Origin of the sequence: Geothrix alkalitolerans (assembly GCF_022808885.1) — a bacterium.
GTDB lineage: Bacteria > Acidobacteriota > Holophagae > Holophagales > Holophagaceae > Geothrix > Geothrix alkalitolerans.
Window position 1 is genome coordinate 112,420 of sequence record NZ_JAKZLE010000004.1, and the last position, 55,837, is coordinate 168,256.

Here is a 55,837-nt window from a genome sequence, read left to right on the forward strand (position 1 = left end):
GCCTCGCCGGCCCGGGCGAACCGCGCCTGGGCGCCATCCCGCGCCGCCTGGAGGGCAGGCAGGTCCGGGACGGGTGATACCTCGGATGGAGGCTCGCCGCCAGCCGCTTCCAGGGCCGCAGCGAACTCAGCCTCGACCCTCCGTCCCTCGGCCCGGCTGGCCTCCAGGCGGGCCCGGTGCGACCGGAGCGCGGCCTCGGCTTCGATGGCCGCAGCCTGGCCCGCATTTCGGGCCTCGCGGGCCGCCTTCAGTCCGGCCTCGGACCGGGCGAGCTCCCCTTCCGCCTCCCTCCGCTGGGCCGCGAGCGCCCCGGGGGCGCGCAGCTCCTCGGGCAGAGCCGCCTCGTGGACCTTCATCCGGGCCTGGGCTCCGGCCTCCAGGAGTGCCACCTCCGATTGCCGACGGGTGGTGGCGGCAAGATTGGCCTCCACCTGCTGCTGGACCGCCTCAGCTTCGGCCAGGCTCCGCTCGATCCGGGAAAGGCTGGCCTCGGCCTGGCGGCTGCGTTGCAGGGCCTCCAGGTAGCGCGCCTCCTCGGCTTCCAGGGCGGCGGGATCCGCATGCGCGTCCTCGCCCAGGTGATGGGCGAGATCCTCGCGGCGGGCACGGGCCGTTTCCAGATCCGCGAAGCGCGAGGCAGCGGACTTCTGGGCCTGGCCCAGGGCCGCCTCGGCCTCGTCCTGCTGGGCCCGGGCCCGCTGGAGGGCCTGCTCGTCCGGCTGGTCTGAGGAAGGCGCCGCGGGATGGGGATGTGCCTCGCTGCCGCAGACGGGGCACGGCTCGCCGGGGCTCAGGTTCTGGGCCAGATGGGCCGCCTGGGCGGCGAGGTGCCGTTCCTGGAGATCCCGGAGCCAGGTGCGGGCTGCCTGGACTGATTGCTCGGCGGCCTTCAACCCGGCATGGGCGGCATCATGGACGGCCGAGGCGCGCTCGACCAGCTGCTTCGCCTGATCGAATTGCTCGCGCTGTGTCCGCCTCTGGCGGGCCAGACGGAGCAGGCCATCACGGCCTTCCAGTTGGGAGGCCTCGGTCCGCAGCTCCTGTAGGAGAGCTCTCTGGTGCGTGGCCTCCAGCCCGGCGGCGTCGCGGCGCCGGATGTCCTCGTCGGCCGAGATCTGGAGGCGCCGGGCCTCCTGGGTTGCGCCTTCGGCCTCCTTCCGGGCCTGCTCGAGGTCGACCAACTTGGGCTCCAGCTCCTCCAGGCGGGCGATGGCGCGGCGCAGCTCCTCGCGGAGGGGTTCCCGGGCCTCTTCGTGGGCCAGGGCGGCTTCGGCTTTTGCCAGGGCCCGGGCCCGCGCCTCGCTGGCCTCCGCCAGGCGGACCTCCTCCCGTTCCAGTAGCTGGACCCGCGCGAGAGCCTCCTCCAGATGCTTCCCCTCGCCCAGGACTCTCTCCGCCCGGTCGAAGGTCCGGCGGGCTTCGGCCTGTTCGCGGACCCTCGCCTCCACCAGCTGGGCCGTGGCCTCGAGGCGGTCCGGCAGCTCCCGGGCGGCGGCCACGCCGGCCTGGGCGAGGAGCTGGCGTTCCTCGGCCTGGGCCGCGAGGAGGGCCTCGCGCAGGGCCTTCTCGCGCTCTCCCAGGGCCTCGGCGAGGGCGGCGTAGCGGCCGGTCTGGAAGAGGGTCTGGAGGATGGCCTGGCGGTCGGCGGAGCCCGCCAGCATGAACTCCTGGAAGCGGCCCTGGGGCAACAGGACCACCTGCCGGAACTGGCTGGCCCGGAAGCCCAGCAGATCCGCCACCGCCGCGTCCACCACCGTGGGCTTCTCCGTGGCCAGGGGCACCTCGGCGCCCCCCGCCAGCTCCCACAGATGCGCCGCGTAGGGCTGCTTCTTCGTGCCACCGCCGCGCACCTTGGGAACTTGCTGTTCTGGCGTGCGCTCCACCCGGTAGGTCTTCGCGCCCAGGGCGAAGTCGAAGGTCACGCGGGTGGGCGTGTCCGCGTCGGCGAAGTGACTGCGCAGGTCGCGGGTCTCCCGCTGGCCGCCGCTGGTCTGGCCGTAGAGGGCGTAGCTGATGCCGTCCAGGATGCTGGTCTTGCCGGCGCCCGTGGGGCCGTGGATGAGGAAGAAGGACTGGTCGCCCAGGTCCGCGAAGTCCAGATCCTGCCTTCCCGCATAGGGACCGAAGGCTTCCAGGCTCAGGCGCAGGGGCTTCATTCGGCCTCTCCGGCGAGCAGCTGCCCGGCCACGTCCTGGAAGAGGGCCCGCTCCTCGCCGACCATGGGGCGGCCGGCGGTGTCCTGGAAGAAGGCCTCGAAGAGGGCCGCGGGATCCAGGTCGCGGTCCGCGGCGCGCGCGGCCTCCTGGGGCGCCGCCGCCGGCGGGGCGGGCTGGAGGCCGAGGATGTTCGGGTAGACCTGCCTCAGGCGGGCCATGGCATCCAGCACCGGGCCCTCGTCCAGCAGGTCCAGGAACAGGTAGTCGTCGGGGTTCCCCTGGGGCCCGCGCAAGAGGTCGTCGAAGTGCCCGCGCAGGCGCCGCAGGTCGCGGCGGGGCGTGAGGGGCAGGGACTCCGTGTGGGCGGGGCCGCGCTCCGGCAGCTCCACCAGGGTCAGCGCCTTGGTGTGGGAGGCCTCGGAGGCGCTGTACTTGAGCAGGCTGCCGGCGTAGCGCACGTGGGGGAATCCGGCTGCCTGGGGCCGGTGGAGGTGCCCCAGGGCCGTGTAGTCGCAGTCCCGGAAGAGCGTGGCATCCACCTCGCCCGTGCCGCCCACGGCCAGCCCCAGCTCCGAATCTGAGCTCTCGCCCCCGGCCACGAAGGCGTGGGCCACGGCCACGAAGCGGTGGCCCTCGGGATGGGCGGCCCGGGCCTGGGCCAGCTGGGCCGCCAGGGCGTCCTGGTGGGTGCGGATGCCCTCGTCCTGGAAGGCGTGGCGGGCCATGACGGGATCCGCGTAGGGCAGGAGGTGGAAGGCGGCGTTGCCGATGAGGACGGGCTCCGTCAGGCCCAGGGCCCCGGCCACGTGGAGGCCCTGGGCCCGAAGGAAGCCGGAGGCGAAGCCCAGGCGCTCGGGGCTGTCGTGGTTGCCCGCGATGAGGAGCACGGGCACGCCCAGGCCCCGCACGAGGCGATGGAGGGCATCATCCAGCAGGGTCACGGCCTCCTTGGGCGGCACCGCGCGGTCGTAGAGATCCCCGGCCACCACCAGGGCCTCGGCGCGAGTCTCCTTGGCGATGGCCGCCACCTGGTCCAGGGCGTGGGCCTGGTCCTCCAGGAGGTTCGCATTGCAGAGGGTCTTGCCGAGGTGCCAGTCGGAGGTGTGGAGGAAGCGCATGGGGGTCCGGAGGAAGGCGTGGTTCCGAGTATCGCATCCCACCACGACGAAGCCCCCTTGCGGGGGCCTCGTCGTGGTGAGTTGAAGGAACGCTACTCGCGCTCGGCCTTGTTGAAGGCGTCAGCCAGGGTGGCCTTCTTCTTCGCATCCCTGCGGGATGCTCAGACCTCTCTGACAACGACGAAGCCCCCTTGCGGGGGCCTCGTCTGCAGGTCGGAAGAAGAACTACTCCCGTTCCGCCTTGTTGAAGGCGTCGGCCAGCGTCGCCTTTTTGAACTCGGGCTGGCGGGCCTTGGCGGCTTCCATGTCGCCCCGCTCCTGGTCCTGCTCCAGCTGCTTGACGGAGAGGCCGATGCGGCGCTCGGTGGGATCGAGCTTCACGATCTTCATGGTGAGATCCTGGCCGGCGGCGAACTCCTTCTGGATGTCCTCCACCCGCTTGCGGGAGAGCTCGGAGACGTGGACCAGGCCCTCGATGCCGTCGCCGAGGTCGACGAAGGCGCCGAAGTCGGTCAGGCGGGCGATCTTGCCGGTGAGGACGTCACCCACGTGGTGGCCTTCGAAGAAGATCTCCCAGACGTTGGGCTCCATCTGCTTCACGCCGAGGCTCATGCGCTGGGCCAGGGGGTCCAGGTTGAGGACCTTGGCGGTGACGCTGTCGCCCTTCTTCACGATCTCGCCGGGGTGCTTGATCTTCTTGGTCCAGCTGAAGTCGGAGACATGGATGAGGCCGTCGATGCCCTCTTCCAGTTCCACGAAGGCGCCGAACTCCGTGATGTTGCGCACGGTGCCCGTGACGATCATGCCGGGCTGGTACTTCTCGGCGATGGCCATCCAGGGGTTCGGGGTGATCTGCTTCATGCCGAGGCTGATGCGGCGGTTCTCGGAATCCACCTGCAGGATCAGGGCCTCGACCTGGTCGCCCAGGTTGACCATGCCCTTGGCGGACTTGACCTTCTTGGTCCAGCTCATCTCGGAGACGTGCACCAGGCCCTCGATGCCGGGCTCCAGCTCCACGAATGCGCCGTAGTCGGTGATGGAGACGACCTTGCCCTTGACCGTGGCCTGGATGGGATAGCGCTCCTCGACGGAGAGCCAGGGATCCGGGAACTTCTGCTTGTAGCCGAGGCTGACACGCTCGGTGTCCTTGTCGTACTTGAGCACGGCCACTTCAACCTTGTCGCCCACCTGGAACATCTCGCTGGGGTGGTTGAGCCGGCCCCAGGACATGTCGGTGATGTGCAGCAGACCGTCCACGCCACCGAGGTCGACGAAGGCGCCGTACTCGGTGATGTTCTTGATGGTGCCCTCGACCAGCTTGCCTTCCTCGAGGCCCGCCAGGGTCTCTTCCTTCAGGCTCGCGTTGATGGTCTCGAGGAACAGCTTGCGGGACAGCACAATGTTGCCCCGGCGGCGGTTGACCTTGATGACCTTCATGTCGAAGGACTTGCCGAGGTAGGGATCCAGGTTGCGGACGGGCTTCATGTCCACCTGGCTGCCGGGCAGGAAGGCGCGGATGCCGATGTCCACGGCCAGGCCGCCCTTGACCTTCTCCAGCACGGTGCCATGCACGGTCATGTTGGAACGGAAGGCCTTCTCGACCTCGTCCCAGATCTTCATCTTCTCGGCGCGCTCGCGGCTGAGGCGCACGTTGCCGTGGGCGTCCTCGAGCATCTCGAGCAGCACTTCAACCACGTCACCCACCTGGACGCCCTGGGTGCCGTCGGGATTGTTGAACTCGTCAAGGTTGACGGTGCCCGACCCCTTGTAGCCGATGTCGACGATGACGTCCTTGCCGCGGATCTCCACGACGACGCCACGGACGACCTCCTCCTCGCGGAGGCCCCGGGTTTCACCCTGCAGCGCGGCCAGGAACTCCTGGTTCTCGGGGCTGTCCTCTTCGAACGCCGCGTCGAGCACGCTGATGCGGCCCACCTGCTTGCGGGCCTGGCCCTTGATGATTGCTTCTAGCTTGGACATGAAGTCCACCTCGTTTGGTTGCGCCCGCTCTCTGGCGGTGCGCTGGAATCCCGGCACGCGAAGTCCGGCAGAACGCCTAGATTAGCCCAGAAAACCCGCGGAAACCATGAAATATCCGAAGGGTCCGGCCAGGGAGGAGATCTCAAAAGGCTGTTTCACCGCGGAGAACGCGGAGAACGCAGAGGAAAGAAACGGGCTGGTGGGTTTGGGCGCCATCTCGAGTTTCAGCCCGTGCAGAAGTGGGGGGGGCAACCCGGGCCCCTTGCCAACCCGCCTTTGCGCTCTCTGCGTTCTCTGCGGTTGGCGGGTTCTTTCCAGCGGGTGGCCTCAGACGGAGATGACCACGATCTCCGGATCCACTTCCTTCTGGAGCATGCCCTCGATGGCGACCAGGGTTCCGGTGAGGCTGGCGGGGCAGGAGCCGCAGGCGCCCATATACCGGATCATCACCTGCTTCTCGTGCCGCCCGATCAGCTCCAGGCCGCCGCCGTCCGCCGCCAGGGCGGGGAGGATGGCGCTCTCCAGCACCATGCGGATGTCCTTGAGCATGGGGTCGTTCTCGTCGTCCACCTTGGAGAAGACCCGAGGCCCCCCCGGGGGCGGGGCCTGCCCGCCGCCCGCGCCAGCCGCGGCGCGGATGGGCGCGGCCAGCAGGGGCAGCATCTCGGGCCAGCCCTTGTCGTCGGTCTTGGTGACCGTGAGGAACTTGTCCTGCATGAACACCGAGGTGACATTCCCCACGGCGAAGAGGCCCTTGGCCAGCTCGTCCTGTTCGGCGGTCTCCGCATTGGGGAAGGATTTGGGGAAGCCCAGGGCCACCGGCTCCTTCAGCACGAACTTCACGGCGTTGGGGTTGGGGGTGTATTCGATCTCGGCGATTTTCGGCATCTGAAACCCTTAACCGCGAATGACGCGAATGGGCACGAATGGAGAAGAACATGGGCCTCCAGCGATGGCCCCTACAGTGATTCGGCTTTCATTGGCGAACATTCGCGCCATTCGCGGTTCCTATTCAGTTGAGGCTTCTTCCTCGCCCTTTAGGGCGGCGTGGAGGGTGGCCCAGGGGAGGATGGCGCACTTCACGCGGCTGGGGAGGTCCTTCACGCCCTGGAAGAGGGTGAGCTTGCCCAGCAGGGGCGTCTGGGTGGCGGGGTCCAGCTCGCCGCGCACCATGCCGCGGAACTGGTCGATCATGGCCTCGGCCTCGGCCACGGGCCGGCCCTTGATGGCGCCGGTCATGAGGCTGGCGCTGGCCACGTCGATGGCGCAGCCGCTGCCCTCGAACCGGATGTCCCGCACCACGCCGTCCTCGACCACCAGCGTCAGGTCCAGCTGGTCGCCGCAGAGGGGGTTGTGCCCCTCCGCGTGGTGCGTGCAGGGCACCAGCTTCCCGAAGTTCCGGGGCTTCTTGTTGTGCTCCAGGATCACCTGCTGGTACAGCTCGCGCGGGTCGGTCATTTGAACAGCTCGACGGCCTTGAGGACGGCCGACACCAGGATGTCCACTTCCTCGCGGGTGTTGAAGTAGGCGAAGGAGGCGCGGGTGGTGGCGGGGACGTGGAAGCGGGTCATGACGGGCTGGGCGCAGTGGTGGCCAGCCCGGACCACGACGCCCTCGCCGTCCAGCAGGCTGCCCATGTCGTGGGGGTGGATGCCGTCCACCACGAAGGAGAGGACGCTGGCCTTGTCCCTGGCGGTGCCGAGGATGCGGAGTCCGGGGATGGCGGCGAGCTTCTCGGTGGCGTAGGCCAGCAGCTCGTGCTCGTGGGCGGCGATGCGGTCCAGCCCGAGGGCCGTCACGTAGTCGATGGCGGCGCCGAGGCCGATGGCGGCGGCGATGGGCGGCGTGCCCGCCTCGAACTTGCCCGGCGCGGGGAGGTAGGTGGTCTTCTCCCAGCTCACGGAGCGGATCATGCTGCCGCCGCCGTGCCAGGGGGGCATGGCCTCCAGGAGCGCCAGCTTGCCGTAGAGGACGCCGATGCCTGTGGGGCCGGAGAGCTTGTGGCCGCTGAAGACGTAGAAATCCGCGTCCAGGTCCTGCACGTCCACCTTGAGGTGCGGCACGGCCTGGGCCCCGTCCACCAGCACGGGCACGCCCTTGGCGTGGGCCCGGGCGATGATCTCCTTCACCGGGTTGATGGTGCCGAGGACGTTGCTGACATGCACCACGCCCAGGAGCTTCGTGCGATCGGTGATCAGCTCGTCGAGGGACTCCAGGATCAGCTCCCCAGCGTCGTTCATGGGGATGACCTTGATCGTGGCGCCCTTCTCCTGGGCCAGCATCTGCCAGGGCACGATATCGGCATGGTGCTCCATGGCGGAGAGGAGGATCTCGTCGCCCTCCTTCACCGTCATGCGGCCGAAGGTCTGGGCCACGAGGTTGATGGCCTCCGTCGTGCCGCGGGTCCAGACGATCTCGCGCGCGGAGGCGGCGCCGATGAACTTCCGCACCTTCTCGCGGGCGGCCTCGTAGAAGTCGGTGGCCTCCTGGCTGAGGGTACTGACGCCCCGGTGGACGTTGGTGTGCTCTTCGCGCTCGTACTTCGCCATGCGCTCGATGACCTGCGCGGGCATCTGGCCGCTCACGGCGCTGTCCAGGTAGACCACGGGCTTGCCGTGGAAGACCCGGGAGAGCAGGGGGAAGTCCTGGCGGATGGCCTGGACGTCGAGGGGCTGGAGGCCGATGTTCGAGGGGGAGGTCATGCCAGGTCTCCCAGCGAGCCGGCCTGGGTGCGGGCCATGACGAGCTGGCGCAGGCTCCGGCGCAGGCTGGCCACGGGGACGTGGGTGAGCACGTCCGCCGCGAAGCCGTAGGTGAGGAGGTTGCGGGCGTCGTCGGCGTTCATGCCGCGGCTCTGGAGGTAGAACAGCTCCTCGGGATCGAGCTGGCCCACGGCGGCGCCGTGGCTGCACTTGACGTCGTCGGCGTAGATCTCCAGCTGGGGCTTGGTGTCCACCCGGGCGGCCTCGGAGAGCAGCAGGTTGCGGCTCTGCTGCTGGGCGTCCGTGCCCTGGGCGCCCTTGGCCACGAGGACCTGGCCGTTGAAGATGGCGCGGGCCCGCCCGTCCACGATGCACTTGTGCAGCTGGCGGCTGGTGGCGCCAGGCTCGGCGTGATGCAGGAAGCTGTGGGTGTCGGCTACCTGGGTTCCGTCCAGGAGGGCCAGGCCGTCGAGGGTGGCCTCGGCACCCTCGGCCAGCCGCACGCGGGGCTCCTGCCGGGAGAGGCGGGCGCCGAAGCTGAGGGTGCGGGAATGGTACTGGCCGCCCTTGCCGACCTCGGCCCTGAGGGTGGCGAGGTGGAAGGCCTCGGGGCTCTCGCGCTGCACGCGCTCATGGCGCAGGACGGCCCCTTCGGCCACATGCACCTCGACCACGGGGCAGCTGAGGTAGGGACCATCCCCGAAGTGCTCCTCCACCAGCTCCAGCTCCGCGCCCCGCTCCAGCACCACCAGGAGGCGGGGGAACACGGCCACGGGGGATTCGGCCTTCGTCACGAAGAGGAGATGCAGGGGCAGGGCCACCTTGAGGTTCTTGGGCACGAGGATGACCGCCCCGTCCTCGAAGCGGGCAGTGTTCAGGTCCTCGAAGAGGCCCTTCGCCGCACCGTTGCCGACGCTGCCCAGCGCGTGGCAGGCCTCGCTCGCATGGGACATGGGGAAGTAGCGCACCCCGGCCGGCACGGCGGAGGCGCAGCTCGCGTGGGGGGCGTGGTGCCCATTCACGAAGACCTGGCGCGTGCCCACCATCTCGGGAAGCAGGTGCCCTGAGATGTCCACGGCGGCCTTGGGGGCGGCCCCGAAGGCACCGGCGGCCAGGGCTTTCAGGTCTGTGTATTTCCAGTCCTCGTCCCGAGTCGCGGGCAGCTGGCGTCCGGCCAGCCGCAGCTCGGCCGCCTCGCGCAGCGAAGTCCACTCGGCGGGCCGAGGCGCGCTGAGCAGATCGGTCAGCAGGCTGGAACCCACCACCATCGTGGTCATCGGGCGCCCCCGGCGGCGGCCTCTTCCAACACCCAGTCGTAGCCGCGGTCCTCGAGCTCGGTGGCCAGCTCCTTGCCGGCGCTCTTGAGGATGCGGCCGCCGGAGAGCACGTGCACGAACTGGGGCTGAATGGTCTCCAGGATGCGCGGGAAGTGGGTGATGATCAGCAGGGCGCGGTCCGGGCGCTGGAGCTTGTTCACGGCCTCGCCCAGCACGCGCAGGGCGTCGATGTCGAGGCCCGAGTCCAGCTCGTCGAGAATGGCGAGCTTGGGCTCCAGCACGGCCATCTGGAGGATCTCGTTGCGCTTCTTCTCGCCGCCGCTGAAGCCCTCGTTCAGGCTGCGGTCGAGGAATTCCTCCTTCATCGACACGAGCTTGATCTTCTCGTGGATGAAGTCGTCGAATTCCAGCGGATCCAGCTCATCGCGGCCCTCGGCCTCGGCCTTCTTGTTGTAGGCCAGGCGCAGGAAGGCGGCGTTGCTCACGCCCGGCACTTCGATGGGGTGCTGGAAGCCCATGAAGAGGCCGGCCCGGGCCCGCTCGTCGGCCGCCAGCTCGAAGAGGTTCCGCCCCTCGTAGAGGACCTCGCCACCGGTGACTTCGTAGGCCGGATGGCCCACCAGCACCTTGCCCAGCGTGGACTTGCCCGAGCCGTTGGGGCCCATGATGGCGTGGATCTCCCCCGCCTTGATCTCCAGGTCGATCCCCTTCAGCACCGGCGTGCCGTTGATCGAGGCGGTCAGGTTCTTGATCGAAAGCATGAAATGACTCCTAGCCACGGATGAACACGGATGAACACAGATGAAGTGAGGATCAGGCGGCTATCCGTGTTGATCCGTGTTCATCTGTGGCGAATCTCATCCCACGCTCCCTTCGAGTTTCAGGGAGAGCAGGCGGGTGGCTTCGACGGCGAACTCCATGGGCAGCTCGCGGAACACGTCCTTGCAGAAGCCGTTGATGATCATGCTGATGGCTTCCTCGGCGGGGATGCCGCGCTGCTGGAAGTAGAGCAGCTGCTCCTCGCCGATCTTGCTGGTGGTGGCCTCGTGCTCCACCCGGGCGCTCCGGTTCTGCACCTCGATGTAGGGGAAGGTGCTGGCGCTGCAGGACTGTCCGATGAGCATGGAATCGCACTGGCTGAAGTTGCGGGCGCCCTCGGCCTTCGGCTGCACCTTCACCAGGCCGCGGTAGCTGTTGGAGCTGTCACCGGCGCTGATGCCCTTGCTGACGATGGTGCTCTTGGTGTTGCGGCCGATGTGGATCATCTTGGTGCCGGTGTCGGCCTGCTGCTTGTGGTTGGTGAGGGCCACGCTGTAGAACTCGCCGATGCTGTCGTCGCCCAGCAGCACGCAGCTGGGGTACTTCCAGGTAATGGCGCTGCCGGTCTCCACCTGGGTCCAGCTGATGTGCGAGGCCTTGCCCTTGCAGAGGCCGCGCTTGGTCACGAAGTTGAAGATGCCGCCCTTGCCGTCCTTGTCGCCGGCATACCAGTTCTGCACGGTGCTGTACTTGATGGAGGCCCGGTCCAGGGCCACCAGCTCCACCACGGCGGCGTGCAGCTGGTTGGTGTCGAACTGGGGCGCGGTGCAGCCCTCCAGGTAGCTCACGCTGGCGCCTTCCTCGGCCACGATGAGGGTGCGCTCGAACTGGCCCGACTCCTTGTTGTTGATGCGGAAGTAGGTGCTCAGGTCCATGGGGCAGGCCACGCCCTTGGGGATGAACACGAAGCTGCCGTCCGTGAACACCGCGCTGTTGAGGGCGGCGTAGAAGTTGTCAGAGGAAGGCACCACGCTGCCCAGGTACTGCTTCACCAGGTCGGGGTGGGACTTCACGGCCTCGCTGAAGCTGCAGAAGATGATGCCGACGGCGGCGAGCTTCTCCCGGTAGGTGGTGGTCACGCTGACGGAATCGAAGACCACGTCCACGGCCACGCCCGCCAGGGCCTCCTGCTCGTGGATGGGCACGCCCAGCTTCTCGAAGGTGCGCCGCAGCTCGGGATCCACCTCGTCCATGGAGGCGTACTGGGGCTTCTTGGGCTTGGGGGCGCTGTAGTAGACGATCTTCTGGAAGTCGGGCTTCGGATAGTCGACCTTGGCCCACTCGGGCTCGGCCATGGTCAGCCAGTGGCGGTAGGCCTTGAGCCGGAACTCCAGCAGCCAATCGGGCTCACCCTTCTTGGCCGAGATGAAGCGGATGACCTCCTCGCTGAGGCCGGGCGCGACGCTGTCCGCCTCGATGTCGGTCACGAAGCCGTACTTGTATTCCTGACTGGTGACCACGTTGAAGGTCGAGGTCATACACCACTCCCGAGACATCCCATTCTGGAATCTCGACTAAAATTGTCAACTTAATACCGGGTGCGGTCGGTCACGCCTGCTCAGGCTTCGCCGGCCCCATTCAGTTCCTTCAATAGCCCGCGGATCTGATTCTTCACACCTTTGGCTTGGCTGTCGTTGAGATCGCCGGGCTCGGCGTCCAGTCCGGCCTTGAGCAGGACCCGGGCCTCCTCCCGCTCCCCCAGGCCCGCCAGGGCGGCGCCGAGTTGGAAGTGGTTGATGAGGGTGGGTTCCTTCTCGATGAGGGGATCGATCAGCTCCAGCACCTCCTGGTGCCGCTTGAGGGCCAGGAGGTACTGGCCCAGCAGGGTGCGGGCCCGGGGCTCCATGCCCGGCAGGGGATGGGCGTGGAGGCGGTGGACCTCGATCAGGTCCTGCTCCGTGGCCTGGCCGTTCATCAGGCGGTAGGCCTGCCGCATGAGGGCGGCCTCCCAGGCGCCGGTGCTCTTGGGGTGGCGGGTGAGGAAGGCGTCCAGGGTACGGGCGATCTCGGCCTCGCGCTTCTGGGCCATGAGGTGCTCCAGGGCCAGGCGCAGGGCCAGGAAGCAGAGGCGCGGGTGGCGGTCCGAGCAGGCGAAGGCCAGGGCGGAGCGCAGGGTCTTCTCCGGGTCCTGGAGGAAGGAGAGGCGCAGGTCCAGCCACTCGGAGCGCTGGCTCTTCCCCTTCCGCCGGGCGCGCTTGAGGAGCATGGCCGCGGATTCCAGCTGGTTCTCGTCCAGCAGAGTCTCGGCCTCGTCCAGCAGCACCTGGGTGCCGGCCTTGCCGTCCCGGGCCTCGCGCAGCTGGAGGTGGTCCTCGGCGTCCACCATGAGGAGGAGGTGGGGATCGCCGGGGTTCTGCGTGAGCAGCTCCTGGAGGATGGCGAAGGCCTTGGACCGGTCACCCTGGAGGAGGTAGGCCTCGGCCAGGGACTCGCGCACGTGGAGGTCACCGGGCAGGTAGGAGCTGGCCTCCTTGAGAGCGGGGACGGCCATGCCGCTCTCGCCCCGGGCCAGATGGACCTGGCCCAGCAGCAGCAGGGTCTCGCCGTCCTTGCGGCGGGCCACGGCCTCCTGGGCCGCCTCCAGGGCGCCCTGGAGATCCTCCTCGTCCAGCAGCAGCTCCGCCAGCAGCATGCGGGGCTCGGCATCCTCGGGCCGCAGGTCCGAGGCCTGGTGCAGGGCCTCGATGGCCTGGTCCGCGTGCTCGGGCAGTTCCTGGAGCAGCTTGGCCAGCAGCATCCAGGCCTCGAAGTGGCGGGGGCTCAGGCCCACGACCTTGCGGGCGAGGCTCTCGGCCTCCTCGAAGTTCTGGGCGGCCTCGTGGAGGGAGGCGGCCGTGAAGATCAGCTCGTAGTTCTTGGGATCCAGGGGCAGGGCCTGCCCCAGGCGCTGGGCGGCGCCGGGGAGGTCCGCCGCCTCCAGCAGGGCCGTGGTCTCCAGCAGGGCGCGCTTGAGCTGGGACATGGACTTGGGCCGGGCGATGGGCAGGATGCGGGCCCGGTAGCGGGTGAACAGCTCCCGGGCGCTGATGAGGTGCAGGTTCTCCTCGACGAGGCTCTCCCACCGCTCCGAGAAGGCGTGGGCGTCCAGCTGGCGCTTCTGCTCCATCTCCTGCACCAGGGCCATGAGGCCGTTGCGCAGCATCACCTCGCTGCGCTCCAGCTTGCCCAGCTGGTCGGAGACGGTCTCCAGGTAGGTCTCCACCCGGCGGAGGGTCTCCTCCAGCCCCGTGATGCGCTCCAGGAGGTGCTCCTCCAGGTCCTCGCCGCCCTCCGTCTCCTCGGGCTCGTCCTCCCAGGTCTGGTCCCCGGCAAGGATGAGCAGGCGGGTGCCGCACTTCACGCAAGTCTCCCGATCCCCGGGGTTCCAGGTCAGGCAGTTCTGGCAATAGGAACCGGGCAGGTCGTTGGCCATGAATCCAGGATAGCTGGCCCCAGGGGGCTGAAGGTTTTATCCTGATGCCCGCGAGGGCGGCCCATGAGCGACGAGCAGGAACGCCAGGACAAGCGGCAGGAGGCCATGGAGTGGGTGGGCAAGGCCTACCAGCTCCAGATGAAGGGGGAGATCCAGAAGGCGCTCGCCCTCTACACGAAGTCCATCGAGATCTGTCCCACGGCCGAGGCCTACACCTTCCGGGGCTGGACGAGGTCCTTCGAGAAGGACTACGCCTCGGCCATTGAGGACTGCCACCGGGCCATCGACCTGGACCCCGAGTTCGGGAACCCCTACAACGACATCGGTGCCTATTACGTGGAGCAGGGGGAACCCGACGAGGCCATCCCCTGGCTGCGCATGGCCCTGAAGGCCAAGCGCTACGAGAGCTACTGCTTCCCCCACTTCAACCTGGGACGGGTGTACGAGGCCAAGGGTCAGCTGGACAAGGCCCTGGAGCACTACCGGAAGGCCCTGGAGGAGAACCCCCGCTACACCCTGGCCGCCAAGGCCGTGGAGCGGGTGAAGGGCAAGCTGGCGCCGAAGGATCCGGAGACCATCGGCTGAGGGGGCCGATGTATGGTGAACTGGATGCCGGAGACGCCATGAAGTTCACCATCGCCCACAGCCCGGATTCCGACGATGCCTACATGATGGCTCCCCTGGCCCTGGGGTGGCTGGATCCGGAAGACTTCGAGATCACCTTCGTCCGCAAGGACATCGAGACGCTCAATGCCGAGGCGACGGAGAGCCGCTACGACGTCACGGCCATCAGCTTCGGCGCCTACCCGGAGCTCCTGGGCCGCTACGACCTGCTGACGGCCGGCTCCAGCATCCAGGAGGGCACGGGACCTCTGGTGGTGAGCGGGAAGCCCATGGATCCCGCAGGGCTGAAGGGGCTCACCATCGCCATTCCGGGCCGGCGCACCAGCGCCTACCTGGCCATGCGGATCTGGTGCAAGTCCCTGGGCTTCGAACCCAAGGTCGAGCTGGTACCCTTCGACCAGATCCTGCCCGCCGTGGCCGAGGGCCGCTTCCAGGCGGGCCTGCTCATCCACGAGAGCCAGCTGATGTACCACGACGCCGGCTTGCGCCTGGTGGTGGATCTGGGGGCCTGGTGGAAGCACGCTTACGACCTGCCCCTGCCCATGGGCGGCAACGCCATCCGGCGCGACCTGCCTGCGGAGGTGAAGCAGCGCTTCGCCGTGCTCATGCGCAGGAGCGTCGAGATGGCCCGCGCGCGCCACTGGGAGAGCGTGGACTACAGCCAGTCCTTCGGCCGCGGCATGGACCGCGAGATGATTGGCCGCTACGTGAACGCCTGGGTCAACGACTTCACCGTCGATCCCGGACCCCGGGGCCGCGAGGCCGTGGAGAAGCTGCTGGGTCTCGAGCCCGTGTGGATCCAGGGCTGAGATCCGGCAGGCCCTGGCACGGGAAGACCGGTGGGCGTAGCCTGGGGTCCCTTCCGGGGATGCCATGCCCAGGTACCGGGTCACCAGCCGCGTTGACGCCTCGCCCGAGACCGTGTGGGCGGTCCTCCTGGACAAGATGGAGCATCCCCAGCGCTACATCGAGGATGCGCTGGACGCCGAGATCCTGGAGCGGGGTGTCTCGGGGGTGGTGCGGCAGCTGGTGCTGCCCGGAGGCGTGGCCTTCCGGGAGCGCATCACCGCGGATTCCCGCAGGCGGACCGTCACCTTCACCTTGCTGGACCACCCGGTCTACGACGGGACGGTGGTGAACGAGCTCCAGGTCTCGCCGGGGGGCGAGGTGGAGCTGGCCTTCGAGCTCGACTGGACGGCCCGCCCGGGCTGTGTGGACGATCGGGATCCCGAGGAGCCATTGGCCCTCATCCGCAGCTCGGTGATGCACACCAAGCGGATCGCCGAGGCGCTTGAGAACGGCCGCTGAAGACGCCAGCTACCGCGCCGCCTCCAGTCGGATGGGCACGCGCATCCGCCGGCCTTCGCGCTGGATGTCCAGCTGGGCGGAGCCGCCCAGGGGCAGGGCCTCGACGGCGTCCAGCAGGGAATCCCAGTCCTCGACGGCCTTGCCGTTCACGGCCTGGATGAGGTCGCCGGGAAGGACCCGGCGGCCCTCGGCGCCCACGCCCTGGAGGCCGGCCCGGGCGGCGGGCCCGCCGCGGTAGACCTTCCCCACCATCACGCCCTTCTGGGGGCCGAAGGCGCGTTCCACGAGGCGGGGTGCCACGGGCTCGAAGCCCAGGTCCGCCCGCTCCAGCTTCCCGCGGGCGATGAGTTGCGGGACGACGCGGTTCACGGTATCCACGGGCACTGCGAAGCCGATGCCAGCGCTGGCGCCGCTGGGGCTCTGGATGGCCGTGTTCACGCCCACGAGCCGGCCAGCGCTGTCCAGCAGCGGCCCGCCGCTGTTGCCTGGGTTGATGGCGGCGTCGGTCTGGATGACGCCGGAGATGCGGCGCTGGGTGACGCTCTGGATCTCCCGGCCCAGGGCCGACACCACGCCGGTAGTCAGCGTCTGGTCCAGGCCGAAGGGGTTGCCGATGGCGAGCACGGCCTGGCCCACCTGGAGGTCGGCGCTGGTGCCCAGGGGAATGGGCCGCAGCTTGGGCGGGGTCTTCGTCATGAGGAGCACGGCCAGATCCTTGTCCGGGGCGCCTCCCACGTAGGCGGCCTCGTGGCGGCTGCCGTCCGCCAGCGTGATGAAGGCCCGGGCCGCGCCCTGGATCACGTGGAAGTTCGTCACCACATGCCCTTCGGCATCCCAGATGAAGCCCGTGCCGGATCCTGCGGGAACCTCCACCACCTCGAGCCCGAAGAAGTCCCGGGCCCGCTCCTCGGTGGTGGTGATGTAGACGACGCTGGGCGCCGCCTCCTTGAACCGCTGGACCTGGATCTTCTCCCACTCGTAGAGGGCCCCCCGCGCCTCCACAGGCCGGGGCTTGGAGAGGCTGGGCGTGAGGGCGTGCCCGCACCAACCGGCGAGCAGGCCCGCGGACAGCAAGCCGAGGATGAGGGCGTTCCGGCGCATGGGACCTCCAGGGCGGAACCCAATCTATCCACTTCCGCGTGCAGGTCAACCCTTTGTAATCGAGTGTTTATGATTTTTCAGGCCAAACGCTTGACACGTGATTAATATGCACTAAGATTTTATTCGGTAACGCCATCATGGCCTGCGTCTCAGGCACATGGACCGGCGGATCCACGTTCATAGGAGGAACTCATGACCATCCTTCGCACCCGCAACCCCCAGGCGCTGCCGGCTACGGCCGCCTCTCTGGAACCCTTCCGCTTCATGCGGGACTTCATGCGCTGGGACCCGCTCCGGGACTACGACCTCGGCGCCCCGGCCGCCGCTTTCATGCCGAGCTTCGACGTGAAGGAAACCCCGGATGCCTACCAGTTCAAGGCGGACCTGCCCGGCATCCTCGAAGCGGACCTGGAGATCAGCCTCGAAGGCACCCGCCTCACCGTCGCCGGCAAGCGTGATGAGGAGGCCGTGAAGGAAGGGGAGCGCATCCATCTCGCCGAACGCAGCCACGGCCGCTTCAGCCGCACGTTCACCCTCCCGGAGGACGTGGAGGGCGAGAAGGTGGTGGCCGAGCTCCGCAACGGCGTGCTCACCCTCATGGTGCCGAAGCGTCCCGAGGTGCGGCCCCGCAAGATCAGCGTCCACCTCGGGTGATGCTGTCCGGGGGTTCTCCTCGCAACGCGAGCGTTGCGAGGATCTGAGGTCGCGCTGGCGCGCACACCCCCGGGCCCCCGCGCACAGGCCCGGCAGGGCCGGGCCTGTGCTTTCCTTACACGACAAAATAAGGCCCCGGTTTCCGGGGCCTTATCGTGTCAGTTGTAGAAGAACTGCGGGGGACCGAAGGTCCCGGGAGCGGCCGCGTTGTTGAAGCGCACCACGATGTCGCCGTCCGCCAGCACCAGGTCCGGGAGACCGTCCCCGTTCATGTCGCCGAGGGCCACGCCCATGGGGCCCCAGGCGCCCCGGTAGTTCGTGGGCGTCAGCAGGGCCCCGGCGGTCGCCGGATCCTGCAGGAAGGCGGAGACACTGCCGGGGTCGCCCGGCAGCCCGGCGTTGGCCACCACCACGTCCACCTTGCCGTCCCCGTTGAGGTCGCCCACGGTCAGGGCGGCGGAGCGGTAGCCGGTGGCGTAGTGGACGGGCGCCTGGAAGGTGCCGGCCGTCGCTCCCTGCAGCAGGACGCTCAGGCCCTGGGTGTCCGGGCTGGTGGCGGCGCCCCAGTTGGCGGTGAGCAGGTCCAGCTTGCCATCGCCGTCCAGGTCCGCCGCCTTGATGGCCACAGGCTGGACGCCGGTGGCGTAGTCCACAGCGCTCTGGGCGACGAAGGTCGGGGAGAACTGGATCTGGCAAAGGACAGATACGGTGTTCGCGGCCGTGGCGATGGCGATGTCCGACCGGCCGTCGCCATCCAGATCTGCCACGGTGACCGCCTGGGGATCGCCGCCCACGGGGAAGGTGACGGGGGCGAGGAAGGTCCCCGAGGTGGACCCCTGCAGGAAGACCATGACGTTGTTGGCGCCGCTGGCCGCCACTGCGATGTCCATCCTGCCGTCGCCGTCCAGGTCACCCACCGCCACGTCCAGAGGCGTGCGGCCAGGCGTGGCGAGCAGGACGGCGGGCAGGAAGAACCCGGGTTTGGCGGGATCGGCGAGCCGCACGCTCACGGTCTGGTCCGTCGCATTGGCCACCACGAGATCGGGCCGGCCGTCCCCGTCCACGTCCGTCACCACCAGGTTGGCCGGCTCGGTGCCGACGCCGAAGCGGGTGGGGAGGACAAAGGTGCCAGCGGGCCCCTGGAGGCGGGTCGACACATAGCCCTGGGTGGGCACGCCGCCCAGGTCTGTGGAGACCAGGCCGAGGATGTCGGGCTGCCCATTGGCATCGATGTCCGCCACGGCGATGGCATTCACCAGGTAGCCGGACGAGGGGCCTCCGTTGGAGTCGGATCCCGAGCAGCCCATAAGGGCGAGCAGGCCGAGAGAGCCGAGGAGGAAGGAGGGGAGTAGGCGCATGGCGGCTCCGTGAACCTGTGGGAACAAAGATGTGCGATGAACCACGGACTTGCAAGAAGGCTGGAGAATGGACCCCGGGAGAGGTCCCGCGGTTGAGCCCTCAGACCGCCTCGACGCTCACCTTCCACTGAACCAGCTCCCGGGGCAGCAGGGCCGGCCAGTAGGCCACGATCTCCTGGGCCTTGGGCCGGCCCCCGGCGAAGCCGGTGACGCCCGCGGGGCCGGCGGTGACCAGGGGTGCGATCTCGCGGCCGAAGCGCTCCACTTTTTTCCGATCCAGGTCCTTTACGCTCAGGCGCAGGACGATCTCGGCAGGATCCTCCGGGGCGGGGGCGATGCCCGCGTGGACCGTGCTCGCGCCCAGGAACTCCGCGTCCGTGTGCTCGTAGACGAAGCCCGCCGCCTCCAGGCGCTTCCAGACGATGTCGGCGCAGAGCCGGGCCTTCTCCAGGGCGCGGGGGCCGCACAGGGTCAGCTGGCCCGAGGCCTTGTAGCCCTTGAGGTAGGCGCCGCTCACCTTGAGAAAGGGCGTGCGGGGCTTGCCGGTCACGCCGAAGACGCGCACCCGGTCCGGACCAGCCTGCTCCAGGCGGATGCTGGTGAAGTCCGCCACCACATCCGGCGTGATGTAGTTCTGGGGATCGCCCATCTCGTAGACCAGCTGCTCGCTGACGGTGTCCACGGTGACCATGCCCCCGGTTCCCGCGTGCTTGGTGATGACGAAGGTGCCGTCCTCCGAGACCTCGGCGATGGGGTATCCCACGTTCCAGAGCTCGGGCACCTCCCACCAGCGGGTGAAGTTCCCGCCGGTGCTCTGGGCCCCGCACTCCAGGATGTGGCCGGCCACGGTGCCCGCGGCGAGGCGGTTCCAGTCGTCGGCGGACCACCCGAACTCATGGATGAGGGGCGCCAGGGTGAGGCCGGGGTCCGTGCAGCGGCCCGTGAGCACGATGTCCGCGCCGGTGTCGAGGGCCTCCACCATGGCTTGCGTCTGGAGGTAGACGTTGGCGCTGAGGATCTCCCGGGGGGCGTCGAAGAGGCCCTCGCCCGTGTCCATGTTGGCCAGCTTCAGCCCCTGGGCCCGGAACTCAGGGAGCCGCGCCAGCACGTCGTCGCCGGTGACCGTGGCGATCTTCACGCCCTTCACGCCGAGCTTCCGCGCCACCTCCAGCACCGCTGCGCGGCAGGCCTCGGGGTTCACGCCGCCGGCGTTGGCCACCACGCGGATGCCCTTGGCCTTGAGCTGGGGCAGCACCCGCTTCATGAGGTCCACGAAATCCGTGGCGTAGCCCAGCTGCGGGTCCTTCCGTCGCTGCTTCTGCATGATGGAGAGGGTCACTTCCGCGAGGTAGTCCAGCGTGAGGTAGTCGATCTCCCCCGCCTCCACCAGCCGCACCGGGGCGTCGATGCTGTCCCCCCAGAAACCCTGCCCATTGGCAATGCGCACAACCTTCGACATATGGAACTCCGATCGAGACGGACCTCCAGTCTAGCGGCCGGGACGGATCGGCCAAGGGGCGGACGGCTCACCGGGTGGCCACGGTCTCCAGATCCGGACACTCGGACATGCGCTGGGGGGAGATCACGGGCTCATCCAACGGGGGTTGGCCCTTGTAGCGCTCCCGGAGCTTGGCGCGCACCGCCGGGTGTGACAGATCGAACTCGCGTAGCGTCTGAAGGGCACCCAGCTCGATGCCCGCACCATCCCGGTAGATCTTCCAGACCAGCTCGGAACAGTAGAGCCGATTATCCGACCACTCGAAGGTCAGGTCATAGGGATGGCCGAGGAAATGCGCGCCGACGGATCGCATCCGGCCCAGCACCTCGGGCGTCAGCCGCCGGTCGCGATCCTTCAGGCGCTTGACCACCACATGGCCCCCGACCCCCCGGTCGATCCACGCCTGGAGGGGCGTCCGCTTCACGGGCTGGACGGCCTCGTACACCAGCCACCGCCGCCCTTCCCGGAAGAGGATCCCCATGTGGCTGTACCGGGAATGGGTGGCCAGCTGGATGGCCCGGCTCTGCGAGGAACGGGAGGTCTGGAAGAGGATGTCCCCCTCGCGCAGCCCGGACGGGACCGCGCCTGCCAGGATCCATGGGAGCAGGAATAAGAGGACGGCCAGGGGTTTCACTCGTACCTCAGCGCCTCGATGGGACGGGGCCCCATCCGTGAGCCGAAGGCGAGCGGGAGGACACGCCGGGGGCGCGTCCGATCTGGGGGTTGTCGGCGGAGCCGCGGGATCCAGAGGCGCGGAGCTACTCATACCGGAGCGCCTCGATGGGACGGGGCCCCATCCGTGAGCCGAAGGCGAGCGGGAGGACACGCCGGGGGCGTGTCCGATCTGGGGGTTGTCGGCGGAGCCGCGGGATCCAGAGGCGCGGAGCTACTCATAGCGGAGCGCCTCGATGGGATCCAGCTTGCTGGCCTTGGCGGCGGGGTAGAGGCCGAAGAGGAGGCCGATGCCGGCGGGCACGGCCAGGGCGCTCACGAGGGCCCAGACGGGGACCGAACCCATGGTGCCCAGCAGGGCCTTGCCGATGGCGGCGCCCAGGATGAAGCCCAGGCCCACGCCGAGGGCGCCGCCGAGGATGCAGAGGAAGGCGGCCTCGATGAGGAACTGCAGCATCACGTCCCGGCGCTTGGCGCCCACGGCCTTGCGCACGCCGATCTCGCGGGTGCGCTCGGTGACGCTCACCAGCATGATGTTCATGATGCCGATGCCGCCCACCAGCAGGGCGATGGAGACCATGCCTCCGGCCACGGCGGTGATGGTGCCGGTGATGCCGCTGATGATGCCGGTGATTTGCTTGGGGCTGAAGACCTTGAAGCCGCTGGGCTCGGCGCCGCGCAGGCCCTTGATGCGGCGCAGGGACTCCTCCACCAGTTCCGCGCCGTCGTCGGCACTGAGGCGGGGATCCACCCGGGCCTGGAAGAAGAGCTGCCGCCGCTGGGCCTCCGTGAGCTGGGCCATGCCGGTGGTGAGGGGGATGAGGATGTTCTGGTCCGGGTCGTTGCCCAGCTGGGCGCCCTGCTCCTCCAGCACGCCGATGATCTCGAGGCTGAGGGTCGGTGTGCTGATGATCTTGCCCAGGGGGTTGCCCTTGAGGCCCAGCTTCTCGATGACCCGGGGGCCGATGATGGCCACCTTGTTGCCCAGGCGCAGGTCCGAGGGGACGAAGTTTCGGCCCGCCACGAGGGCGATGCTGTTCAGCTCCAGGTAGGTCTCGTCGGTCATGATCAGGTTGACGTTGGCGCTGCGGCCATCGGCCTTCACCTCGGTGCCGTTGAAGAAGAGAGGCGTCACCTGGGTGATCTGCGGCACGGAGCGGGCCAGCCGGCGCATCTCGTCCAGGGTCATGTCCTTGTTCTTGATCTTCGTGTACTCGGCGAAGGGCATGTCCATGGGGAAGACGGGGCGGATGAAGATGGTCTGGCTGCCGGCCCGCTCCACCTGCTTGAGCACGCTGGTCTTGAGGCCCTGGACGAGGCTCACCACCACGATGACCGCGGCCACGCCGATGATGATGCCCAGCGTCGTGAGCGCCGAGCGCAGCTTGTTGGCTTTGAGGGCCCGGATGGCGGCGGAGAGGGGTTCGCGGACGTCCATTATTTCTTCGTGTCCTTGGTCTTCGCCAGCTCGCTGTCGGACCTGACCCGCAGGCTCACGGAGGCCTTGTCCTTCAGCTCCTTCAGCTTGCGGATGGGGCCCGTGAGCACCTTGTCGCCCTCGGCCAGGCCCTCCTTCAGCTCGAAGAACTGGGTGTTGGCGATGCCCACCTGCACGGTACGCTCCTCGGCCTTCCCGTTCTTGAACACCATCACGATGTTGCGCGACGCCGGGGCCAGGAGGCCCTGTTTCTGGGCCTCCTCCAGGCTGCCTTCCCGCTCCAGTACGGCCTGGAGGGGCACGCGCAGGACGCCCTTGACCTCGTGGGTGAGGATGACGGCGCGGGCGCTCATGCCGGGCCGCAGGTTGTCCAGGTCTTCGCGGCGGCCCTGGAGCGCCACCTTCACCTTGTAGAGGTTGGCGTCGGTTCCCGTCTTCTCGGTGCCCGTGGCCACCTCGATGACCGAGCCCTGGAAGAGCTTGCCGGGCAGCGATTCCACCGTCACCTGGGCGGTCTGGCCCACCTTGGTGCGGACGACCTCGCTTTCGTTGACCTTGATCTCCGCCTGCATCTCGCTCATGTCGGAGATGATCATGAGCGTGGCGCCGGGCAGGTTGCTCATGCCGGGGATGGCCGTCTCGCCCTTCTCGGCCTTGAGGCTTGTGACGCGGCCCGTGATGGGGGCGCGCAGCGTGGCCTTGGACAGGCCGTCCTGCATGCCCTTCAGGTTGGCCTCGCTCTGGAGCACCGCGGCCCGGGCGCTGTTGTAGGAGAGGACAGCGCTCTCCTTCGCGAGCTTCTGCTGGCGGAAGTCCTCGTCGGACATGAGGCCGTCCCGTCGCAGGGCCTCGTAGCGGGGGAAGCTGTCCACGGAGCGCTTCATGGCGGCCTCCAGGCGGAAGGCGTCCTGGCGGGCGGCCTCCAGGCCGGCCTGGGCCTGGACCATGCCCTGCTTCAGGCGCTCCTGGTCGATGGTCACGAGCAGGTCGCCGGCCTTCACGTCCTGGCCGTCCTTCACGTGGATGGCCTTGATCTCCCCGGCCACGGACGTGCCGATGTTGATCTGGGTCTTGGCGCGGATTTCGCCGCTGGCACTGATGGTCTCGCGGATGTCTCCGCGGCCGATGGCGTCCCAGGAATAGGCGCTGTCCTCGTCCCGGGCGCCGCCGAAGGCGAGGCCCAGGACGATCAGGACCATGAGGGCGGCACCACCGCCGAGGAGGAGCTTGGTGTTCCTGGAGGCCATCTACTGGGCCCTCATCAGACCGAAGCCGAGGGAGAGGAGCAAGGGCAGCAGCACGCAGATCAGGGCGCCGGCGGTCTTCATGCGGACCAGGTAGCGGAGCGCCAGGAAGGCCAGGACCGCTTCGGCCAACCGGAACAGCTCCACATTGAAGAGGGCGGCCTGGAGGCGCAGGCTCTCGGGGCGCAGGAAGTAGCCCAGAGACGTCGGCGCGACCCGATCGGGCGTGAGGCCGCCGATGGGCCGCATCAGGCAGATCGCGGCGATGAGGAGCATGAGGGGCAGCTTCACCAGGCCGGGCACCACCGCGGCGCTGAAGGCCTGTAGGTAGGTGGGGCTCTCATCCTGGGGCATGGCCTTGCCCACCAGCCAGTAGAAGAGGCCCAGCACGGCCAGCACCGCGGGGGTGCCGAACAGGGCACCCAGGATGCCGAAGGGCATGATGAACTTCTTCTGCATCTCGATGATCGTGTCGATCTGGGCGGACTGGACCTGGGGGTTCCGCTCCAGGATGGGCCGCAGCATCTCGTCCACATCCACCTTCAGGCCCCAGATCACGGCCACCACCAGGCTGACGACGATGATGGCGCCCAGGGCCCAGCCCCAGCTGGGGGCCTTGTTGAGGCGCTGGAAGAGCTCCACGGGGGCCGTGAACACGCCGGCGATCTGATCGATCAGACCCGGCGCCTGGGGTCGGGGCGGCTCGGGCTGGGTGCCGTACAGGGAGGAGGGCTGCTCGGTCATGGGAGTCTCCGGGGCATGGCGGCAGGATAGAAGACCGCATTGTCCCACCTCTTCTTGCGATGGCTACAGGCCGCATCGACAGAAAGTGGGGCCGGGCCATTCCGGGAATGACACTTCGTCAAGGCGCTGCCGGAATCCTGGCGGGGCCGGGGGCGGGGATTAGAATGATTCCTTTCCATTCGAGCCTTTTTTCCGTTTCCCATCCGGAGGTCCCATGGCCACCCTCACCAAATCCGAAGCCCTGATCCAGCAGGAGAACCAGTTCGGCGCCCACAACTACCACCCGCTGGACGTGGTCTGCACCAAGGGCGAGGGCGTCTTCCTCACGGACGTGGACGGCAAGAAGTACATGGACTTCCTCGCCGCCTACTCCGCCGTGAACCAGGGCCACAACCACCCGAAGATCGGCGAGGCCATGATCGCCCAGGTGAAGACCCTGGCGCTGACCAGCCGCGCCTTCCGCAACGACCAGTTCCCGCCGCTGCTCGAGAAGCTCTGCAAGCTGACGGGCTTCCAGAAGGCCCTGATGATGAACAGCGGCGCCGAGGCGGTCGAGACGGCGCTGAAGGCCATGCGCAAGTGGGGCTACGACAAGAAGGGCATCGAGTACGGCAAGGCCGAGATCATCGTGGCCGACGGCAACTTCCACGGCCGCACCACCACCATCGTGGGCTTCAGCACCGATCCCGACAGCACCAGCCGCTTCGGCCCCTTCACGCCGGGCTTCGTCATCGTGCCCTACGGCGATCTGGAGGCGGTGAAGAAGGCCGTCAACAAGAACACCTGCGCCATCTTCATGGAGCCCATCCAGGGCGAGGGCGGCGTCATCATTCCGCCCAAGGGCTTCCTCAAGGGCCTGCGCGAGGTGGCGGACCAGAACAACCTGCTCCTGGTGCTGGACGAGATCCAGTCCGGCCTGGGCCGCACGGGCAAGCTCTTCGCCTTCGAGCACGAGGACATCCGCCCCGACGGCGTCACCATCGGCAAGGCCCTCAGCGGCGGCTACTACCCCGTGAGCGCCTTCCTGGCCAATGACGAGGTGATGGACGTCTTCACCCCCGGCATCCACGGCAGCACCTACGGCGGCAACCCCCTGGCCTGCGCCGTGGCCAGCGCCGCGCTGGATGTCCTGGTGGACGAGAAGCTCGTGGAGAAGACCGCCGAGCTGGGCAGGCACCTGGAATCCCGCCTCAAGGGTATGAAGACCGACAAGCTCAAGGAGGTCCGCGTCATCGGCCTCTGGGCTGGCGTGCAGCTCAAGCCCGAAGCCGGCGGCGCCCGCAAGTACTGCTACCTGCTCAAGGACCGTGGCATGCTCTGCAAGGACACCCACGTGGACACCATCCGCCTGGCGCCCCCCCTCGTCATCACGAAGGAGCAGATCGACTGGGCCGTGGACCAGCTCGAGGCCGTGCTGGCGTAGGCCTTTTTACGCGGATTCAAAGAGGGCCGGATCGAGCTGATCCGGCCCTTCTTGCGAGACAGCCCATTCGCAGGGGGCAGATGCCTACTGCTCCTCATAGAGGAGGTAGGGTTGGAGGAAGTAGTAGCCTGCGGATCCGCCCTTGCAGAGGACCTTCAGCTTGTTCTGGGTGGTGAAGGCGAGGGTCAGGGGGCCAGTCTGGTAGCCGATGGGGCAGAAGGTCCCACTGGTCCAGGTGCCGGCGGCATCGCGGAGGAAGAGCGAGTCGTTCAGGAAGACCGCGGCCCGGGAAGCGTCCGGCGAGGCCGCGAGCATGAAGGCGGCGCCCGAGTAGATCGACCCGTAGGTGCCCAGCTTCTGGCCGACGCTCCAGGTGCCGTCCGTCTCGCGCTCGAACCACCAGCACTCGGTGGTCGAGGCCGCGTTGGCGATCAGGGCCGCCAGGCCCAGGCGGCCATTGGGCAGGGCGACCATGTCCCCACTGGAGGTGCGATTCGACTGGAAGGCGATCGCCACGGTCTCGATGGTCCAATTGCCTCCGGCGCTGCGTGCCGCCACGCGACCCGCAATGGTTCCAGCCGTGGTGCTGCCCGCGAAGACGCGGACCAGCCCGGTGCCGTCGAGGGAGGCGGCCCAGGGCGCACTGCCTCCGGACGCAAGGCCGGTATCGGAGAAGACCCAGCTGCCCGACGCGTTGGTGAGGTGCTGATAGGTGGAACCCGCGGCGTAGATGAAGTGGAGGTTGTTCGAAGCGTCCATGAGGGCCACACCCATGCTGGGCGTGGTGGTGCTCCGGCCCGTAGGCTCGGAGGACCAGGCCGTTCCCTGTCGCCGGAGGTGCAGGAGGTCCCACTGGCCCGACACACTCGAGGAGGGGCGCCAGAGGAAGAAGTGTGGTTCCTGGCTGCCATCGAAGGCCGCGGCCGATGCGATCGAATCGCCACCTTGCGGCGTGAAGTTCGACGCGTAGGTGCCGTTCTCCACCTCGAACACCCGGGGCGGGCTCAGAAGCGTTTCCTGGGCGAGGCAGCGCCCGGAGGATGAGAGGGCGAAGATGTTGGCGGAGGGGAAGGACCAGCTGGTGATGCCGAAGGAGGTGCCAGGCACGGTCGGGGCAGGGGCGTAGCTCCAGGCTTTGGAGACGCCGGACTGGCCATCCTTGAAGGCCTTCACGCGGATGGAGAGGTAGCCTGCGGGAAGACCGGCAGCCGTGTAGGTGGTGGCGTCCCCTGCCAAGGTGGCGAGGGTCGAGTAGCTGTCGAGGTAGGTGCTGTCGAGCCCCGTCTTGAAGAGGACGGCCATCTGGTCCGCGGGCGCGCCGGACTTGCTCCAGGTCAGGGTGAGGGTGCCGCCCGAGGGCACCACGGAGGCGATCACGGGCGGGATGATCGGCACGATCAGGCCGTTGGACCAGGCCGGGTCGCTGGCCGCGGTGCCGCAGAGGTTGGTCACCGTGTAGGTGGTGCTGCTTCCCTCGACCGGGGCCATGTCCCGCCAGAACGTGGATCCCGGTGAGAGGGTGGCCACGGTCGTGGTTCCGCTGCCGCTGACGATCCGGTCGATGCGAACGCCAGTGGAGGTGAGGGCGTTCCGGGTCCAGGTGAGCTCGACCTTGTTCGCGATGGTCCCATCCGCCGCCTGATCCTGTCCCGCCCAGGCGTTGACATTCCCGGGGGCACGGACCCACATGCGGAAAGAGGCCACATTGGAGTAGGCGGTGCGATCCGAGCCGCTGATGCCGCAGACCCGGAAGTTGATCTGGCCATCGTCCGGATAGGACGAGGTTGAGATGAATGAATCGGAATTGGCACCCGAGACGGTCTTGAGGACCGTGAAGGAACCGCCTCCCACGCTCTGCTCGATCTGATAGCTGTCCGCGCCCTGGGCTGGGCGGATCCACGAGAGATAGAGGGTCTGGCGATCTCCCATGTCGGTGATGGAGGCATTTGTGGGGCCTGGGGCCTGAGAGGATCCCCCTCCTCCTCCACCACATCCCATCAGGACAGTCATGGCCAGGACGGCACAGAAGGTTCTCAGAACTGGAATCACATAGCCTCGCTGGGATTGGGAGCCTTCGAGCATATCATCACGAGGCACGATGGGACTCCGGCCCAGCAGGCGAGAACCGAGGGATCGGGAACCGTGTCGGCGGGCGCCGGTTGCAAGGGGCTCTGGGGCAGGTTCAATCGTCGGCAGCCAGGAAAGCCAAGTGATGATGAGACTCTTTCCGCGTGAGTGACGGCGTATCCAGAGAGGAGCAACGGGCGACAAGGGATGGCGTTGTGAAGCCGTCTTTCCCAGAGGTAGGCTGGATCAGACCTTTCCACATCCCATCACCCATCTGCACCACGGAGGACGCCATGGGCCAGAGCCCCTTCGCCACGGGACTAGACGAAAATGCGGCCAACCACGTCCCCCTGTCCCCGCTCACCTTCATGGCCCGCGCCGCCATGGTCTTCCCGCGGAAGCTGGCCGTGATCCACGGGGATCGGACGCTCACCTGGTCCGAGACCTACGCCCGCTGCCGCCGACTGGCCTCGGCCCTGGCCCGCCGCGGCGTGAAGCCCGGCGATACGGTGGCCGCGATGCTCCCCAACGTGCCGGCCATGTTCGAGGCCCACTTCGGCGTGCCCATGGCCGGGGCGGTGCTCAACACGCTCAACACGCGCCTCGACGCGGAATCCATCGCCTTCATGCTCAGGCACGGTGCTGCCAAGGTGCTGCTGACGGACCGGGACTTCGCCCCGACCATCCGCCGCGCCCTGGAGCTGCTGGAGGGCCAGGAGATCCTCGTGGTGGACGTGGATGATCCGGCGGCCAAGGGCGACCTGCTGGGCAGCCTCGAGTACGAGCAGCTCATCCGGGAGGGCGATCCGGACTTCGAGTGGCAGCTGCCGGCGGACGAGTGGGACGCCATCTCCCTCAACTACACCTCGGGCACCACGGGGAACCCCAAGGGCGTGGTCTACCACCACCGGGGCGCCTACCTCAACGCCGTGGCCAACATCCTCAGCTGGAACATGCCGCCCCACTCGGTCTACCTGTGGACCCTGCCCATGTTCCACTGCAACGGCTGGTGCTTCCCCTGGACCGTGGCCGCCCTCTCAGGCGTCAACGTCTGCCTGCGGCAGGTGGAGCCGAAAACCATCTTCGAGCTGATCCAGCGCCACGGCGTCACCCACTTCTGCGGGGCTCCGGTGGTCCACGGCATGCTGATCAACTCCGCCCATCTCATCCCCGAAGGACTGGGGCATCCGGTGTCGGCGCTCATCGCCGGAGCCGCGCCGCCGGCGGCCATCATCGAGGGCATGGAGAAGCTGGGCGTGAGCATCACCCACGTCTACGGCCTCACCGAGACCTACGGCCCCGCCGCCGTCTGCGCGAAGCAGGAGGCCTGGGAGTCCCTGCCCATTGCGGAGCGCGCCCGGCTGAACGGGCGCCAGGGCATCCCCTACCTGATGGAGGAGGCCATGACGGTGATGGACCCGGCCACGATGACGCCGGTGCCCGCCGACGGCCAGACCATGGGCGAGATCATGTTCCGCGGCAACATCGTCATGAAGGGCTACCTCAAGAACCCCGCGGCCACGGAGGAGGCTTTCGCCGGCGGCTGGTTCCACACCGGGGACCTGGCGGTGCTGGAGCCCGACGGCTACGTGAAGATCAAGGACCGCAGCAAGGACATCATCATCTCGGGCGGGGAGAACATCTCCTCGCTGGAGGTGGAGGACGTGCTCTACCGCCACCCCGACGTACTGGTGGCCGCCATCGTGGCCAAGCCCGACCCCAAGTGGGGCGAAGTTCCCTGCGCCTTCGTGGAGCTGAAGGACGGCGCCACGGCGAAGGAGGGGGACATCATCGCCCACTGCCGGGCCCACCTGGCGCGCTTCAAGGTGCCGCCCATGGTGGTCTTCGGCCCCATCCCCAAGACCTCCACGGGCAAGATCCAGAAGTACGTCCTCCGGCAGCGGATGAAGTCGACGGACGCCCTCTAGGAGCTACTCATAGCGCAGCGCATCGATCACGTCCAGCCGGGCGGCTTTCAGCGCAGGCAGGAGGCCCGCCACGAGGCCGACCCCGCCGCTGAACGCCAGCCCCAGCAGGATGGCCCATCCCTCGGTGACTGCCGGGACCTGCAGGCGGGCCAGCAGGGCGATGGCCACGAAGGCGAGCGCGACGCCGAGGATTCCGCCAAGCCCCGCGAGGGCCACGGTCTCGGAGAGGAACTGCCAGAGGATGGCCCGTCTCGTGGCGCCCACGGCCCGGCGCATGCCGATCTCCCGGGTCCGCTCGGTCACGCTCACCAGCATGATGTTCGAGATGCCGATGCCTCCGACCACCAGGGAGATGCTCGCGGCGACCGCGAGTAGGGCCGTCAGGATGCTGGCCTGCCGCTCCATGGCCTGGACCATCTCGTCCTGCTTCCGGATGTTGAAGGGCGTCACCTGGCTGAGGGGCACCTTCAGGTGCTGCCGGAGCAGGGCGGTGATCTCCGCCTCGGCGAGGCCCGTCTCGCCTTCGTGCGCGCTGACCACGATCCGCTGGATGGTGGTCCGTCCCATGACCTTGCGCATCACCGTCGTGTAGGGGGCCACGACGAGGTCGTCCTGGTCGCCCCACATGCCCGCGCCCTTGCGCTCCAGCAGGCCGACGACCTGGAAGGGGAGCGTGCCGACACGGATGGTCTGCCCCAGCGGATCATCCCCGTACGGGAAGAGGGTGGCCTTGACGGTCTGGCCGATGACGCAGACCAGGGCCTGGCCCCTCACTTCGCCCTCGGTGAAGAAGCGTCCGGCCTCCAGTTCCCAGGCACGGATGGTCTGGAACTCGGGCCCGGTCCCCTGGACGTGGGTGATGAAGGTGGCGTTCTGGTAGATCACCGGACGCGTGGTCTGGACCTGGGGCGTCGCGGCCCGCACGCTGGAGTCCTGCAGCTCCGTCTGGATCAGCGCGGCATCGTCCTCCTTGAGGATCTCGCCGCTGCCCATGGCCTGCGGCCCATGGTGGGTGTGGGTGCCGGGGGCTCCCGGGAAGATGGTCAGCATGTTGGAGCCCATGTTCCGGATGATCGCGACAGAGGCCCGCTTGGAACCCTCGCCGATGCCGATCATCGCGATGACGGCGCCCACGCCGATGATGATTCCGAGCATGGTCAGGATGGCCCGGAGCTTGTTCCGCGCCGTGGCCACCAGGGCTTCCTTGAGCAATTCGAGAACCCCCATGGGCGCCTCCCGAATCCCGCTGCCTTCCCGCTGGAGACCATTCTAGCCGGTCGGTCCAGGCGCCTTCTGGGCCGCCGGCGTCCGGAACCTCGCCAGCATCAGGCCGGCGGCGAGGGAGACGCCGAAGGTGGCGATCCACAGGGCCCGCGGTCCGGCCTTGGCATAAGCCAGTACGCCCAGCCAGGGGCCCAGGGCCAGGCCGATGGCGAAGCAGAGCGAGAGCAGGCCCATGTACTCGCCTCGCCGGTCCGGCGGCGCCAGCGTGGCCACGGCGTCGCTCATGGCGGGGAAAAGGGTCATCTCGCCGAAGGTCCAGATCATCGTGGTGAGGATCAGCGTGGCGTGTCCCGTGGCCCATGCCGTGAGGCCGAAGCCGAAGGCGAGGAACAGCGAGCCCAGAAAGAGCTGCCGCCCGTGGGACCAGCGGGCCATGGCCAGGTTGAGGGCCACCTCCAGGGCCACGATGAGCAGCGTGTTCACCGTGAACAGCAGGCCGTAGAAGCGGCTGCCCAGGCCCAGGTCGCGCACCACCCAGAGCGGCAGCGTGCCCTCGATCTGGAAGAACACCATCAGCATGGGGATGAAGGGCAGCAGCAGGTAGGCCAGGCGGCGGTCCCGCCACGGACTCGCGCCCGGCGCATGCCCCTGGGGCGCGGCGGGACGCGGGGCCGCGGTGAACAGCAGGCCCAGCAGCACGGCGCCGGCCAGGGTGCTGAGGCCGTCGGTCCAGAACACCCAGGTGTAGCTGTGGTGGGCGATGACGCCGCCCAGCGCCGGACCCACGGCCATCCCCAGGTTCACGGAAAGCCGGTGCAGGGCGTAGACGGCCTTGCGCTGCTCCGGCGCGGCGAGGTCCGCCAGCAGGGCCATGGCGCTGGGCCAGAAGGCCTGAGTGAAGGCCGCCCAGAGGAAGATGAGCACGAAGAGGAGGGGGCGCGCACCCGCGAAAGGCAGCACCAGCATCAGCGCGCCGGAGATCCAGAGGCTGGCCTTCAGCACCCGGACGTGGCCCAGGCGATCCGCCAGCCGGCCCGCGAAGGGGCCCGCCGTCAGCGCGCCGGTGCCATAGACCATCATGCCGAAGGCCGCCTGCTCCGGCGTCCAGCGGCGGGCCTCCGTGAGGTAGAGCACCAGGAAGGGCAGGGCCATGGTGCCCAGCCGGTTCACCAGCGTGCTGGCGCAGACCAGCCACACTTCGCGGGGGAGGCCCCGGAGGCCTTTCCAAGGGTTCATGGATCTAAGGATCTCCACGAAGGGCACCAAGACATGAATCAAGAGCACGAAGGAGATTGGGGCAGCTGGAGCGGGTGGCGTCGGACTTTCTTCGCGGCCATGCCTCCTTTACTTCGTGCTCTTCGTGAGTCCGCTTTTCTCCCGGGGAGACCGGCACCACTCGCTCCAGCTCCCCACGTAGAGGGCGGCCCCGCGCAGACCCGCCACTTCCATGGCCAGCAGGTTGTGGCAGGCGGTGACGCCGCTGCCGCAGTGGATGGCCAGGCGGTCCGGCGACACGCCGCCCAGGGCCGCCTCGTACTGGACCCGCAGGGCCTCCGGAGACCTGAAGCGGCCGTCAGGTCCGAGGTTGTCGGCCCAGTAGAGGTTCACCGAGCCGGGGATGCGGCCGGGGACGGGATCGAGGGTTTCGTTCTCGCCGCGCCAGCGTTCGGGGGAGCGGGCGTCCATCAGCCTGCGGGAGGGATCGTGTCGGAGGGTTTCCACCGCCTCCGCATCCGCGAGGGGAAGGCGCCAGCGGTCCGCCGGATAGGGGGACCGAGGCGCGAGGGCAGCAGGTTCGGCCGTCAAGACCAGGCCGGCTCCCAGCGCCGCCTGGAGTCCCCCGTCGAGCACGGCGACCCGCTCATGGCCCAGCGCCCGCAGCATCCACCAGAGGCGGGCGGCGGCGTTGCTCCCGCCCGCGGCGTCGTAGGCCACCACCTCGGTGTCCGGTCCGATGCCCCATGCGCCGACCTGGGCGGCGAAGCGCGCCAGGGGCGGCAGGGGATGGCGCCCGCCCTGCGCGGGGTCGTGGCCTGGATCGCAGGCGGTGCTGAGGTGGCGGTTCAGGTCCGCGTGGAAGGCTCCAGGCAGGTGGCCGGAGGCGTAGTCGGCGGGATCCTGGCGGGCGTCCAGCAGGCGGATCGAGGCGAAGCGGTCGCGGAGGTCGGAAGCGGAGATCAGCGGCATCGAACCAGTATGAAGTCCCGGAGCGGGACATTAACCTGAAGACTTGCTGGCGGGAGTTCCCATGTCCGAGGCCTACGTTCCCGAATCGCGCTGGCGCATGGTCGCCGCGGTGGCCCTGGTGGGCGGCGGCCTGCTGCTGGCCGGGGTGATGGGCTTCAGGACCCTGCGCGGGGATGGCGCCACCGCGGGCGCGGATGTCAGCCGGGTGGCCTTCCTGGACCCCGAGGGAACGCGGCACACCGTGGCCGACTACAAGGGCAAGGTCGTGGTGGTGGACGTGTGGGCCACCTGGTGCCCGCCCTGCCGCAAGTCCCTGCCGGAAGTGGCGGAGCTCCAGAAGGCCGGTGGTGACCGCTACGTGGTGCTGCCCATCTCGGTGGACCGGAACGGCTGGGCCGACGTGACGCCCTTCCTCTCCAAAAATCCCCAGCTGGGGCTCAAGGCCTACGTGCCCGACGGAAGGGGGGGGCTGGAACCCCTGGGCGAGATCCGCGGCATACCCACCACCTTCATCATCGACCGCGAGGGCCGGGTGGTGAAGCGCTGGTCGGGCTATGGCGAAGGCATGGCCAAGCGGGCCCTGGACGAGGCGCTCCAGGGGCGGTGACGTGGCCCCCCGCTGGGCTGGGGAAGCCTCGCGCCCGCCCCGGGCCCAGTGAACCTCCGGACTTCAGGTCCTCATCTGCCCGGTCACGGACGCGATGACCTGCTCGGGCGCGGCATCCGGAGAAAGGCTGGTGTGGTTGCCCGGTACGGCGGGCCCCACGCCCAGGAAGGGCAGGCCCGCGGCCTGGGCGGCCGCCAGGTCATGGGGGCGGTCTCCCACGTAGAGGTGGGGGCCGGGGCAGTCCCGAAGGGCGCGCTTCAGCAGGTCCGCGCGGTCATGGCGGGGCAGGGAGCCCAGGCGGGGGATGGCCGGGTCGATGCCCAGGGCGTCGGCCTTGAAGGCCAGCAGGTCCGGGGCGTTGCCCGAGACCACCCAGACGGCGTGGCGCTCCGCCAGGCGGTGCAGGGCGGCGAGGATGCCGACATAGGCCACGGCCTCCCGTCCCCCTGGCGCGAAAACGGCCCGGAAGCGGGCCACGCAGGCGGTCTGGTAGGCCTCGTAGCCGGGTTCGTCCAGCCCCCGGCCGAAGCGCATCCGGTGGAGCTCGTCCACAATCTCCCAGTCGGTGGAGCCCGAGCAGCGGCCCAGGTCCTCCGCGCTGGGCGGCGCGCCCCAGAGATCGCCCAGGGCCTCCCTCAGCAGCACGAACCCGGAACTGAAGTGGCCCAGGGTTCCGTCGAGGTCGAAGCAGAGCGGCATGGCCCAGGATCGCATGAGATGGCATGCTCGAAGGTGAGGATGGTGGTTCCTTGATCCGATTGGCGCTCCTTCTGGCTCTCTCCCTTCCCGCGGCGGCACAGGAAGGGCTCCGGTACCGCATGCAGATGTGGCTGCGCGGCGAGGCCGCGCCGCTGGAGACGCGGTTCCGCCTCGTGGCCACCGAGGGCACCACCAGCCACAACCGCGTGAAGAAGCCCCGCATGGGCGGCTGGCGGCTGGAAGCAGACCGGAGCCAGGGAACCCCCTATTCCCAGGCCCTGCTGCTGGGGCGGGCTGAGCGGTTGCTGTACCTGGCGGGCCCTTCGCCGCAGACCCACGCGGAGCCCATCGCCCTGCGCTTCGGTGCCCGGAGCGTGCCGGTCTGGAGCCTGGAGATGCCCAAGGAGCTGCACGCCTCCACGGTCCTGGTGGAGGTGGCGCCGGGCCTGCTGGCCCTCTGCGATCTCAGCGCCCGCTTCGAGCAGGGCGACCTGGCCCGGATCGAGCTGCACCTGGAGAGCCTGGACGGTACCGGTTCCCTGGCGCCCGCCGAGGCCGGGACCGTGCTGCTCAGCACCCTGAGGAGCTGGGCCCAGGAGGCCCGCCAGGACCCGGAGGACGGCAGCACGGTCCGCTGACCGGGTGGGCGCATCCCACTGAGGGTCGTGGTCTTCGGCATCCGATCTGGGTGTTCGGGCCGCCAGGGTTTAATCTGGAAGGCTCGGAGGGGTCATGCCGTTCAGGGACGAGTGCGGGGTATTCGGGATCTGTCCCCAGACGGAAGCTTCGCGGCAGACCTATCTGGGCCTCTACGCCTTGCAGCACCGCGGGCAGGAGGCGGCCGGCATCTGCTCCGGCGACGCCGAAGGGCTGCACCTGCACAAGGCCCTGGGCTACGTGGCGGACGTGTTCTCTGAAGCGGTGCTGGATGCCCTGCCAGGCGACGCGGCCATCGGCCACACGCGCTATTCCACCACCGGCGGCAACGTGGCCTCCGCGGCCCACCCCTTCCTCATCCACGGCCGCTTCGGCCAGGTGGCCCTCTGCCACAACGGGAACCTGACCAACACGGAGACGCTGCGCGCAGCCCTGATCGCGGACGGCCACACCTTCACCAGCCCCTCGGATTCCGAGGTGCTGCTGGCCCTCATCAACCGGGCCCAGGCGGACACCCTGGAGGACGCGGTGGTCTCGGCCTTGCGGCAGGCCGAGGGGGCGTACTCCCTGCTCATCCTCACGGACCACACCCTCATCGCGGCCCGGGATCCGCATGGGTTCCGGCCCCTGGCCATGGGCCACATGAACGGCACCACCGTGTTCAGCTCGGAGACCTGCGCCTTCGACCTGGTGGGCGCGGCCTACATCCGTGACGTGGCGCCCGGCGAGGTGGTGATGGTGCCCCGGGACGGCTCCCCCATCCGGTCGGTCTTCCCGCTGCCCAAGGTCCAGCCGAAGCCCTGCGTGTTCGAGCACATCTACTTCGCCCGGCCCGATTCCCTGGTGTACGGCAAGAGCGTCATGGTGGCCCGCCGCGAGATGGGACGGCTCCTGGCCCTGCGCCATCCTGTGGAGGCGGACCTCATCGTGCCCGTGCCCGACAGCGGCGTGAGCGCGGCCCTGGGCTACTCCGAGCAGTCCGGCATCCCCTTCGACTTCGGCATCATCCGCAACCACTACGTGGGCCGCACCTTCATCGAGCCCAAGCAGACCATCCGCAGCTTCGGGGTGAAGGTGAAGCTGAACCCCGTGCGGCACCTGCTGGCGGGCAAGCGGGTGGTGCTGGTGGACGACAGCATCGTGCGCGGCACCACCAGCAAGAAGATCGTGCAGATGGTCCGCGAGGCCGGCGCCAAGGAGGTGCACATGCGCATCGCCTGCCCCCCCACCACGCACTCCTGCTTCTATGGCATCGACACCCCCAAGCGGCAGCACCTCATCGCCTCCTACATGTCCCTGAAGGAGATCGAGGCCTTCGTGGAGGCTGACAGCCTGGGCTATCTCGCCATGGATGACCTGCATGACTGCATGGGCGACGACGGCCGCGGATACTGCTACGCCTGCTTCACCGGCGACTACCCGGTGGTGCCCGAAACCAAGCCGTAACGCCGCTCACAGCACGGTGCAGCGGGTGGTCTCCTTCGCGCTGAAGGATTTTCCCAGGGCCGCGCCCTGGACGTCCGCATGCTCGTCGAGCACCAGCAGCCGGTTCTGGGCGCGCTGGAAGCGGCGCCGGATGTCGACCTTCGTCCAGACGCTGGCGAGGAGCAGCACCCGCGCCCGGACTTCGATGTGGTGATCCATGGCCAGGGGCAGGCCGTCGGACCCGATCCAGACCGTGGCTTCGTAGTCGGCCTTCTTCAGGTGGCTGCGGGCATCCGCGTCCAGGTCCAGGTCCATGGCCAGCCGCAGCCGGCGGGCGGGTCGGCCCTCATAGGCCTCGGCCCTCTCCTCCAGCAGCCGCGCCTTCTCCAGCTGCTCCAGCAGGCCCTCGGCGGGCCGAAGCTCGTCGTGGAACTCGCCGGAGCCCTTCTTTGCCGCTCCCGGGGCCCGGGTGCCCCCCTTCGCCTTGGCCGGGGTGGCTGCGGCCCGGCTGTCCTCCAGGATCCGCGTCCCCTCCGAGCCATCCTCCACCACGGTGGTCCGGCGTTCCGTACGGTCCTTCCCGGACTCCCGTTCGAGGCTCTCCGCCTCGACTTTCACCGTGACCTTCGCCGGGGCCGGCAGGCCCTTGAGCGCGGCTTTCAGGTCCGAGAGACCGTCGGCCCGGAGCAGGGCGCCGCAGAGCAGCAGGGCCAGGGGCAGGGGCAGGCCAGGACGCATGGGGTCACCTCGGATGGGAGGGCTACGGGGAATTCCCCCCGAGGGTTGAGCCGGGGGCATGGGGCCTATGATGGGAAGCCATGTGCCTCATCGCGCTCGCCTACCGCGCCCACCCCGACTTCGAGCTCGTCATCGCCGCCAATCGCGACGAGTACCACGCGCGCCCCACGGCACCGGCCGGTCCCTGGGACGACGCCCCCGAGGTGTTCGGAGGCCGCGACCTGTCCCAGGGCGGCAGCTGGCTGGCCCTCTCGAAGCACGGTCGCCTGGCCTGTGTCACCAACGTGAGGCGCATGGTCGCTCCGGACCCCGGCGCGCCGTCGCGGGGCGGCCTGGTGGCCTCCTTCGTGCGCGGCCGGCAGCCGGCCGGGGCTTTCTCCGACGAACTCCGCGAGCGGGCCATGGCCTTCGCAGGGTTCAACCTGCTGCTCTGGGACGGGACGGGTCTGCGCTACCTGAACAACCACCCGCGGTTCCTCTCCCGCGAGGTGCCGCCAGGGGTGCATGTGGTCTCCAACGCGGACCTGGACACCCCGTGGCCCAAGACCGAGAAGCTCCGGCGGGCCATGGCGGCCTGGGTGGCCTCCGGACATGGCGACGAGGCGCCCCTTCTGGCCGCGCTGGCGGATCCGACGCCCGCCGCCGATGCCGAGCTGCCGGACACGGGCGTGGGCCTGGAACTCGAACGCAAGCTGTCCCCGGCCTTCATCGTCGATCCGACCTACGGAACCCGCTGCACGACGCTCGCCACCCTGCGAAGGGATGGCGCGGCACGTTTTACGGAATGGCGCTTCGATCCCGCGGGTCAGCTTGCCGGGCGCACGGACACCCACTGGGCCGCGGCCCCCGCAGGCGGTCGGCCATGAGCGGATCCGGACCCTCGAACCCCTCCCAGGACCGCTTCGAGGACGGCCTGCGCTTCCTGGCCGCGGCCCTGGCCCTGGACATCGACCGCCGGCACAGCGGGGCCATCGTCTCCGCCGCCTGCGATGCCATCCAGTGCTTCCTTGCAGTCTTCGAGACGGCGGCCCAGCGCCACCTTCCCGACCCGGAAAGGGAGACTGCCCGCCTCCGGGGCCAGCTCGAGGCCCTGCTCACCCCCCGCCAGTCCCCCGAAGATGCGGCCCGCAACGCCCTGGAGGCCGCCCGCCTGGCCCGCGACCAGGCAGCCCTGCTTCTGCCGAGGCTCATGGAGTAGACGGCCCGAACAGAAATGAAGAACGCGAAGGGCGCTAAGGAAGCGAAGGACGCGAAGGGTGATTCAAAATGGGGAAGTTCTTCGCTCCGCCGGAGGCGGCTTCGCGCCCTTCGCGTTCCGCTTTTCCTACGGGAGCGGCGATCAGAAGCCCACGCGTCCCAGGGGCACGCTCTGGGGCACGGGGTTGCCGCCGAACCGGTCCGCGGGCAGGGTGGCAGAGGCCAGGCTGGTGGGTTCGGGCAGGACGCCGCCGTGGGCTTTCAGGAAGCGGCGGAGATCCTCCCGGAACCAGACGATGAACTCCTGGAAGGCGACCTGGCGGAGCTCCTCCCGGGTGAGCTCGCCGATGACTTCCACCACGGCGGAAGCCGCTTCCGGGGGGGCCTTGTAGGTGTGCCAGGGCCGGGCCCCGCCCTCGCTGTCGCCCGTGATCCGCGACAGGAAGGCCCGGTTCTTTCCGGGCTCGGCCACCTCGGAGGCAGGCTTCCCCCCAGCCAGGAGGCTGGAGGCGAGGCAGAGGCAGACCAGGTGGCGCATGGCCTTGGTGTGAGCCGTGGGGTCTGAAGGTTCCCAGGGGGCAGCTGATAGCTATCGGTTATCGGTTGCGAGTAGCCGCTCCCTGCTTTCACGGAGAGCTGACAGCTGATAGCTGATAGCTTCAACCCATGCCCATCGCGATCCTCGGACCCACGGCCTCCGGCAAGTCCGCCGTGGCCGTGGCCGTGGCCCGGCGCGTCGGCGGCACCGTGGTGAACGGGGACCCCTACCAGGCCATCGCCGGCCTCACCATTGGCAGCGGTCAGCCCGATGAAGCGGAGCGGGGCGGGGTGCCCCACCTGGGCTACGGGGAGCTGCCTCTCTCGACCCGCCCCAACCCTACTGCCTTCGGGACCTGGGTGCGGGAAAGACTCTCGGCCTGCCGCGAGCCGGTGCTGGTGACAGGCTCGGGCCTGTACCTGCGGGGCATCTGGGGCCAGCTCAGTGACCTGCCGGACGTGCCGGCCGTCCTGGTGGACCGTGTGCGGCGCTGGGGCGCGATCCTGGGCATGCCCGCCCTGCACCGCTTCCTGGCGGCGGTGGACCCGGCCCGGGCCGCGGCCCTCCATCCCAACGACAGCGCCCGGGTCCAGCGCGCCCTGGCCCTCCATCTCGCCTCCGGCCAAGCCCCCTCGAGCTTCCTGTCCGGCCCGGACACGGGCGTTCCCGCGGGCTGGCGGGTGCTGGTTGTCTTGCCCGGCCGCGAGCGCCAGCGGGAGCGCGTCGCCGCGCGAGTGGCCGCCCAGGTGGCCGCGGGCTGGCCGCGCGAGGTGGCCGATCTGGTGGCCGCGGGCCACGCGGGCGACCTCGAGGCCCTGAGGCCCCTGGGCTACGCGGCCTGGAGGGCCGGGGGTCATCCCGCGGCCATCCAGGCCGCCGTGGTGCAGGAGACCCAGGCCTACGCCAAGCGGCAGGCCACCTGGTTCCGCAACCAGCTGCCTGGAGCGCCCGCCTGGGATCCCGACGCCGAGCCTCTGGAGGCGGCCTTCACCCGGCTGGGGCTGGCATGACTCCGACCGTCTGGCACGAGGGGCGCACCTCCCTGGACCTGCTGCGGGGCGCGGACTGGGCCTGGGTCGGGTTGCGCTCCGGCGACGGCCTCAACCGCCTCCACAGCGACCTGCTGGTGGCCCTGGACCGGCTCTTCATCGAGCTGCGGGGAGGCGGCGTGCGTCGGGTGGCCCTCAGCGGCTCCGCCTGGATGACGGGCCGGGGCCACCACTTCACCGCCGGTGCGGACCTCCACGAGGTGGGGGCCCTGGACCCCATGTCGGCGGAGCCCTTCTCGCGCCGGGGCCAGCGCGTGATGAGTCACCTGCTCTGGCCCGGCTGGCGCACCCTCACGCTGATTTCGGGCGTGGCCATGGGCGGCGGCTGCGACCTGGCCCTGCACGGTCAGGAACGCTGGGCGGTGGCGGCGGACCCCATCACGGGCAAGGGCGGCCTCCGCCTGGCCCACCCGGCGGCGAAGCATGGCATCCTGACCGGCTTCGGCGGGACCGTCCGCCTGCCGGAGATCCTGGGCCGCGAGGGTGCGGACCGGTTGTTCCGGCATTTCGAGACCTGGGGCGCGGCCGAGGCCCTGGCCGCCGGCGCGGTCCATCGCGTCCTGGAGGCCGATGCGGTCGGCCCGGCCGTGAGGGCCTGGCTTGAGGCTACCGCCCCACCGCCGCGAGGACCGCAGGGACGGCCATGATGAGCATGAAGCCGCAGCAGCAGATGAGCAGGAGCGGCGTCAGCACGGCGCAGATCCCGCGCCAGGCCTCCGTCTTGTGCATCCGCGCCAGGCCCATTCCGATCACGACCAGGCCGGCGATCTGAATCAGGAAGCCGAGGGTGGGAATCCAGGCGCCGAGCTGGATGAAGGCCGAGGCGTAGCCGTAGGCGCGGATGCTCTGGCCCACGCCCACCCCGGGCTTGAGGCCGCCCCACATCCAGAGGAAGGCGTGGCTCAGAGCCCCGAAGACCACCATGCCCAGGAAGGTGAAGAGAGGCATGAGCAGCAGCAAGGCGCCGAAGACGAGGGGCATGGCGGCGGCGATGGCCCGGCCTTCGGGTTTTCCGGCCTCTTCCAGGGCCGCGACCATGATGCCCATGCCGAGGAGGAAGAACAGCAGGGCTGTGATGAGGAAGACGGGGACCGACATCAGGAGGAGGAAGCGCCAGGGCGCGCCGAGGCCGTCGGTGGCCGGAACCCGGTCAAAGAGCTCCATGGGGTTGCTGAAGACCAGCCGGAACATGGCGCCCACCCGGGCCCAGAAGCCCGGGATGGCTTCGAGGTCCTCGAAGGGGATGGGGCGGAGGGCCGGCGCCTCCGGGGGCAGGGTTTCAGTCGTGCCGGGGATCTCGCTCATCCGTCGCTCCGGAAGGGGATGCCTAACCTATCATGATTCCTTGAAGTCCTTGGGCCTGAGGCCCAGCTTCTCCAGGCGCGAGAGCAGGGTGGAGGGGGCCAGGCCGGCGACCGCCGCCGCGCCGTCGGCGCCGGCGATCTTGCCGCGGGTGTGGTGGAGCAGCCGCTCCAGATAGGCCCGCTCCTGGGCCTCCCAGGTGTGGGGGCGCCCAGCCCTATCGGCGCCTCCGCGCGCGGTCAGGGCGCCGGGGGGCAGCCGCAGCTCCCGGCCCGTCGAGAGGATGGCGGCCCGCTCGAGGACGTTGTTCAGCTCCCGCACGTTTCCGGGCCATGGGTAGGCCTGCAGCTGCTCCAGGAGCGGGGCCGGCAGGTGGATGGCCGCGCGGCGGTTCTCCCGGGCGAACTTGTCGAGGAAGCTCTCCGCCAGGGCGGCGATGTCGCCGGGCCGCTCGCGCAGGGGCGGGAGGTGAATGGGGAACACGCTGAGGCGATAGAAGAGGTCCTCGCGGAACCGCCCTTCGGCCACGGCCTTGCGCAGGTCCGTGTGGGTGGCGGCCACCAGGCGCACGTCCACCTTCCGGGGCTTCTCGGCGCCCAGCGGGTCGATCTCCTTCTCCTGGATGGCCCGCAGCAGCTTGGGCTGGAGGTCCAGGGGCAGGTCGCCGATCTCGTCCAGGAAGAGGGTGCCGCCGTCCGCCAGCTCGAACCGCCCCTTCCGCGCTGCCGCGGCGCCGCTGAAGGCCCCCTTCACGTGGCCGAACAGCTCGGACTCGATGAGCGTCGCGGGGAGGGCGCTGCAGTTCACCTTGATGAAGGGCCGCTCGCGGCGGGGCGAGAGATGATGGAGGGTCTGGGCCACCTTCTCCTTGCCGGTGCCGGTCTCGCCGGTGACGAGCACCGTGGTCACCGTGGGGGCCACCTGCCTCAGCTGGTCGAGGATGGCGCGCATGGCGGGGCTCTCGGCCCGGAGAGGCTCCTGCAGGACATCCCGGCGCTGGACCTCCCGGAAGTAGCTGACCTCCTCCGCCAGGCTCCGCTCCCGTTCGGCCAGGCGGCCCAGGTATTCAGCCTGCTTGATGCCCAGCGCCAGCAGCGAGGCGAAGACGCCCACATGGTGCAGCACGCTCTCGGGGTACTGGCGGCAGACCATGGCATCCAGGGTCATGAGGCCGAAGGTCTCGCCCTGGCTGCGCAGGGGGGCCACCAGGCAGCTGTGGCCTCGGGGCATGTCGATGAGGCCATGGAAGGTGTCCTCGCCGGGATCATCCTCTTCGAAGGTGGCGGGCCTGGACCGGGCCTTGAGCGCGCTCAGCAGACGGAGGTTGCCCCGGACGGGGATGAGGGCCTTCGCGAGCTGGGGCGTGGCCAGGGGACCCACGGCGTAGGCGACCCGGAGGGCCTCCCCCTCCCGGAGCAGGACAGTGGCCAGGTCGTAGGGCACCAGCTGGCCCAGACGCTCGAAGGCGTGGGCCACCATGCGCTCCGGCTCCTCGCCGAGGGTGAGGAGGGCACCTGCCTCCTCCACCAGCCGGGCACCGGTGAGGGCGGTCTCGAGATCCAGTGCGGCCACGGGCACCTCCCGTTTGATTCTCGACATTTCGAGAATCCAGTCAAGCCGCCGACCTGGGGCTAATCCCTCACCTAGTCCCATCGGTATACTGCCTTACCTCCGCAAGGACGCGCTTGACCCCTGACGCCTCTCATTTCGGTTCCTATCGTCTGCTGGCCCGGCTGGGCGAAGGCGCCATGGGCGAGGTTTGGAAGGCCCTGGACCTGCGCCTCGAGCGGGAAGTGGCCCTCAAGATCCTCAAGGATGCCGATGACTTGCGCCGCAAGGCGCTCATCGGCGAGGCCAAGCTGGCCTGCCAGCTCAATCACCCCAACATCGCCCACATCTACGACGCCGGGGAGGTGGACGGAATCCCCTACATCGCCATGGAGCTGGTGGAGGGGCAGACCCTCCGCACCCTGGTGGGCCACCCCTTGGATGGGGGTGCCCTCCAGGACCTGGCGCGCCAGGCGGCCTCGGCCCTCTTCCATGCCCACCAGAAGGGGATCGTCCACCGCGACATCAAGCCCGAGAACATGCTCCTCACGGACGACGGCCAGCTCAAGATCCTGGACTTCGGCATCGCGCGTCGCGGGGTCGAGGATCTCCCCGTGGGCCAGACCTCCCACCACATGACCCTGGTGGAAAGCACGGCGCCGGGCTACAGCCAGGGGACGCCGGCCTACATGAGCCCGGAGCAGGCCAACGGCCAGCCGCTCACGGGCCAGTCTGACCAGTTCAGCCTGGGCGTGGTGCTCTACGAGTTGGCCACGGCGACTCACCCCTTCCGCCGGGCCAGCCTGGTGGACACGCTCTACGCGGTGACGCGGGATGAGCCTCGGCCCCTGTCGGACCTGCGGCCCGACCTTTCTCGCACCCTCCAGGACGCCATCCACCGCCTGATGGCCAAGTCCGCCAAGGACCGCTTCCCCAGCCTGCAGGCGCTGGCCGCCGGACTGGCCGAGGACAACCCGACTGCCACGGTCCCGCACCTCAGCCTGTCGGCGGTGCGGATCCAGCGGACCCGGCGCCGATGGCTGCTGGTGTCGGCCGCGCTGGTACTGGTGGTGGGAGGGGTCGTCGGCGGGCTGTTGGCACGCCGGGCCCTGGCCACGGGGCTGGGCGAGGCGCGGCGGGCTTCCCGGGTGGATTTCACCAGGGGCCGGCGCGTGGTGGCCATCCTGCCCCTTGAGCAGCTGCAGCCCGATGCGGAGCATGCCTGGCTCAGCAACAGCTTCGCCGACGCCATGGCCTACGGGCTCGTCCGGCGGGAGGACATGCTGGTGGTGGACCGCCTGCGGGTGGTGGAGGCCATGAACCAGCTGGGCGACACGCCGGGTCAGGCCCCGAAGGCCCTGGGCGAGCTGGGGCGCCAGCTCAAGGCCGAGGTGCTGGTGCTGGGCAGCTTCCAAGTGGTGGGTGGGCAGATTCGCATGGGCGTCCGGGTGGTGGATGCCGTCCACGGGGCCACCACACACCAGTTCCAGCTGGACCGTCCCGTGGGCGACCTCCTGAAGATCGAGGACGAGCTGCAGCAGCGCCTCCCGCAGGAGATGGGCCTGGCGGGCGAGGCCGGCGCGCCCAGGATCCAGGCCCGGAACCCCCGCACCCGTGAGCTGTATACCAAGGCGCAGCAGGTGCTCACCGAGGGCAACCAGGATTCGGTCCAGCTGGCCAACTCGCTGCTGCAATCGGCCATCGAGATCGAGCCGGATTACGCGCCGGCGCGCGCCGAGTATGCCTGGACCCTGGCGGAGCTGGGCGCCACGCGCGCCCTCAGCCAGGGGCGCTTCGCGGAGGGGCAGGCCCTGCTGCGCCAGGGGAAGGCGGCCGCCGAGGCCGCCATCACCCTGGATCCCGGCGCCTCGCAGGCCTACCGGGCGCTGGGCTCCATCCTCCTGCGCCTGGGGGATCTGGAGGGCGCCAGCCGGTCGGCGCTCCAGGCCGTGCGCCTCGATCCCGCCGACCACCGCGCCTACGACGTGCTGGCAGACGTCTTCGCAGGGCTGGAGGGGGCGGACAACCACGCTGCGGCCCGCCGCTACTTCGAGAAATCCCTGGAGCTCTTTCCGGAGGGCTGGCAGGCCCACCATCGCTACGGGGTGCTGCTGCAGAACGAAGGCGACCTGGCGGCGGCGCTCCAGCACGCGGATCGCGCCATCGCCCTGCGTCCCGCGGCCGAGTACGCCTATGTCACCGCCGCCGACGCGCTGCTGTGGATGGGCCGGTCGGCGGAGGCCGAACTCCGGCTGCGGGCGGGCCTCCGGGAAGTGCCGGGCTCCAACGTGCTGCGCAGCCTCATGGTCTATGCGGCCTGGGACCTGCAGGACACCGGCACCGCCGAAGGCTACCTGCGGGAGCTGGAAGGGGCCTGGCCTCCGGACCACTCCAACACCGTCCTGCTGGCGGGGCTGAAGAAGGCCCTCGCCGGGGAGGGTGCCGTGGCCCTGGCGGGATTCGAAGCCTATCGGCAGAAAGTCCTCGCTTCGGATCTGTTGGCCAAGAAGCACAACGAGCGGCGGGTGCTCTCGGTGAACCTCTATTTCATGGCCCGCATGGCCGCGAAGCTGGGGAACGCGGCCGAGGCCCGGGGTCTCCTGGAGCTGGCGGACCGCCTGCATCCCGGCAAGCGCCGGGTCGCCCAGCAGGACCCCGTCTTCCGCTGAGCGGTCAGAGCGCCTTCCTGGCCTCGGTCATGAGCGCCTCGATGCGGCCGCGGACCTCGGTCATGAGGGCCTCCCGGTCGGCGAGCGCCGCAGGATCCACCGGCTCGCCCAACGCCACCACGTACTTGCCCGGGCGGAGGCGGAGGCTTCCCGGTGGCAGCACTTCCCGGCCGCCCACAGTGGCCATGGGCACGATGGGCACGCCGGCGTCCATGGCCAGGGCGAAGCCGCCCTTCTTGAAGGGGAGCATCTCGCCGGTGCGGCTGCGGGTGCCTTCCGGGAAGATCACCACGTTCTTGCCGCCCCGGATCTCCTCGGTGGCCTCGCGGATGCTCCTGATGGCCCGCTCCCGGTCGCGGCGATCGATGAAGATCACGCCCGCGACCCAGGCCGCCCAGCCCACGAAGGGGAGGTACTTCACCTCCTTCTTGGCGATGTAGACCGCCGGCACCGGCAGGATTCCGATGAGCACCGGGGGATCCAGCTGGCTCTCGTGGTTCGACATGAAGATCACGGGCTGGCGTCCCTCCCGGACGGCTTCCGGCAGCCGGTCCCAGCCCGTCAGGGCCAGCGGGATCCGGCAGAACCAGCCCAACCCCTTGGCGTAGAGCGGCCCGATGCCGAAAAAGGCGCGGCGGCGCCCGAGGAAGGGAACGGCCAGCAGGATGCCGAGGACGACGACCGGCACCAGGACCATGCCCCAGACCGCCATCACAACTGCGCCCCATCCTGTGTTTCGCCAGTTGGCCACGATGCCCCTCCGTGATATTCAACCTATCAGTTCCGGAGGTTTCCCGTGGGCATCACCGAGCAGATCCTGGCTGATCACGCCACGCGGAAGGACCACGACGGCGTCACCTGGTTCACCGCGGAAGACCTGGCGCGCCTGGGCATCCACGACCGCCTCTTCACCGTCATGCAGAACGTCCAGCACACCCTGCGCCTGCGGAAGGCCCGGCAGGTGGTCGAGAGCCACGGCTGCACGGACCGGTGGAGCCTCGAAGACACGCACTGATTCGGCTCCACGCCCAAACAGCAAAGGGCCACCGCCAAGGCACCAAGGCACCAAGGCACCAAGAAAAGAGAAGGCGATTCTTGGTGGTCTTGGTGCCTTGGTGGTGAAACGCTCTTTTACGGACTTCAGGCCTGGACGCCAGCCTCCATGGCCAAGGCGCGGGGATGGAGGACCTGGTTCTCCAGGTAGATGTGCAGGTGCAGGTCCCGCTCCATGGTCTCCAGGCCGTCGTAGAGGGCCCGGAAGGTGTTGCAGCCGTCGGCGGGCACGGTGTAGCTGTCCGTGAGCTCCCGCAGCTCCGCCAGCAGGGCCCCCACGGCCTCGTGCTCCATCTCCATGACGCGGATGGGGCTCTGGACGCTCCCGAAGCAGGAGGAGCCTGAGGCACCCTGCTCCATCTGGGTGATGTAGGGGAAGAGGATCTGCTCTTCCTTTATGAGGTGGGGCATGAGGTCCGCGGCCAGGGCCTGGAAGATCTCGCCCACGCGGGCCAGCTCGCCGTGGTTTGGACTGTGGGCCCGCAGGACCTTGCCCATGAGCATGTCCAGGCGGGGCAGCTCCTCGCGCAGGTAGTCGTGGTGGGTGGTCACGATGTGCTGGATGAGCTCCGCCAGGGAGGCCCGGGTCCAATCCTGCAGGGAGGGCACGCCGGCCGCGGGGGGCTCGAGGGTGGCCAGGTCCGCCATGACCTTCGCCGCATCCTGCTTCGCCAGGTCGCAGGCCTCGCCGAGGCTGCGGTGGCCCCCGCAGCAGTAGTCGATGCCCAGACGCTCGAAGTAGCGCATGGTCTCGGGACGCGCCATCACCAGCTCGCCCACCTTGGTGTCCAGTTCCACGTTCATGACGGCTCCTCCGGCGGGGACCCTCCCCTGGCTCCCAAGATGGGGCCTCCGGGCCGTGAGGGAAGTCACATCTTGACTAAAAAGGTCAAATTTTCTTAAATAACTTGAACATCGCATTCAAACTGTTGAACATGTTGTTTTTAATCCACCGTGATGGACTTGGACACGTTCTTGGGGGCGTCGGGGTGGACGCCGTGGTCCGCCACGGCCAGCCGGTCCAGGTATTCCATCTTCAGCACGGACATGCGGAAGGCCAGGCGCTGCAGGACCACGGAGGCCGCGAAGACGAAGAGGTTGGCATCGCCGCCGGGGGGCACTTCGATGTACTTGGACCAGTAGCGGTCCTGCCCCATGGGTTTTCCCGCCACGGCCAGGGCCAGCTCGGGGTTTTTCTCGGCGATGAGGAGGATGTCCGCGCCGCGGATCTTGTGGGTGTGGATCTGGCTGATGGTGATGCGCACGTCCCGCTCCTCGGCCGGACACACGAAGAGCAGCGGGTAGTTGGAGAAGCGCGTCTCCACCAGCTCCGGCCAGGCCTGGAGGGCCTCGATGCCGCCGGCGAAGGGGCGGCCGTCCCGGTGCTGCTCGTAGACCTCCAGCAGGCCCGCCAGGTCCTGGATGGAGAACAGAGTGTTCTTCCCGAGGATGGTGTTGGGTCCGTGCTTGAACTCGGCGGCGTCGTAGCCCTCGGCATGGTTGAGCACCACCTCGCGGATCTTGAGGGCGCCCTCCCGGGCCAGGCCGATGAGGCCCGTGCCCAGGATGTGCAGCGAGGGCTCCAGGTAGAGGCGCCGGGCGGCTTCCTCCACATCGGCCTCGCAGCGGCGCAGGGTCTCGGCGATGAGGTCCTTCGCCCGCTCCAGATTCGCGGCGATCTTGCGCTCGGTGAGGGAGAAGGAGGCGGCCAGCACGTAGAGGATGGCCACCTGGTTCAGGAAGCTCTTCGTGGCGGCCACGGCGATCTCGGGGCCGCAGAGGATGGGCAGGTAGAACTCGGAGAGCTCCTGGGGGATGCGACTGTTCTCGTTGTTCACCAGCGCGATGCGGCGCAGGGCCGGCACGCGGGCGCGCACGTCCTGGAAGATGTCCACCAGGTCCTTCGTTTCCCCGGACTGGGTGATGCCGATGAGCAGGTCGTGGGGCTGGACCGCGTTCAGGTACATGGACCGGAACTGCCCCGGGTTGCAGGGGAAGACGGCCACGCCCGCCAGGTGGTTGAAGAAGGTGGCCGCCACCAGGGCCGCGTGGTACGAGGTGCCCGAGGCCACCAGGAAGACGCGCCCCCCCTCCTTCTGGGACTCGCGGATGGCCTGCACCAGCTCCTGGAGGTGGCGGGTGACCCGGCGCCGCTTCTTCCACACGAAGAGCAGGTCGTGGAGGGCCAGGGCCAAGGCGGCCGAGGGCTCCAGGCGGCCCAGGTCCGCCAGCAGCTGGCGCTCGTCGGAGACCGGCTGGCCGTGGGCGCGCAGGATGTCTGCGTGGGGCTCCACCCGGGCGGCCAGCTCCCGGTGGACGGGATCCGCCAGCAGGGCCTCGAAGGCCTTCCGCAGGGCCCCCTCCTCCGGCGCCTCGTACAGGGCCAGGACCTTGGCCACCAGGGCCTTGCAGAGGTCCTGGCGGTCCTCGAAGGCCGCGAAGAGGCCCTCCGTCCCCGCATCGCGGAAGTAGTAGCGCAGCACCTCGTCCAGGTTGTCCGGGGCCGAGGCGATCTCCTGTTCCATGAAGTAGCGGAAGGGGGCCCGCAGCCCCGTGTCGCGCACGTTCAGCTTGGAGCGCTTGGGCCGCGGCATGGAGAAGGCCAGCCCCTTCCCCAGGGTGAAGACCAGGTATTCCCGCTCCGTGAACCAGAGGCCCTCGCCCTCGGAGAGGGGGATGAGCATGCGGGTCTTGGAGAGCACGGAAGTCAGGTCGCTGGAGACCACCACGAAGTCGCCGTGGGCGTCGCTGCCGATGCCCGCGTAGAGGGACGAGCCGGACTTCACGGCCACCACGCCGGGCACCTTGGGATCGGCGAAGGCGGCGGCGTAGGAGCCCTCGGCCCGGGCGTCGGCCTTGCGGGCGGCATCGATGAGGAGGAAGGCGCCGTCGGGGATGCCTTCCGTCAGCCCCGCGGCGGCATAGGCTGCGCGGCAGGCGGCCAGGGTTGGACCGGGTTCCGCCAGGTTGGCGGCGTAGGCGTCCTCGGTGAGGTGCGTGATCATCTCGCCGTCGTTGTCGGACGTCACCGCGTGGCCCTGGGCCGTGAGGGCCGGCTTCAGCGCGTCCGTGTTGGAGATGTTGCCGTTGTGGGCGCCCACCATCTCAACCTTGCAGCGCACGTGGTGGGGCTGGCTGTTCACGTCGGTCACGGCGCCGTAGGTGGCCCACCGCACCTGGCCGATGAAGCGCTGGCCGGGCTGGCGGCCGATGCCCAGCTCGGGCACCACCCGGCTGGGGGCGCCCACTTTCTTGAGGAGGGTGATGGCGCCGTCCGCGCCGATGAAGGAGGCGCCCGTCGAGTCGTAGCCACGGTATTCCAGCCGCTTCAGCAGCTCCCCGGCCTCGTGGCCCATGGCCGCGACTTCAGACGCATAGCAGAGCGACACGATTCCGCACACAGGGAGACCTCCAACCCTTCATCCTCGGACGGAATCGCCTCTTAGGGAACCGGATCGATCCCGCCAGTCGTCAGGGGTGAGCAGCGGATCAGCCGCCAGGTGGTGAGGAGCCCACCGCGGAGGGTGCCGTATTTCTGGATGCAGCCCAGGCCGTAGTGGCTGCAAGTGGGGGTGTACTTGCACTGGGTGGGCAGGTGGCTGCTGAGCGTCGCCTGGTAGGCGCGGATGGCGCCCCGGCAGACCCAGGCGGAGGGCTGGAAGCGCACGGGCAGGAAGGCCTCCACCACCAGGTAGAGCCCGATGGCCGCCAGGGGGTGGGCCGCCAGCCAGTCCAAGCTACGCCTTCGCCGCATCCGCTTCGGCCTTGACCTTGCGGGCTTCCTCCAGGAAGGCGGGGACCAGGTCCTCCTCCTTCACCTTCCGGATGAGCTCGCCCTTGCGGTAGATGAGGCCCTCGCCCGCGCCGCCGGCCACGCCCAGGTCGGCGTCCTTGGCCTCGCCGGGTCCGTTCACCACGCAGCCCATGACGGCGTAGGTGATGTTCTCGTGGTTGATGGCCTTGAGGCCCTCCTCGATCTCGTTCGCCACGCGGTTGAGGTCGATCTGGACGCGGCCGCAGCTGGGGCAGCTCACCATGCGGAAGCCGCCGCTGCGAAGGCCCAGGGAGCGCAGCAGCTCGTGGCCCACGCGGCACTCCTCCTCGCCGTCGCCGGTGAGCGAGACCCGGATGGTGTCGCCCAGGCCCTCGGCCAGGAGGATGCCCATGCCCGCGCTGGAGCGGATGGTGCCGCCGAAGGGGGTGCCGGCCTCGGTGATGCCCAGGTGGAAGGGGTAGTCCACCTGCTTCGCCAGCAGGCGGTAGGCCTGCACGGTGCGGATGACGTCGCTGGCCTTGAGGCTGATCTTGATGTCGCGGAAGCCCTCCCGCTCCAGCACCTCGATGTGGCGCAGGGCGCTCTCCACCATGGCCTCGGGCGTGGCGGTGCCGAATTTCTCCAGCAGGTCCTTCTCCAGGCTGCCGCCGTTGACGCCGATGCGGATGGGAATCCCCTTCGATCCGGCCTTGTCCACCACGGCCTTCACGCGGTCCTGGCCGCCGATGTTGCCGGGGTTGATGCGCAGGCAGGCGGCGCCGCCGTCCGCGGCCACCAGGGCCAGGCGGTAGTCGAAGTGGATGTCGGCCACCACGGGGATGGGGCTGCGGTCGCAGATCTCGTGGAAGACCTCGCCGGCCTTCTTGGTGGGCACGCTCACGCGGACGATCTCGCAGCCGGCGTTGGCGTAGTTGTAGATCTGCTGGACCGTGGCCTCCACGTCCCGGGTGTCCGTCTTGGTCATGCTCTGGACGGTGATGGGGGCGTCCCCGCCCACCGGCACCTTCCCCACCAGGATCTGGCGGGTCTTCCGGCGGGGGGCGAGGGGTTGGAGTTCCTGGTCGGACATGGGGCCTCGAGGTCAAAGAATCCAGTGTACCCACCTATGCACCCTCCGGGCCCGGCCCGGGACCGGGCTGGAAGCCCGGGGCCGCCCCATGCCGGAGGATTCCATACAGCCGTATGCCGGAGGATTCCATGCAGCCGTGGGCTTGCGCTGAGCCTTGGAAGGCTTGCTACACTGGCCCCTCACCCCGAGGCTCTCATGATCATGAACTCACGCAATCACAACGACGTGCTGATCCTATACCCCGAGGGAAAGATCACCCTGGGTGATGGCGATCAGGAACTGGGCGAAGCGGTCCGCACCTCGCTCTCCAACGGCGCCCGCAAGATCGTGATCAACTTCAGCAAAGTGAGCTACCTGGATTCCTCAGGCGTGGGCGAGCTGGTGGGCTGCTACACCTCCATCAAGGGCAAGGGCGGCGAGCTGCGCATCTGCGGCATGAGCGGCAAGATCTTCAGCCTCATCAAGATGACCAGCCTGCACTCGGTCTTCGAAGTGAAGGACACCGAGGAAGAGGCCCTGGCCGGATTCTGAGGCGGTGCGTCCCCGCGCCGCCCTCGGGTGCAGCCTCCTGGCCCTGGCTCCCCTCGTGGGTCAGGAGGCTGCGTCCGCCCGCGCGGTGACGACGATCCGGATCGAGGGGGGAAGCGCCGATGACCAGCGCTTCGCGCAGGCCGCCCTGGGATTGAAGCCCGGGCAGATGGTGGATCCGGCGACTTTCCAGCAGGCCCTGGCCGCCGTGCGCCTGGTGGATCGCTACCGCACGGTGGAAGGGACCTTCGGCGGGAACGGCGAGGTGCTCCTGCGCCTGGACCCGTTGCTGCCCATGGAGACCTGGCGCTGGGAGGGGGATCCTCTGCCCGCCGACCTCCGCAAGACCCTCCTGCCGGACGTGCGGAAGGGGCAGCGGCTGGGGCCCCAGCGCCTGGTATTGCTGGAACGCGGCGTTGAACAGCGCCTGAGGGAGGCCGGGTACCGGCAGGCCGATGTGAAGGCCGCGGTGGACGAGGGGGGCCGGCAGCTTCACCTGATCCTCAGCCTCGGGGCCCCGCGGCTCATCCAGGAGGTACGCCTGGAGGGCGATCCGGCACCGTACACACGGGAATATCTGCTGAAGGTCGCGGGCATCACGCCCGGCCGCACGCACTGGACCCCGATCGTCCAACGGGAGGCCCAGCGGCGCCTGCGCCAGCGGCTGGTGAAGGACCGCCGCATGGAGGGCTCCATCCGCCTCGCGCCCGCGGACGGAGAGGGCAGCGTCCTCGTGCTGGAGATCAAGCCAGGACCGAAGGTCACCCTGAAGGCCAAGGGGATGGACCTGCTCGGCCCCGTGCTCTGGGGACGCCCCCGGCTGCTGGAGTTCGTTCCCCTGGCCCGGGCCGAGCGCTATTCGCCGAGCGTGCTGGACGAGGGAGACGGGCGGATCGCCGCCTACTACCGGGACCAGGGCTATCCCGAGGTCAAGGTGTCCCACGAGCGCGTGGTGACGGCAGGCACCGCCGAGCGGCCCGAGGCCGTGACCATCACCTACACCGTGGTGACCGGTCCCAGGCGCGTCCTGGGCGCCGTGCGCTTCGAAGGGAACCACGAGCTGTCCGATGCGGAGCTGTCGCGGGCCGTGAGCCTTCCCAAGCGGTTCCTCTTCCTGCCGCCGCACGCGAAATCCGAGGCCATGAAGGCCCTGGAGGACCGCCTCACGGCCCACTACCTCCAGCGCGGATTCCCCGAGGTGCAGGTCCGCCGTCGCGTCGAAGTCGGGAAGGGCGGCGTGGTGGACGTGCGCCTCATCATCCGAGAAGGGTCCCGGCGGTTCCTCGATGCCCTCGTGCTGGAGCTTCCGTCCGATCCGGCCTTTCCCAGGGAGCGCCTGGAACGGAGCCTGCTGCTCGCGCTGGCGGACCACCCGGTGTCCGTCCGGGGCACCCCACGCTACCGGTCGGACCGGAGGAACCTCCAGGGATTCGAAGGCACCCTCGAGACCACGCCCGAGGGCGCGCGCCTGACCTTCAAACCCTCGCTGCCCCTGGTTCGCAACGATCTGGCCCTGGTGGTCTCCGACCTCCGCCAGCGCCTCTCTTCGGTGGGATCGGCCAATCCGCAGGTCAAGATCTCCTTCGAGGACGATGAGATCCACCCCGTGGTGCGCATCCAGGTGCCCGCCCAGCCGCTCGACCGCACGCGCCGCCTGGTCGTGCAGGGCAGCGACCGGACCCGCGCCGAGGCGGTGCTGCGCGAATCGGGGCTTGCCCCGGGTATTCCCCTGAACCCGGCGAAGCTGGACGAGGGCCAGGTCCAGCTCGGCGGCCTCGGGGCCTTCCAGCGGGTGGACCTGCTCACCATGAAGGACCTTCCGGGCCAGGAGAGCCAGCCCTGGGAGCGCGGGGATCTGGCCCTGCGCCTCCAGGAACGCAGCCCCTGGGTGTTCACCGAATCTTTCGGCTACGACAAGACCCAGGGCTACCACTTCGGCTTGAATGCTCAACGCCTCAACGTGGGCGGCATGGGCCGGGCCCTCGACTTCGGTCTGCGGGCCGGGGACCAGACCCTGGACAGCCCCTTCCTGCGGAAGGCCTTCCCGACGGGTGAGATCAAGCGATCCGTCGACAGCTACAGCATCGGCTACACCGATCCATGGTTCCTCCCCGGCTCGCTGGACACGCTGCTGGCCCCACGCACGCGCTTCCGGGCGGAGGGCGCCTACATCGAGGAGGCCCAGGCGGCCTTCTTCGCCCGCCGGCGCCGCTTCACGCCCAGCCTGGAGTGGAAGATCAGCCCCGTGCAATCCGTGCAGCTCGGGTACCGCTTCGAGCGTGTGGAGGTGGCCTCCAACACCGACAGCAACGGCGTGCCCCTGCTTGCGGACCAGGATCTCTTCCTCCTGGCGCGCACGCCGGCCCGGAGCATCATCTCGGCCCCCTACCTGCAGGTGGTCGTGGACCGCCGGGACAAGCCCTTCGATCCCACCCAGGGAACCTTCTTCTTCGGCCGGCTGGAACTGGCGAACCAGGTCTTCGGCACCTCGATCAACAGCAGCTTCGTGAAGCTGGACCTGCGCCACCAATGGAACTGGCCCATGGGCTTCCATGCGGAGAACGGGGTGGTCATGGCCAGCGTCCGGCTGGGGCTGGCCCGTCCCACCGCGCAATCGGCCAAGGACCTGCCGCTGTCCGAGCGGTTCTTCGGCGGGGGGTCCTTCACGGTGCGTGGCGTGGAGCCGGACATGCTGGGCGACGTCCGGCGCACGGATTCCCTGGGCAACCTGCTGCCCCAACCCATCCCGCTCGGAGGTCAGGGGCTGGCGGTCGTGAACCTCGAGTACCGCTTTCCGCTGTTCGGCATGCAGAGCGTCTGGGCCGAGGTCTTCCTCGACAGCGGCCAGGTCTACCGGAGCCTCACCGCCGAGACCGATCCCGTCACCCTCCAGCGGATTCCGCCCTCCTTCCCGCCTCTCCGCACCACCCTCGGGGTGGGCCTGATCCTGAAGCTGGGCATCCCCCTCAAGCTCGAGTACGCCGCCGACTGGAAGCGCATCATGGGGCGCCCCCGCACCCAGGACGAACGCGACACTCAGCTCAAGAGCCTGCTGATCTCGGCCGGATTCCAGTTCTGACCGACCGCCGGGTGACGGAGTGGACGACTTGATGTCGTCCACGGAGTCGGGCCCCGGCGAGGAGGTCATGCCATGCGACCGCCGGGGCGAAGCCCTGACGGGTCGCGAGGGACGCTGCGAGGCAGCGTTCCGAGCGGGGCCCCCGTCGGGCTGAGCATCGCGTCCGGGTGGGGCGGGCTGCCTGGTGGGGATCCACGGAGTCGGGCTCCGGCGAGGAGGTCATGCCATGCGACCGCCGGGGCGAAGCCCTGACGGGTCGCGAGGGACGCTGCGGGGCAGCGTTCCGAGCGGGGCCCCCGTCGGGTTGAGCATAGCGTCCGGGTGGATCGGGCTGCCTGGTGGGGAGATCACCGTTCGGCCGCCAAAATCAACCGTTCACCTCTTTTTTCTGCATGAGGATGAGTCGCGGCCCATATTGACGACCCTCGTTTCGGGTTCTTCCATGGCCATTCGCACGGTCCTGGATGACCCGGTCCTTCGATCGCCGCTGTCGCGAACGGGTTGCGGCCATGGCGGAGCCCCCAGGCAACCCGGTTTCAGGAGGACCCCATGCTGTCCAAAGCCGCCCTGGATTTCCTGCTTCGCCTCACGGACTGGTTCCATGGCCACTGGGAGGATCCCGAGTGGGGGAAGCGTCCCACCACCCAGATCCTCATCGCGCTGGCGCTCCGCGACCTGGCCACCGGTCTCCATGACGCGGAGTCCCGTGGGCAGATCCAGGCCGCTGCCGACAAGGTCATCGCGAAGAACGGCCAGGCCATGAGCCGGGCCTGACTGCCCAAGTGTCCGCCGCGCTTCACCGGGGTGGTCTCGAACCGGCGCGCGGCTGGCCCCGCGGCCAAGCGGCTCCGACGCGCCACGGGCGCGTCTCCACCGGGCCGCTACCGGGCCGCCGCTGCTTCTCGGCGGTCCGAGACCGCCCGGTTGGAGATACAGAAAAGGCCGCTTGTCAGCGGCCTTCAGTGGTTGG

General features: G+C 69.0%; 49 protein-coding genes and 1 tRNA gene (2 of these 50 running past the window's edge). 18 read left to right on the forward strand and 32 right to left on the reverse strand.

Annotated features, from left to right (window positions below):
* The 10 genes from MLJ35_RS15955 to MLJ35_RS09795 all read right to left on the reverse strand — a co-directional run.
* A protein-coding gene (locus MLJ35_RS15955) for an AAA family ATPase (protein ID WP_275976483.1) crosses the window boundary here: on the reverse strand, positions 1 to 2,156 show its 5' portion. The gene continues 637 nt to the left of window position 1, outside the view; 2,156 of the gene's 2,793 nt are visible here — the first part of the coding sequence; its start codon is at positions 2,154 to 2,156; the stop codon falls past the left edge of the window.
* Complete coding sequence (locus tag MLJ35_RS09755) at positions 2,153 to 3,274, reverse strand: exonuclease SbcCD subunit D (RefSeq protein WP_243384196.1); 1,122 nt, start codon at positions 3,272 to 3,274, stop codon at positions 2,153 to 2,155. The genes MLJ35_RS15955 and MLJ35_RS09755 overlap by 4 nt, the downstream gene beginning before the upstream one ends.
* Positions 3,275 to 3,499: 225 nt before the next feature.
* Entirely contained in the window at positions 3,500 to 5,254 is a 1,755-nt protein-coding gene (locus MLJ35_RS09760) for a 30S ribosomal protein S1 (RefSeq protein ID WP_243287752.1), read from the reverse strand.
* A 327-nt stretch (positions 5,255 to 5,581) separates the two neighbouring features.
* On the reverse strand, positions 5,582 to 6,142 hold the full coding sequence (locus tag MLJ35_RS09765; RefSeq protein ID WP_243294882.1) for a NifU family protein: 561 nt from the start codon (positions 6,140 to 6,142) through the stop codon (positions 5,582 to 5,584).
* A 120-nt stretch (positions 6,143 to 6,262) separates the two neighbouring features.
* Positions 6,263 to 6,712: a Fe-S cluster assembly sulfur transfer protein SufU gene (sufU, locus tag MLJ35_RS09770; RefSeq protein ID WP_243384197.1), complete on the reverse strand. Its 450-nt coding sequence runs from the start codon at positions 6,710 to 6,712 to the stop codon at positions 6,263 to 6,265.
* Positions 6,709 to 7,956: a cysteine desulfurase gene (locus tag MLJ35_RS09775; RefSeq protein ID WP_243384198.1), complete on the reverse strand. Its 1,248-nt coding sequence runs from the start codon at positions 7,954 to 7,956 to the stop codon at positions 6,709 to 6,711. The genes sufU and MLJ35_RS09775 overlap by 4 nt, the downstream gene beginning before the upstream one ends.
* Positions 7,953 to 9,233 (reverse strand): Fe-S cluster assembly protein SufD, encoded by a 1,281-nt coding sequence (gene sufD / locus MLJ35_RS09780; protein ID WP_243384199.1) that lies wholly within the window; start codon positions 9,231 to 9,233, stop codon positions 7,953 to 7,955. The genes MLJ35_RS09775 and sufD overlap by 4 nt, the downstream gene beginning before the upstream one ends.
* Positions 9,230 to 9,994, reverse strand: a complete 765-nt coding sequence (gene sufC, locus MLJ35_RS09785) for a Fe-S cluster assembly ATPase SufC (RefSeq protein ID WP_243324876.1) — start codon at positions 9,992 to 9,994, stop codon at positions 9,230 to 9,232. Before sufC ends, sufD begins: the two co-directional genes overlap by 4 nt.
* A gap of 96 nt (positions 9,995 to 10,090) precedes the next feature.
* Complete coding sequence (sufB, locus tag MLJ35_RS09790; RefSeq protein ID WP_243384200.1) at positions 10,091 to 11,530, reverse strand: Fe-S cluster assembly protein SufB; 1,440 nt, start codon at positions 11,528 to 11,530, stop codon at positions 10,091 to 10,093.
* A gap of 80 nt (positions 11,531 to 11,610) precedes the next feature.
* Entirely contained in the window at positions 11,611 to 13,464 is a 1,854-nt protein-coding gene (locus MLJ35_RS09795; protein WP_243384201.1) for a tetratricopeptide repeat protein, read from the reverse strand.
* Between the two features lie 63 nt (positions 13,465 to 13,527).
* Here MLJ35_RS09795 and MLJ35_RS09800 point away from each other — a divergent pair, with 63 nt between their 5' ends.
* From MLJ35_RS09800 to MLJ35_RS09810, 3 genes are all read left to right on the forward strand, one after another.
* Entirely contained in the window at positions 13,528 to 14,049 is a 522-nt protein-coding gene (locus MLJ35_RS09800) for a tetratricopeptide repeat protein (RefSeq protein WP_243317210.1), read from the forward strand.
* A 38-nt stretch (positions 14,050 to 14,087) separates the two neighbouring features.
* Positions 14,088 to 14,897 carry an MqnA/MqnD/SBP family protein gene (locus tag MLJ35_RS09805; protein ID WP_243384202.1) on the forward strand — a complete coding sequence of 270 codons (810 nt, stop codon included), beginning with the start codon at positions 14,088 to 14,090 and terminating at the stop codon, positions 14,895 to 14,897.
* A gap of 64 nt (positions 14,898 to 14,961) precedes the next feature.
* A complete protein-coding gene (locus MLJ35_RS09810) occupies positions 14,962 to 15,396 on the forward strand; it encodes an AtaL-like protein (RefSeq protein WP_243384203.1) in 435 nt (144 codons plus the stop codon).
* A 9-nt stretch (positions 15,397 to 15,405) separates the two neighbouring features.
* Here MLJ35_RS09810 and MLJ35_RS09815 read toward each other — a convergent pair whose 3' ends face one another.
* Positions 15,406 to 16,497: a S1C family serine protease gene (locus MLJ35_RS09815; protein WP_243384204.1), complete on the reverse strand. Its 1,092-nt coding sequence runs from the start codon at positions 16,495 to 16,497 to the stop codon at positions 15,406 to 15,408.
* Between the two features lie 192 nt (positions 16,498 to 16,689).
* On the opposite strand from MLJ35_RS09815, the gene MLJ35_RS09820 reads away from it, so the two are divergent.
* Positions 16,690 to 17,151 carry an Hsp20/alpha crystallin family protein gene (locus MLJ35_RS09820; protein ID WP_243324867.1) on the forward strand — a complete coding sequence of 154 codons (462 nt, stop codon included), beginning with the start codon at positions 16,690 to 16,692 and terminating at the stop codon, positions 17,149 to 17,151.
* A gap of 158 nt (positions 17,152 to 17,309) precedes the next feature.
* On the opposite strand, the gene MLJ35_RS09825 is transcribed toward MLJ35_RS09820, so the two are convergent.
* The 6 genes from MLJ35_RS09825 to MLJ35_RS09850 all read right to left on the reverse strand — a co-directional run bounded on the left by MLJ35_RS09825 (position 17,310) and on the right by MLJ35_RS09850 (position 24,105).
* Entirely contained in the window at positions 17,310 to 18,509 is a 1,200-nt protein-coding gene (locus tag MLJ35_RS09825) for an FG-GAP repeat domain-containing protein (RefSeq protein WP_243384205.1), read from the reverse strand.
* A 100-nt stretch (positions 18,510 to 18,609) separates the two neighbouring features.
* Positions 18,610 to 19,968: an acyclic terpene utilization AtuA family protein gene (locus tag MLJ35_RS09830; protein WP_243384206.1), complete on the reverse strand. Its 1,359-nt coding sequence runs from the start codon at positions 19,966 to 19,968 to the stop codon at positions 18,610 to 18,612.
* Between the two features lie 67 nt (positions 19,969 to 20,035).
* The gene (locus tag MLJ35_RS09835) at positions 20,036 to 20,641 is read right to left on the reverse strand and encodes a YiiX family permuted papain-like enzyme (protein ID WP_243384207.1); all 606 of its coding nucleotides are present in this window, start codon (positions 20,639 to 20,641) and stop codon (positions 20,036 to 20,038) included.
* A 252-nt stretch (positions 20,642 to 20,893) separates the two neighbouring features.
* On the reverse strand, positions 20,894 to 22,117 hold the full coding sequence (locus MLJ35_RS09840) for an ABC transporter permease (RefSeq protein WP_243384208.1): 1,224 nt from the start codon (positions 22,115 to 22,117) through the stop codon (positions 20,894 to 20,896).
* On the reverse strand, positions 22,117 to 23,364 hold the full coding sequence (locus MLJ35_RS09845; RefSeq protein WP_243384209.1) for an efflux RND transporter periplasmic adaptor subunit: 1,248 nt from the start codon (positions 23,362 to 23,364) through the stop codon (positions 22,117 to 22,119). The genes MLJ35_RS09840 and MLJ35_RS09845 overlap by 1 nt, the downstream gene beginning before the upstream one ends.
* Positions 23,365 to 24,105, reverse strand: coding sequence for a YIP1 family protein (locus MLJ35_RS09850; protein WP_243384210.1), 741 nt, complete (start codon positions 24,103 to 24,105; stop codon positions 23,365 to 23,367). It lies immediately after the preceding gene.
* 214 nt (positions 24,106 to 24,319) lie between these two features.
* On the opposite strand from MLJ35_RS09850, the gene rocD reads away from it, so the two are divergent.
* Positions 24,320 to 25,528, forward strand: a complete 1,209-nt coding sequence (rocD, locus tag MLJ35_RS09855) for an ornithine--oxo-acid transaminase (protein ID WP_243384211.1) — start codon at positions 24,320 to 24,322, stop codon at positions 25,526 to 25,528.
* An 84-nt stretch (positions 25,529 to 25,612) separates the two neighbouring features.
* On the opposite strand, the gene MLJ35_RS09860 is transcribed toward rocD, so the two are convergent.
* Positions 25,613 to 27,457 carry a hypothetical protein gene (locus tag MLJ35_RS09860; protein ID WP_243384212.1) on the reverse strand — a complete coding sequence of 615 codons (1,845 nt, stop codon included), beginning with the start codon at positions 27,455 to 27,457 and terminating at the stop codon, positions 25,613 to 25,615.
* A 431-nt stretch (positions 27,458 to 27,888) separates the two neighbouring features.
* Between MLJ35_RS09860 and MLJ35_RS09865 the strand changes: the two genes are divergently transcribed.
* Positions 27,889 to 29,523, forward strand: coding sequence for an acyl-CoA synthetase (locus tag MLJ35_RS09865; RefSeq protein ID WP_243384213.1), 1,635 nt, complete (start codon positions 27,889 to 27,891; stop codon positions 29,521 to 29,523).
* A gap of 3 nt (positions 29,524 to 29,526) precedes the next feature.
* On the opposite strand, the gene MLJ35_RS09870 is transcribed toward MLJ35_RS09865, so the two are convergent.
* From MLJ35_RS09870 to MLJ35_RS09880, 3 genes are all read right to left on the reverse strand, one after another.
* Entirely contained in the window at positions 29,527 to 30,750 is a 1,224-nt protein-coding gene (locus MLJ35_RS09870) for an ABC transporter permease (protein WP_243384214.1), read from the reverse strand.
* Between the two features lie 42 nt (positions 30,751 to 30,792).
* The gene (locus MLJ35_RS09875; RefSeq protein ID WP_243384215.1) at positions 30,793 to 31,983 is read right to left on the reverse strand and encodes an MDR family MFS transporter; all 1,191 of its coding nucleotides are present in this window, start codon (positions 31,981 to 31,983) and stop codon (positions 30,793 to 30,795) included.
* A gap of 108 nt (positions 31,984 to 32,091) precedes the next feature.
* Positions 32,092 to 32,934, reverse strand: a complete 843-nt coding sequence (locus MLJ35_RS09880) for a sulfurtransferase (RefSeq protein ID WP_243384216.1) — start codon at positions 32,932 to 32,934, stop codon at positions 32,092 to 32,094.
* 61 nt (positions 32,935 to 32,995) lie between these two features.
* On the opposite strand from MLJ35_RS09880, the gene MLJ35_RS09885 reads away from it, so the two are divergent.
* Positions 32,996 to 33,541: a TlpA family protein disulfide reductase gene (locus tag MLJ35_RS09885; RefSeq protein ID WP_243384217.1), complete on the forward strand. Its 546-nt coding sequence runs from the start codon at positions 32,996 to 32,998 to the stop codon at positions 33,539 to 33,541.
* Positions 33,542 to 33,604: 63 nt separating this feature from the next.
* Here the strand turns inward: MLJ35_RS09885 and MLJ35_RS09890 are convergent, their stop codons facing one another.
* A complete protein-coding gene (locus MLJ35_RS09890; RefSeq protein WP_243384218.1) occupies positions 33,605 to 34,255 on the reverse strand; it encodes an HAD family hydrolase in 651 nt (216 codons plus the stop codon).
* An 8-nt stretch (positions 34,256 to 34,263) separates the two neighbouring features.
* Between MLJ35_RS09890 and MLJ35_RS09895 the strand changes: the two genes are divergently transcribed.
* Positions 34,264 to 34,878: a hypothetical protein gene (locus tag MLJ35_RS09895; protein WP_243384219.1), complete on the forward strand. Its 615-nt coding sequence runs from the start codon at positions 34,264 to 34,266 to the stop codon at positions 34,876 to 34,878.
* 94 nt (positions 34,879 to 34,972) lie between these two features.
* Positions 34,973 to 36,343 (forward strand): amidophosphoribosyltransferase, encoded by a 1,371-nt coding sequence (purF, locus tag MLJ35_RS09900; protein WP_243384220.1) that lies wholly within the window; start codon positions 34,973 to 34,975, stop codon positions 36,341 to 36,343.
* A gap of 6 nt (positions 36,344 to 36,349) precedes the next feature.
* Here the strand turns inward: purF and MLJ35_RS09905 are convergent, their stop codons facing one another.
* Positions 36,350 to 37,060: a hypothetical protein gene (locus tag MLJ35_RS09905; protein WP_243384221.1), complete on the reverse strand. Its 711-nt coding sequence runs from the start codon at positions 37,058 to 37,060 to the stop codon at positions 36,350 to 36,352.
* 80 nt (positions 37,061 to 37,140) lie between these two features.
* On the opposite strand from MLJ35_RS09905, the gene MLJ35_RS09910 reads away from it, so the two are divergent.
* On the forward strand, positions 37,141 to 37,926 hold the full coding sequence (locus MLJ35_RS09910; RefSeq protein ID WP_243384222.1) for an NRDE family protein: 786 nt from the start codon (positions 37,141 to 37,143) through the stop codon (positions 37,924 to 37,926).
* The gene (locus MLJ35_RS09915) at positions 37,923 to 38,258 is read left to right on the forward strand and encodes a hypothetical protein (protein WP_243324831.1); all 336 of its coding nucleotides are present in this window, start codon (positions 37,923 to 37,925) and stop codon (positions 38,256 to 38,258) included. Before MLJ35_RS09910 ends, MLJ35_RS09915 begins: the two co-directional genes overlap by 4 nt.
* Positions 38,259 to 38,399: 141 nt before the next feature.
* Here MLJ35_RS09915 and MLJ35_RS09920 read toward each other — a convergent pair whose 3' ends face one another.
* Positions 38,400 to 38,795, reverse strand: coding sequence for a hypothetical protein (locus MLJ35_RS09920; protein WP_243384223.1), 396 nt, complete (start codon positions 38,793 to 38,795; stop codon positions 38,400 to 38,402).
* A 128-nt stretch (positions 38,796 to 38,923) separates the two neighbouring features.
* Here MLJ35_RS09920 and MLJ35_RS09925 point away from each other — a divergent pair, with 128 nt between their 5' ends.
* Both MLJ35_RS09925 and MLJ35_RS09930 read left to right on the forward strand, forming a co-directional pair.
* On the forward strand, positions 38,924 to 39,805 hold the full coding sequence (locus MLJ35_RS09925) for an isopentenyl transferase family protein (protein ID WP_243384224.1): 882 nt from the start codon (positions 38,924 to 38,926) through the stop codon (positions 39,803 to 39,805).
* Complete coding sequence (locus MLJ35_RS09930; RefSeq protein WP_243384225.1) at positions 39,802 to 40,491, forward strand: enoyl-CoA hydratase/isomerase family protein; 690 nt, start codon at positions 39,802 to 39,804, stop codon at positions 40,489 to 40,491. The genes MLJ35_RS09925 and MLJ35_RS09930 overlap by 4 nt, the downstream gene beginning before the upstream one ends.
* Here MLJ35_RS09930 and MLJ35_RS09935 read toward each other — a convergent pair.
* Entirely contained in the window at positions 40,451 to 41,149 is a 699-nt protein-coding gene (locus MLJ35_RS09935) for a YIP1 family protein (protein WP_243384226.1), read from the reverse strand. The genes MLJ35_RS09930 and MLJ35_RS09935 overlap by 41 nt on opposite strands.
* 30 nt (positions 41,150 to 41,179) lie before the next feature.
* Positions 41,180 to 42,745 carry a sigma 54-interacting transcriptional regulator gene (locus MLJ35_RS09940; RefSeq protein WP_243384227.1) on the reverse strand — a complete coding sequence of 522 codons (1,566 nt, stop codon included), beginning with the start codon at positions 42,743 to 42,745 and terminating at the stop codon, positions 41,180 to 41,182.
* A gap of 86 nt (positions 42,746 to 42,831) precedes the next feature.
* Here MLJ35_RS09940 and MLJ35_RS15960 point away from each other — a divergent pair, with 86 nt between their 5' ends.
* Positions 42,832 to 45,363, forward strand: coding sequence for a serine/threonine-protein kinase (locus MLJ35_RS15960; protein ID WP_275976484.1), 2,532 nt, complete (start codon positions 42,832 to 42,834; stop codon positions 45,361 to 45,363).
* 4 nt (positions 45,364 to 45,367) lie between these two features.
* Here the strand turns inward: MLJ35_RS15960 and MLJ35_RS09960 are convergent, their stop codons facing one another.
* Positions 45,368 to 46,114, reverse strand: a complete 747-nt coding sequence (locus tag MLJ35_RS09960) for a lysophospholipid acyltransferase family protein (RefSeq protein WP_243384228.1) — start codon at positions 46,112 to 46,114, stop codon at positions 45,368 to 45,370.
* 45 nt (positions 46,115 to 46,159) lie between these two features.
* On the opposite strand from MLJ35_RS09960, the gene MLJ35_RS09965 reads away from it, so the two are divergent.
* Positions 46,160 to 46,378 carry a hypothetical protein gene (locus MLJ35_RS09965; RefSeq protein ID WP_243294919.1) on the forward strand — a complete coding sequence of 73 codons (219 nt, stop codon included), beginning with the start codon at positions 46,160 to 46,162 and terminating at the stop codon, positions 46,376 to 46,378.
* A 125-nt stretch (positions 46,379 to 46,503) separates the two neighbouring features.
* On the opposite strand, the gene ric is transcribed toward MLJ35_RS09965, so the two are convergent.
* From ric to ispG, 4 genes are all read right to left on the reverse strand, one after another.
* The gene (gene ric, locus MLJ35_RS09970; protein WP_243384229.1) at positions 46,504 to 47,220 is read right to left on the reverse strand and encodes an iron-sulfur cluster repair di-iron protein; all 717 of its coding nucleotides are present in this window, start codon (positions 47,218 to 47,220) and stop codon (positions 46,504 to 46,506) included.
* A gap of 140 nt (positions 47,221 to 47,360) precedes the next feature.
* Positions 47,361 to 49,805: an SIS domain-containing protein gene (locus MLJ35_RS15965; protein ID WP_338028452.1), complete on the reverse strand. Its 2,445-nt coding sequence runs from the start codon at positions 49,803 to 49,805 to the stop codon at positions 47,361 to 47,363.
* A gap of 53 nt (positions 49,806 to 49,858) precedes the next feature.
* On the reverse strand, positions 49,859 to 50,083 hold the full coding sequence (yidD, locus tag MLJ35_RS09990; protein WP_420843036.1) for a membrane protein insertion efficiency factor YidD: 225 nt from the start codon (positions 50,081 to 50,083) through the stop codon (positions 49,859 to 49,861).
* A 70-nt stretch (positions 50,084 to 50,153) separates the two neighbouring features.
* Complete coding sequence (ispG, locus tag MLJ35_RS09995; protein ID WP_243384231.1) at positions 50,154 to 51,260, reverse strand: flavodoxin-dependent (E)-4-hydroxy-3-methylbut-2-enyl-diphosphate synthase; 1,107 nt, start codon at positions 51,258 to 51,260, stop codon at positions 50,154 to 50,156.
* A gap of 201 nt (positions 51,261 to 51,461) precedes the next feature.
* Here ispG and MLJ35_RS10000 point away from each other — a divergent pair, with 201 nt between their 5' ends.
* The 3 genes from MLJ35_RS10000 to MLJ35_RS10010 all read left to right on the forward strand — a co-directional run bounded on the left by MLJ35_RS10000 (position 51,462) and on the right by MLJ35_RS10010 (position 55,641).
* Complete coding sequence (locus tag MLJ35_RS10000; protein ID WP_243384232.1) at positions 51,462 to 51,791, forward strand: STAS domain-containing protein; 330 nt, start codon at positions 51,462 to 51,464, stop codon at positions 51,789 to 51,791.
* Between the two features lie 4 nt (positions 51,792 to 51,795).
* On the forward strand, positions 51,796 to 54,867 hold the full coding sequence (locus MLJ35_RS16160) for a BamA/TamA family outer membrane protein (protein ID WP_243384233.1): 3,072 nt from the start codon (positions 51,796 to 51,798) through the stop codon (positions 54,865 to 54,867).
* Positions 54,868 to 55,416: 549 nt separating this feature from the next.
* Positions 55,417 to 55,641, forward strand: a complete 225-nt coding sequence (locus MLJ35_RS10010; RefSeq protein ID WP_243324807.1) for a hypothetical protein — start codon at positions 55,417 to 55,419, stop codon at positions 55,639 to 55,641.
* Positions 55,642 to 55,830: 189 nt separating this feature from the next.
* Here MLJ35_RS10010 and MLJ35_RS10015 read toward each other — a convergent pair.
* Positions 55,831 to 55,837: transfer RNA gene (locus MLJ35_RS10015), tRNA-Val, on the reverse strand; it runs 68 nt beyond the window's last position.

Coding starts and splice junctions, on each gene's coding strand:
- MLJ35_RS09765 (WP_243294882.1), bottom strand. CDS start 6,142: ATGCCGAAAATCGCCGAGATCGAATACACCCCCAACCCCAACGCCGTG.
- MLJ35_RS09890 (WP_243384218.1), bottom strand. CDS start 34,255: ATGCGATCCTGGGCCATGCCGCTCTGCTTCGACCTCGACGGAACCCTG.
- MLJ35_RS10010 (WP_243324807.1), top strand. CDS start 55,417: ATGCTGTCCAAAGCCGCCCTGGATTTCCTGCTTCGCCTCACGGACTGG.
- ispG (WP_243384231.1), bottom strand. CDS start 51,260: ATGTCCGACCAGGAACTCCAACCCCTCGCCCCCCGCCGGAAGACCCGC.
- MLJ35_RS09930 (WP_243384225.1), top strand. CDS start 39,802: ATGACTCCGACCGTCTGGCACGAGGGGCGCACCTCCCTGGACCTGCTG.
- MLJ35_RS09905 (WP_243384221.1), bottom strand. CDS start 37,060: ATGCGTCCTGGCCTGCCCCTGCCCCTGGCCCTGCTGCTCTGCGGCGCC.
- MLJ35_RS09805 (WP_243384202.1), top strand. CDS start 14,088: ATGAAGTTCACCATCGCCCACAGCCCGGATTCCGACGATGCCTACATG.
- MLJ35_RS09775 (WP_243384198.1), bottom strand. CDS start 7,956: ATGACCTCCCCCTCGAACATCGGCCTCCAGCCCCTCGACGTCCAGGCC.
- MLJ35_RS09895 (WP_243384219.1), top strand. CDS start 34,264: ATGCTCGAAGGTGAGGATGGTGGTTCCTTGATCCGATTGGCGCTCCTT.
- MLJ35_RS09810 (WP_243384203.1), top strand. CDS start 14,962: ATGCCCAGGTACCGGGTCACCAGCCGCGTTGACGCCTCGCCCGAGACC.
- MLJ35_RS09935 (WP_243384226.1), bottom strand. CDS start 41,149: ATGAGCGAGATCCCCGGCACGACTGAAACCCTGCCCCCGGAGGCGCCG.
- MLJ35_RS09850 (WP_243384210.1), bottom strand. CDS start 24,105: ATGACCGAGCAGCCCTCCTCCCTGTACGGCACCCAGCCCGAGCCGCCC.
- MLJ35_RS09860 (WP_243384212.1), bottom strand. CDS start 27,457: ATGGGAGATCGCCAGACCCTCTATCTCTCGTGGATCCGCCCAGCCCAG.
- sufC (WP_243324876.1), bottom strand. CDS start 9,994: ATGCTTTCGATCAAGAACCTGACCGCCTCGATCAACGGCACGCCGGTG.
- MLJ35_RS09825 (WP_243384205.1), bottom strand. CDS start 18,509: ATGCGCCTACTCCCCTCCTTCCTCCTCGGCTCTCTCGGCCTGCTCGCC.
- MLJ35_RS09940 (WP_243384227.1), bottom strand. CDS start 42,745: ATGTCGAGAATCAAACGGGAGGTGCCCGTGGCCGCACTGGATCTCGAG.
- MLJ35_RS09880 (WP_243384216.1), bottom strand. CDS start 32,934: ATGCCGCTGATCTCCGCTTCCGACCTCCGCGACCGCTTCGCCTCGATC.
- sufB (WP_243384200.1), bottom strand. CDS start 11,530: ATGACCTCGACCTTCAACGTGGTCACCAGTCAGGAATACAAGTACGGC.
- MLJ35_RS09925 (WP_243384224.1), top strand. CDS start 38,924: ATGCCCATCGCGATCCTCGGACCCACGGCCTCCGGCAAGTCCGCCGTG.
- MLJ35_RS09815 (WP_243384204.1), bottom strand. CDS start 16,497: ATGCGCCGGAACGCCCTCATCCTCGGCTTGCTGTCCGCGGGCCTGCTC.
- MLJ35_RS09910 (WP_243384222.1), top strand. CDS start 37,141: ATGTGCCTCATCGCGCTCGCCTACCGCGCCCACCCCGACTTCGAGCTC.
- MLJ35_RS09875 (WP_243384215.1), bottom strand. CDS start 31,983: ATGAACCCTTGGAAAGGCCTCCGGGGCCTCCCCCGCGAAGTGTGGCTG.
- sufU (WP_243384197.1), bottom strand. CDS start 6,712: ATGACCGACCCGCGCGAGCTGTACCAGCAGGTGATCCTGGAGCACAAC.
- rocD (WP_243384211.1), top strand. CDS start 24,320: ATGGCCACCCTCACCAAATCCGAAGCCCTGATCCAGCAGGAGAACCAG.
- MLJ35_RS09800 (WP_243317210.1), top strand. CDS start 13,528: ATGAGCGACGAGCAGGAACGCCAGGACAAGCGGCAGGAGGCCATGGAG.
- MLJ35_RS09870 (WP_243384214.1), bottom strand. CDS start 30,750: ATGGGGGTTCTCGAATTGCTCAAGGAAGCCCTGGTGGCCACGGCGCGG.
- MLJ35_RS09820 (WP_243324867.1), top strand. CDS start 16,690: ATGACCATCCTTCGCACCCGCAACCCCCAGGCGCTGCCGGCTACGGCC.
- MLJ35_RS09845 (WP_243384209.1), bottom strand. CDS start 23,364: ATGGCCTCCAGGAACACCAAGCTCCTCCTCGGCGGTGGTGCCGCCCTC.
- sufD (WP_243384199.1), bottom strand. CDS start 9,233: ATGACCACGATGGTGGTGGGTTCCAGCCTGCTGACCGATCTGCTCAGC.
- MLJ35_RS09840 (WP_243384208.1), bottom strand. CDS start 22,117: ATGGACGTCCGCGAACCCCTCTCCGCCGCCATCCGGGCCCTCAAAGCC.
- ric (WP_243384229.1), bottom strand. CDS start 47,220: ATGAACGTGGAACTGGACACCAAGGTGGGCGAGCTGGTGATGGCGCGT.
- MLJ35_RS09755 (WP_243384196.1), bottom strand. CDS start 3,274: ATGCGCTTCCTCCACACCTCCGACTGGCACCTCGGCAAGACCCTCTGC.
- MLJ35_RS09885 (WP_243384217.1), top strand. CDS start 32,996: ATGTCCGAGGCCTACGTTCCCGAATCGCGCTGGCGCATGGTCGCCGCG.
- MLJ35_RS09830 (WP_243384206.1), bottom strand. CDS start 19,968: ATGTCGAAGGTTGTGCGCATTGCCAATGGGCAGGGTTTCTGGGGGGAC.
- purF (WP_243384220.1), top strand. CDS start 34,973: ATGCCGTTCAGGGACGAGTGCGGGGTATTCGGGATCTGTCCCCAGACG.
- MLJ35_RS09915 (WP_243324831.1), top strand. CDS start 37,923: ATGAGCGGATCCGGACCCTCGAACCCCTCCCAGGACCGCTTCGAGGAC.
- MLJ35_RS09920 (WP_243384223.1), bottom strand. CDS start 38,795: ATGCGCCACCTGGTCTGCCTCTGCCTCGCCTCCAGCCTCCTGGCTGGG.
- MLJ35_RS09795 (WP_243384201.1), bottom strand. CDS start 13,464: ATGGCCAACGACCTGCCCGGTTCCTATTGCCAGAACTGCCTGACCTGG.
- MLJ35_RS10000 (WP_243384232.1), top strand. CDS start 51,462: ATGAACTCACGCAATCACAACGACGTGCTGATCCTATACCCCGAGGGA.
- MLJ35_RS09760 (WP_243287752.1), bottom strand. CDS start 5,254: ATGTCCAAGCTAGAAGCAATCATCAAGGGCCAGGCCCGCAAGCAGGTG.
- MLJ35_RS09865 (WP_243384213.1), top strand. CDS start 27,889: ATGGGCCAGAGCCCCTTCGCCACGGGACTAGACGAAAATGCGGCCAAC.